At 52.5% G+C, this 57,671-nt stretch carries 38 protein-coding genes (2 of these 38 running past the window's edge); 29 read left to right on the top strand and 9 right to left on the bottom strand.

From position 1 onward, the window contains the following. The 8 genes from IX84_RS03120 to IX84_RS03085 form a co-directional block, all read left to right on the top strand. A protein-coding gene (locus tag IX84_RS03120; RefSeq protein ID WP_160213635.1) for an alpha/beta fold hydrolase crosses the window boundary here: on the top strand, nt 1-389 show its 3' end. It extends 421 nt beyond the left edge of the window; only the last 389 of its 810 coding nucleotides appear in the window; the start codon falls outside the window, past its left edge; it ends in the stop codon at nt 387-389. Between the two features lie 355 nt (nt 390-744). Then, a complete protein-coding gene (locus tag IX84_RS03115; RefSeq protein ID WP_081968586.1) occupies nt 745-1,809 on the top strand; it encodes a DUF3667 domain-containing protein in 1,065 nt (354 codons plus the stop codon). A gap of 41 nt (nt 1,810-1,850) precedes the next feature. Continuing rightward, nucleotides 1,851-3,296: an Asp-tRNA(Asn)/Glu-tRNA(Gln) amidotransferase subunit GatB gene (gatB, locus tag IX84_RS03110; RefSeq protein WP_044216458.1), complete on the top strand. Its 1,446-nt coding sequence runs from the start codon at nt 1,851-1,853 to the stop codon at nt 3,294-3,296. Nucleotides 3,297-3,341: 45 nt separating this feature from the next. Continuing rightward, nucleotides 3,342-3,698 (top strand): MerR family transcriptional regulator, encoded by a 357-nt coding sequence (locus IX84_RS03105; RefSeq protein ID WP_044216457.1) that lies wholly within the window; start codon nt 3,342-3,344, stop codon nt 3,696-3,698. A gap of 26 nt (nt 3,699-3,724) precedes the next feature. Next, nucleotides 3,725-5,263, top strand: coding sequence for an MFS transporter (locus IX84_RS03100; protein ID WP_044216456.1), 1,539 nt, complete (start codon nt 3,725-3,727; stop codon nt 5,261-5,263). A 281-nt stretch (nt 5,264-5,544) separates the two neighbouring features. Further along, complete coding sequence (locus tag IX84_RS30620) at nt 5,545-8,022, top strand: hypothetical protein (protein WP_052515726.1); 2,478 nt, start codon at nt 5,545-5,547, stop codon at nt 8,020-8,022. Between the two features lie 21 nt (nt 8,023-8,043). Beyond that, nucleotides 8,044-8,592, top strand: coding sequence for an RNA polymerase sigma factor (locus IX84_RS03090; protein WP_081968585.1), 549 nt, complete (start codon nt 8,044-8,046; stop codon nt 8,590-8,592). A gap of 12 nt (nt 8,593-8,604) precedes the next feature. Further along, nucleotides 8,605-9,876: a hypothetical protein gene (locus IX84_RS03085; protein ID WP_044216455.1), complete on the top strand. Its 1,272-nt coding sequence runs from the start codon at nt 8,605-8,607 to the stop codon at nt 9,874-9,876. Between the two features lie 4 nt (nt 9,877-9,880). Here the strand turns inward: IX84_RS03085 and IX84_RS03080 are convergent, their stop codons facing one another. Further along, complete coding sequence (locus tag IX84_RS03080; protein ID WP_152604900.1) at nt 9,881-10,891, bottom strand: YVTN family beta-propeller repeat protein; 1,011 nt, start codon at nt 10,889-10,891, stop codon at nt 9,881-9,883. Nucleotides 10,892-11,482: 591 nt separating this feature from the next. On the opposite strand from IX84_RS03080, the gene IX84_RS03075 reads away from it, so the two are divergent. Continuing rightward, a complete protein-coding gene (locus tag IX84_RS03075; protein WP_152604899.1) occupies nt 11,483-12,475 on the top strand; it encodes a transposase in 993 nt (330 codons plus the stop codon). On the opposite strand, the gene IX84_RS03070 is transcribed toward IX84_RS03075, so the two are convergent. Then, nucleotides 12,464-14,812, bottom strand: coding sequence for a hemopexin repeat-containing protein (locus tag IX84_RS03070; RefSeq protein ID WP_044216454.1), 2,349 nt, complete (start codon nt 14,810-14,812; stop codon nt 12,464-12,466). The two genes, IX84_RS03075 and IX84_RS03070, sit on opposite strands and share 12 nt — an antisense overlap. 20 nt (nt 14,813-14,832) lie before the next feature. On the opposite strand from IX84_RS03070, the gene IX84_RS03065 reads away from it, so the two are divergent. Then, nucleotides 14,833-15,705 (top strand): IS5 family transposase, encoded by an 873-nt coding sequence (locus IX84_RS03065; RefSeq protein WP_238578221.1) that lies wholly within the window; start codon nt 14,833-14,835, stop codon nt 15,703-15,705. 593 nt (nt 15,706-16,298) lie between these two features. On the opposite strand, the gene IX84_RS30615 is transcribed toward IX84_RS03065, so the two are convergent. The 4 genes from IX84_RS30615 to IX84_RS03045 form a co-directional block, all read right to left on the bottom strand. Next, nucleotides 16,299-17,015, bottom strand: a complete 717-nt coding sequence (locus tag IX84_RS30615; protein ID WP_052515722.1) for a LytR/AlgR family response regulator transcription factor — start codon at nt 17,013-17,015, stop codon at nt 16,299-16,301. Beyond that, entirely contained in the window at nt 16,981-18,747 is a 1,767-nt protein-coding gene (locus IX84_RS03055; RefSeq protein WP_044216453.1) for a sensor histidine kinase, read from the bottom strand. The genes IX84_RS30615 and IX84_RS03055 overlap by 35 nt, the downstream gene beginning before the upstream one ends. A gap of 718 nt (nt 18,748-19,465) precedes the next feature. Further along, nucleotides 19,466-20,554 (bottom strand): endonuclease, encoded by a 1,089-nt coding sequence (locus IX84_RS30610; RefSeq protein WP_052515721.1) that lies wholly within the window; start codon nt 20,552-20,554, stop codon nt 19,466-19,468. 31 nt (nt 20,555-20,585) lie between these two features. After that, nucleotides 20,586-21,326 carry a hypothetical protein gene (locus IX84_RS03045; protein ID WP_044216452.1) on the bottom strand — a complete coding sequence of 247 codons (741 nt, stop codon included), beginning with the start codon at nt 21,324-21,326 and terminating at the stop codon, nt 20,586-20,588. A gap of 84 nt (nt 21,327-21,410) precedes the next feature. Between IX84_RS03045 and IX84_RS03040 the strand changes: the two genes are divergently transcribed. Together IX84_RS03040 and IX84_RS03035 are read left to right on the top strand one after the other, a co-directional pair. After that, nucleotides 21,411-23,381 carry a tetratricopeptide repeat-containing sensor histidine kinase gene (locus IX84_RS03040; RefSeq protein ID WP_044216450.1) on the top strand — a complete coding sequence of 657 codons (1,971 nt, stop codon included), beginning with the start codon at nt 21,411-21,413 and terminating at the stop codon, nt 23,379-23,381. Further along, nucleotides 23,378-24,028, top strand: coding sequence for a response regulator (locus tag IX84_RS03035; RefSeq protein ID WP_044216448.1), 651 nt, complete (start codon nt 23,378-23,380; stop codon nt 24,026-24,028). The genes IX84_RS03040 and IX84_RS03035 overlap by 4 nt, the downstream gene beginning before the upstream one ends. 41 nt (nt 24,029-24,069) lie before the next feature. On the opposite strand, the gene IX84_RS03030 is transcribed toward IX84_RS03035, so the two are convergent. Together IX84_RS03030 and IX84_RS03025 are read right to left on the bottom strand one after the other, a co-directional pair. Further along, nucleotides 24,070-25,023, bottom strand: coding sequence for a c-type cytochrome (locus tag IX84_RS03030; protein WP_044216446.1), 954 nt, complete (start codon nt 25,021-25,023; stop codon nt 24,070-24,072). A gap of 236 nt (nt 25,024-25,259) precedes the next feature. Continuing rightward, on the bottom strand, nt 25,260-28,217 hold the full coding sequence (locus IX84_RS03025; RefSeq protein WP_044216444.1) for an aminotransferase class III-fold pyridoxal phosphate-dependent enzyme: 2,958 nt from the start codon (nt 28,215-28,217) through the stop codon (nt 25,260-25,262). Between the two features lie 172 nt (nt 28,218-28,389). Here IX84_RS03025 and IX84_RS03020 point away from each other — a divergent pair, with 172 nt between their 5' ends. Next, nucleotides 28,390-29,256: a helix-turn-helix domain-containing protein gene (locus tag IX84_RS03020; protein ID WP_152604898.1), complete on the top strand. Its 867-nt coding sequence runs from the start codon at nt 28,390-28,392 to the stop codon at nt 29,254-29,256. A 199-nt stretch (nt 29,257-29,455) separates the two neighbouring features. Here the strand turns inward: IX84_RS03020 and IX84_RS03015 are convergent, their stop codons facing one another. Then, nucleotides 29,456-30,145 carry an NUDIX hydrolase gene (locus tag IX84_RS03015; RefSeq protein ID WP_044216441.1) on the bottom strand — a complete coding sequence of 230 codons (690 nt, stop codon included), beginning with the start codon at nt 30,143-30,145 and terminating at the stop codon, nt 29,456-29,458. Nucleotides 30,146-30,443: 298 nt separating this feature from the next. On the opposite strand from IX84_RS03015, the gene IX84_RS03010 reads away from it, so the two are divergent. The 16 genes from IX84_RS03010 to IX84_RS02935 form a co-directional block, all read left to right on the top strand. Further along, complete coding sequence (locus IX84_RS03010; RefSeq protein ID WP_052515720.1) at nt 30,444-33,533, top strand: SusC/RagA family TonB-linked outer membrane protein; 3,090 nt, start codon at nt 30,444-30,446, stop codon at nt 33,531-33,533. Between the two features lie 3 nt (nt 33,534-33,536). Continuing rightward, nucleotides 33,537-35,090: a RagB/SusD family nutrient uptake outer membrane protein gene (locus IX84_RS03005; protein ID WP_044216439.1), complete on the top strand. Its 1,554-nt coding sequence runs from the start codon at nt 33,537-33,539 to the stop codon at nt 35,088-35,090. Nucleotides 35,091-35,197: 107 nt separating this feature from the next. Continuing rightward, nucleotides 35,198-38,737 carry a VCBS repeat-containing protein gene (locus tag IX84_RS03000; RefSeq protein ID WP_044216437.1) on the top strand — a complete coding sequence of 1,180 codons (3,540 nt, stop codon included), beginning with the start codon at nt 35,198-35,200 and terminating at the stop codon, nt 38,735-38,737. Nucleotides 38,738-38,741: 4 nt separating this feature from the next. Further along, entirely contained in the window at nt 38,742-40,259 is a 1,518-nt protein-coding gene (locus IX84_RS02995; protein ID WP_052515718.1) for an arabinan endo-1,5-alpha-L-arabinosidase, read from the top strand. Between the two features lie 31 nt (nt 40,260-40,290). Further along, nucleotides 40,291-41,838, top strand: a complete 1,548-nt coding sequence (locus IX84_RS02990) for an alpha-N-arabinofuranosidase (protein ID WP_394333418.1) — start codon at nt 40,291-40,293, stop codon at nt 41,836-41,838. Nucleotides 41,839-41,841: 3 nt separating this feature from the next. After that, on the top strand, nt 41,842-42,840 hold the full coding sequence (locus tag IX84_RS02985; RefSeq protein ID WP_394333417.1) for a glycoside hydrolase family 43 protein: 999 nt from the start codon (nt 41,842-41,844) through the stop codon (nt 42,838-42,840). Between the two features lie 19 nt (nt 42,841-42,859). Continuing rightward, nucleotides 42,860-43,849 carry a glycoside hydrolase family 43 protein gene (locus IX84_RS02980; protein WP_081968595.1) on the top strand — a complete coding sequence of 330 codons (990 nt, stop codon included), beginning with the start codon at nt 42,860-42,862 and terminating at the stop codon, nt 43,847-43,849. Then, a complete protein-coding gene (locus tag IX84_RS02975; RefSeq protein WP_044216433.1) occupies nt 43,846-44,838 on the top strand; it encodes an arabinan endo-1,5-alpha-L-arabinosidase in 993 nt (330 codons plus the stop codon). Before IX84_RS02980 ends, IX84_RS02975 begins: the two co-directional genes overlap by 4 nt. A 7-nt stretch (nt 44,839-44,845) precedes the next feature. Next, nucleotides 44,846-46,813 carry a glycoside hydrolase family 127 protein gene (locus IX84_RS02970; protein ID WP_044216431.1) on the top strand — a complete coding sequence of 656 codons (1,968 nt, stop codon included), beginning with the start codon at nt 44,846-44,848 and terminating at the stop codon, nt 46,811-46,813. Next, a complete protein-coding gene (locus IX84_RS02965; RefSeq protein ID WP_081968582.1) occupies nt 46,810-48,804 on the top strand; it encodes an alpha-L-arabinofuranosidase C-terminal domain-containing protein in 1,995 nt (664 codons plus the stop codon). The genes IX84_RS02970 and IX84_RS02965 overlap by 4 nt, the downstream gene beginning before the upstream one ends. A 1-nt stretch (nt 48,805) precedes the next feature. Beyond that, a complete protein-coding gene (locus tag IX84_RS02960; protein ID WP_044216427.1) occupies nt 48,806-50,494 on the top strand; it encodes a ribulokinase in 1,689 nt (562 codons plus the stop codon). Continuing rightward, entirely contained in the window at nt 50,491-51,189 is a 699-nt protein-coding gene (locus tag IX84_RS02955) for an L-ribulose-5-phosphate 4-epimerase (protein WP_044216425.1), read from the top strand. Before IX84_RS02960 ends, IX84_RS02955 begins: the two co-directional genes overlap by 4 nt. 15 nt (nt 51,190-51,204) lie before the next feature. After that, nucleotides 51,205-52,713, top strand: a complete 1,509-nt coding sequence (araA, locus tag IX84_RS02950) for an L-arabinose isomerase (RefSeq protein ID WP_044216423.1) — start codon at nt 51,205-51,207, stop codon at nt 52,711-52,713. A gap of 11 nt (nt 52,714-52,724) precedes the next feature. Further along, nucleotides 52,725-55,139, top strand: coding sequence for a glycoside hydrolase family 88 protein (locus tag IX84_RS31805; protein WP_081968581.1), 2,415 nt, complete (start codon nt 52,725-52,727; stop codon nt 55,137-55,139). A 38-nt stretch (nt 55,140-55,177) separates the two neighbouring features. Continuing rightward, nucleotides 55,178-56,371 (top strand): aldose epimerase family protein, encoded by a 1,194-nt coding sequence (locus IX84_RS02940; protein WP_044216422.1) that lies wholly within the window; start codon nt 55,178-55,180, stop codon nt 56,369-56,371. Between the two features lie 15 nt (nt 56,372-56,386). Then, nucleotides 56,387-57,671 carry the 5' portion of a sodium:solute symporter gene (locus IX84_RS02935; RefSeq protein WP_044216420.1) on the top strand. 470 nt of this gene lie beyond the right edge of the window, so the window shows 1,285 of its 1,755 coding nt (coding positions 1-1,285); it begins with the start codon at nt 56,387-56,389; the stop codon falls past the right edge of the window.

Raw genomic sequence — 57,671 nt, 5'->3', positions numbered from 1 at the left:
CTGAGGTGGACCGCGGATTGCTCTACGATGCTGTGGCAACCTGTTCTTACAGTGGGGATTTTTTAGAACGTACCGGCACCTTCTTCGATAGCCGGAGGGCGGAATTTGCGAAGTTACCCGAGGACTTTTTTACCAGCTTCGTGCGCTTGTGCGATGCCTTTTTGGGCTTTCACATGTCGCCGGAGTCGCTCGGCGCGATTTCCTGCCCGACTTTACTCATCGGAGCCGGTAGCGATGTGCTCAAGACCCCGGCCTACAGCCGCATCATGGAAGCGCATATCCCCAATGCCACCTACATGGAAATTCCCGGGGCAGGGCATGCCGTTGTTATTGAGCAGCCCAAAACCGTGACCGGATATTTGAAGGCCTTCATCGAAAAGCATACCTGATTCTGGGAGGGATTGCCTATTTTTATTGTGGGTTAAGCCTCCGGGCGAATATCTATCGTTCCCCGTGCTGGCTGTCAACGCTAGTAGGCGACCACTTTGTTGGGTACCAGATCGTATCAAAATCGAATATTTTCGTATCAAATCGTATCAGGCATGTGAGGTGATCGTATCTTTATGGCATTAAAGAGAGAGTATATAATTTCCAATTAACTCTAGACTGGAATCTTTTAAGAGTAATCAGCCAAATTTGATAGATTTGATGCATCCTGGTCATCCATTTAGCTTAGATTCAATAAAATAAAACAAATCCGGCACGTTACGTAGCCGGGGCCGTTAAGTGTATAACCACCTTGCCATGTCTAAACGATACTGCCCTAACTGTTACTACCCGCTACCGGAGCATGGGGAGTACTGTAGTCATTGCAGTCAGAAATACACCGATGGGAAGGTAACCTTTTGGCAATTGATCGGTGATTTCTTTGAATCCATACTAAATATCGATTCTAAAATCTTCAAGACCCTGGGGGCGCTTTTTATCCCTGGCAAGCTTACCGAAGCCTACTTCCGGGGGCAGCAGAAACGTTATGTGCCGCCCACCCGGTTATTTTTTGTAATGGCGGTGATCCACTTTGCGGTGCTGGGTTACCTGGCGTTTGGGCAGCTGGAAGATCAGATGGACGATATGGCCAATGAGACGCGGTATGAGGCCTTTTACAGTGATTTCCGCACCGACCTGGATACTGTACGGGCAAACCTGGAAGCTCAATACGCTCAAGTGCCGCAGCTAAAGGAGGCTTTAGATACCCTGGAGGCTAAGCTGGAAGACCCCCGAAAAGACAGCTTTAATTTGGTATATTTTACCAATAGTAATGAATTCGGCACTTTCGAATCTGTGAGCCTGCCCGTTTCCAAACAGCATTTGATAGAAATGCCGCTGGATAGCCTGCCGGGCGCTTATGGTGTGGAAGGGTTTTGGCATCAATTGCAGGTTCGGCAAATTGCCAAGCTCAACCGGGAAGGGGGCGATTTTACCCGTTTTGCACTGGGTAAGCTGATCTGGATGGTGGCGCTGATGATGCCTGCGCTTGCCCTGATCCTGAAGCTGCTCTACATCCGGCGGGGGCACTACTATGTGGAGCACCTGGTCTTTAGTTTTCACTACCATGCTTTTGCCTTCTTGTTAGTATCTGTGCTGTTGATGCTGGCCTATTGGTTCCCGGGCTATTTTAACTCCGGTGAAGTGGCTATTCCACTGGGGATGCTGGGTATCATGCTATACCTGTACAAGGCTATGCGGCGGTTTTACCGGCAGGGCAGGATCAAGACCTTTATCAAGTTTTGTATCATCAATTTCGCTTACCTGACGTTATTTACTTTCTTCCTAATCCTTACAGCAGTGCTGACGACTTTGACGTTCTGAGCTTACCGTCGTACATTTACAGGCAAAGAATCCGTCTAGATATGCCTTACGATCAGTACGAGACCGTCATCGGTCTGGAAGTCCACGTACAACTGGATACCGCAAGCAAAGCTTTCTGCGGAGACGCCACCGCCTTTGGGGCGCCTGCGAATACGCACATCAGCCCGATTTCCCTGGGTCACCCCGGCACCCTGCCCCGTCTGAATAAAAAGCAGGTGGAATACGCCATCAAGCTGGGGCTGGCGCTGGGCTCCAAGATCAATATGGTCAATGCCTTTGACCGCAAGAACTACTTTTATGCCGATTTGCCGAAAGGCTATCAGATCACTCAGGACCGCAAGCCCATTTGTATAGGTGGGCAATTGAAGATTACGACGGAAGCCGGAGAGAAGGCCATCCGTATCCACCACATCCACATGGAGGAAGATGCCGGTAAGTCCATACACGAGACCGATGGGCCCTATTCTCAGATTGACCTCAACCGGGCCGGTGTGCCTTTGCTGGAAATCGTCTCGGAGCCTGATCTTCGTTCCGCAGAAGAAGTGGATGCCTACATGACGGCTATGCGGCAACTGGTGCGCTATCTGGGGGTATCGGATGGAAATATGGAGCAGGGCTCTCTGCGCTGTGATGTGAATGTCTCGGTGCGCCCGAAGGGGCAGCAGGTATTTGGTGAGCGCTGTGAGATTAAGAACCTCAACTCCATGCGCTACGCCCGCCGTGCCATCCAATACGAAGTGAAGCGGCAGATTGACCTGATCGAAAGCGGAGGCGAAGTGCGGCAGGAAACCCTGAATTTCGATCCGGATACGGGGCGGACCTCCCCCCTGCGGGACAAGGAAAATGCGCACGACTATCGCTACTTCCCGGAGCCTGACCTGCCACCTATCGTGGTGGATGCCGATGACCTGAGGCGCTATCATCAGGAGCTGCCTGCTTTGCCCTGGCAGCTGCGGGAACGCCTGTCTGAGACATACGGGCTTCCGGCTTACGATGTCAACCTGCTTACGGAGGAACAACAGCCTGCCCTCTTTTTCCTGGAACTGGCACAGCACACTGATTTGTACAAGGCTGCTGCCAATCTAATGATCAATAAAGTATTGCCCTACTGCAATGAAGCCGGTGTTGAGCTGTCGGCTTTCCCACTCGGCGTTGATCAACTGGCCCGACTGCTGGCATTGATTGAAGAAGGCAAAGTATCCAATACGGCCGCCTATCAGCAATTGTTCCCGACGATGCTGGAAGCTCCTGGAGTTGCGCCCCTTGAGCTGGCCCAATCCCTCAACCTCCTCCAAAACTCTGACGCCAACACCCTGGAAGGCATTATCGATCAGGTGATCGTCGGCAATCCGGACGAGGCAGCCCGCTATCAAAAAGGCAAAAAGGCACTGATTGGCTTCTTTATGGGAGAGGTGATGAAAGCTTCCCGTGGCAAGGCCGATCCCAAATTGACGAATCAGTTGCTGCGGGAAAAACTGAGCAAGTAAAGCTTTTTTCTTACCTTGAAACGGTGACTTTGTTAAACAACTTTCATGAAAAAGCTGCCCATTTTTGATGATCCGGACAACCTGAAACGCTACTACACTATCGGTGAAGTGGCGGAGCTGTTTGAAGTGACGAAGTCGTTGATCCGGTTCTGGGAAGGGGAGTTTGATTTTCTGAAGCCGCACAAGAACAGCAAAGGCGAGCGCCGTTTTACACCCCAAAACCTGGAGCAGTTGCAGCTGATCTATGAGCTGGTTAAGGAACGAGGCTTCACCATTGATGGCGCCCGGCAGGAGATCCGCCGCCACCTGAAGTGGGAGGAAGAAAAAGCAGCGATGATCAAGCGGTTGAAACGAGTACGCAAAGGGCTGAAAGGCATACTGGAATCCCTGCCCAAGGCTTAAAACAGCAACCAACGAACAAAAAACATATGGCATCAACGACCACACCGGCAGCTAAGGGCCTTTCCAAACCCCGCCTAACCTTCTGGCAAATCTGGAACATGAGCTTCGGCTTCCTGGGCATCCAATTCGGATTTGCGCTTCAGAATGCGAACACCAGCCGTATTTTCGAAACGCTCGGCGCTGATGTAGAGCAGATTCCCATCCTCTGGATTGCGGCACCGCTTACCGGACTATTGGTACAGCCTATTGTAGGGTACTTCAGCGACCGCACCTGGCATCCGACTTTGGGGCGCCGCCGGCCTTACTTCCTCGTTGGTGCTATTCTGGCCTCCATTGCGTTATGCTTTATGCCCAATTCGCCAACCCTGTGGGCGGCAGCCGGTATGCTGTGGATCATGGATGCTTCCATCAACATCAGCATGGAGCCTTTCCGGGCGTTTGTGGGGGACAACCTGCCTTCGGAGCAGCGCACCACCGGTTTCGCGATGCAGAGTTTCTTTATTGGTACCGGTGCGGTCATTGCCTCTATGCTGCCCTGGATGCTGACCAACTGGTTTGGAGTGAGCAATATTGCCGCTGAGGGTGAAATTGCCGATTCCGTAAAGTGGTCCTTCTACCTGGGCGCCATGGTCTTCCTGCTCGCCGTGCTGTGGACGGTCTTCCGCTCCCATGAATACCCGCCGGAGCAGTTGCAGCAGTTTGACGATACCGGGGAAGACGAAGTGCCTATCGAAGCGCTTTCGTCGGGCGAACTGCAGCAGCGGGGCGGTATGATGAACCGGGCGGGCGGCATTGCGGCAGGCCTGGGGATCGTTTCGGTTATCGGTTTGGTACAGGCGGAGTTGAATAAGGAACTTTACGTCCTGGCGGCCATGCTGGTTGCCGTGGGGCTGCTCTGGCTGGCTGCCGGAGGGATGATGCGCAAGGGCAATTATCAGAACGGCTTCGTGACCATCATGAGTGACCTGCTGCGTATGCCCACCGCTATGAAACAATTGGCTGTGGTGCAGTTTTTCTCCTGGTTTGCCCTGTTCTCCATGTGGATTTACACCACTTCGGCAGTGACCCGCCATATTTACGGTGCTACCGATGCCACCTCCGTTGCTTACAACGAAGGGGCAGACTGGGTGAGTTTGCTGTTTGCGGTCTACAACGGTATCGCTGCGGTAGTGGCTATTGGGCTGCCCTGGCTTGCTAAACGCACCAGCCGGCGCTTCACGCATATGGTCTGCCTGGTGATTGGCGGGCTCAGTCTCATTTCCATTTACTTTTTGAGCAATCCGGACCTGCTCCTGCTGCCGATGATCGGTATTGGTATTGCCTGGGCGAGCATTTTGTCGATGCCCTACGCTATGCTGGCTGGTGCCCTGCCTGCCGACAAGATGGGCTACTACATGGGGGTTTTCAATTTCTTCATTGTCATTCCGCAGATTGTGGCGGCGACCATCCTCGGCTTTATCGTAGGCTACTTCTTCGACGGGCTGGCGATTTATGCCCTGATTGTGGGTGGGGCGAGTATGATTTTGGCGGGGGTACTGTCGTTGCGGGTGGAGGATGAGGAGTAATTTTGCATAGCTTTGTATCACTTCCGGGGCTTTAGCAGTATAGGGGAGTAGACAATGATCGTTGGCTACATTTCCCGAGCCTGTTGGGATTTTGGTCTTCTAGGCGAGAGCTAACAATTTTTCGATTAGACGAGTCTTTGATCCCGACATTTATCGTCGGGGGCACGGAAACCGGAGTCCGTACGGATGAGGATTTCCGGAACGAAGTATAAGCGAAAAAGTGTAGTTCGCAGCCCGATTACTAAAGTCCCAACAGGCTCCAAATGCTAAAATCGAAACCAATGCAAAGTTATAAACTGCTGCTGGGGCTCTTCCTTGCCCTGGCATTCTGGCAGTGTACCAAAGAGGATCAGATCCGCACAGAAACGGAAACCACCATCGTTGAAGGGGCTGATGAGGTCACCTTTTTAGTTCAGGTTACAGACGAAACCGGGGCGGCTTTGCCTGGCGCGACGCTCCTTCACAACCTTACCGGACAGACCTGGACTTCAGACAGCCGGGGGCTGGTGTTTTTGGAAAACCTGACCATACCATCCGGCGGGCTACCGGTGACGGTGGGAAGCCCTGGGAAAATGAAAATGGTTAAGCTGCTGTCCGGACTTGAGGGCAGTCAAACCAGCCTAAAGCTACAGCTCTATCCCTTTGATGCGGAGACCACCATTCAGACCGGTGCGACGGGTACCCTGGATGATGGGGGCGAGCTTACCCTGCCTGCCCAACTCACCTACGATGATGGCAGTGCCTACACCGGTGCGGTAAGGGTCCAAAGCCATTACTACAACCCAGCGGAACAAGGTTTTTTGGAAGCCGCCCCCGGCAACATGTCGGCCATAGGGGCAGACGGCAACATCTACACCCTGGAGTCCTACGGTATGTACGCCGTAGAGCTGTCCGACGCTTCCGGTAATGCGCTCCACATCCCGGATGGGGCTACGGCAACGCTACGGTTTCCCCTGCCTGCCAATTACAGCACTGTGCCGCAGGAGATCCCCCTCTGGAGTATGGATGAAGCAAGCGGGAAGTGGATAGAGGAAGGCGTGGCTACACTGCAGGACGGTTTCGTGGAGGCGGAGGTGGCGCACTTTTCGTGGTGGAATATTGATGTGTTTTTTGACCCGATTACGGTTTGTATGCGATTGGTAGATCCGGCTGGCACAGCAATATCCGGTTACCCCTATCTGGTAGCCTCTCCTGACCAATCTGTGGCCTATGTATTTGGTTGGACAGATGCTGATGGGGCCTTTTGTGTGCAGGCACCAGAAGACCTGCCTTTTGTTGTCAATTTAATTTGGAATGACGAGCCGGTGGTGGTTGCCAGTTCAGATCCCCTTACAGTGGATACTGACCTTGGTGATATTGTAGTGGAAATTGATGGATACTACAGTTTGACCGGTACCGCAGTGAGCTGTGATGGCACGCCTTTATCCAATGCCCTCGCCACTTACGAAATCAATGGGGAAACCGATTATGCTGTGACGAATGGAGACGGCGTTTTCCAGGTGTTTGGATCCGGTGAAGGCACAATGGAGGTACAATTATCTAATTATCAAAGCGGCTTACAAAGTACACCCGTAACGGTAGAAATAACAGCAACAGAAAGCTTTTACAACCTGGATCAAATACCGCTGTGCGAAGACTTTGCAGGGGGAACGGGTATTGATATCGCTTCAGATATTACTGAAAACACGACTTGGTCAACGGGGAATACCTATCTCCTGCGGGAAAAAATCGTCGTACGCGAAGGAGCTACCCTTACCATTGAGCCGGGCGTTGTGATTAAAGGTGATGTGGGAACCGGGGTCAATTCCACAAGCCTGATTGTTGCCCGCGGTGCTGGTATATTGGCGGAAGGCACGCCGGAGTTGCCAATTGTCTTTACGTCGGTGGTTGACGAAATCACGCCAGATGATATTGCGGCTGGGAATTATGCCAGCCCGAATCTTAACCCTGATGATGCAGCGCTCTGGGGCGGGGTTTTAATTCTCGGCCGGGCACCGATCTCGGCTTCTGATGTTATGGATAATGACACGGATGAGGCAGTCGTAGAAGGGCTCGTAGCTAGTGACCTTGCCCACCTTTATGGAGGTAATGATCCGCTTGATAACTCTGGAGTACTCCGTTACGTATCCATTCGTCACGGTGGTGCAGATATTGGCTTGGGCAATGAGATTAATGCACTGTCCCTCGGCGGGGTGGGTAATGGAACGGTCATTAAAGATATTGAGGTTGTAGGCTTTCAGGATGATGGCATCGAAGTATTCGGAGGGACTGTGCATGTCGAAAACCTGGTCGTCTGGAATGCCGATGATGATGCTTTTGACACTGATCAGGCGTGGGCTGGTACGCTGAATAATTTTGCTTTAATCACTCCCGGGAGCAGCGCTCTGGAACTCGATGGGCCGGAAGGCTCGCTGATGGCAATCCACACCCTTCAGAATGGGACGATTGTCATGAATGATGAGAACCGGACGGCTGACCGCTTTTTGGTTGATCTTGACCTAAATACCCAATGCGCCCTGAAAAACATCCACTACGTAGGCCCATTCGAAACCTGGCAAACCGTTACCAACGCGGAAGTCAATCCGGAAACAACCTTTGAGAATGTGACTTTCGATATTGCTCCTGGTGATTTCAGCACCCTGTTTGACCCTGAAGCGCCAATCCCTGCCGGGTGCAGTGCTGGTGGCAGTCCACAAGCAGATGTATCGGTCTTCAACTGGACCTGGACGGCTCAGGCGGGCAAGCTGGACGGGCTTTGAAACGCAGTATAACCTCCTCATTTGAGCCATCAACATACATACCCGACCGACCAATCTTTGGCAGATGCCTGCGCCCGCAATGATCAGCGGGCGCAGCGCCTGCTTTATGATGGGTATGTGGAGGTGCTGTATCACACGGCTTACCGCTACTGCTTCCGCCGGGAGCAGGTAGAGGATATTTTGCAAATCACCTTCACGAAAGCCTTTGCTGCCATCGGCCGGTACGATGCCGGGAAGGCAAGCCTGAAAACCTGGCTGCGCCGCATTTGCATCAACACCACTATGGATGTGCTCAAACAGGAAGGCAAGTGGGAAACCCAATGGGAAGAAGAGATGGAAATCGCTGTGCCGCCTCTGCCTTTCGAACAGTTGAGTGTGGAGGAGATACTGAGGTTGATCGAAGGATTGCCCCGGGAGCAGCGGGCCATTTTCAACCTCTACGAAATTGAAGGGTATACGCATGACGAAATAGCAATCCTGCTCGGCATTAACGTCAATTCCTGCCGGGTGTATTTATCGAGGGCCAAGAAGGAACTGCGCCGGGCGATCCGGTGCAATGAGGGCGTTTAAAACAGTATAGGCATGAATAATTTACAAAACAGACTGGATCAGCAAGGCACATCGGATTTCGATCGGGAAGGCCTCTGGCAGCGCATCGAACGGCCCCGGAAGCGCCGGAGAATGCTCTGGTGGTGGCTCGGAGCGGGCAGTCTGCTACTGCTTGTATGGCTAGGCCTGGGCAAGGACAGCACGCCCCCTGTCTTATCCGGGTTTTACATTGGGAATCCGGAGCAGGAGCAGGGGCAACGACCGCCGGCTGCTCAGGTTGAAAATTCGGAAGAGGGAATTTTACCTCAGGAAAAGTCCTCTGCCATGGGAGCTACCGCACTACAGGATTTACAATCAAAAAGAGTCCAAAAATTAGTACCCGAAAAAGCCAAAGCCATCGAAAAGCCTAAGGCCGATCGCAGCGTTGAGGTTGTAGCTATTCAACCTAAGCCGGGGGATAAGGAAAGAAAGGGATTACAAAGGACGCCTTCACCAATCAGGACAACCGAATCAAAAAGCGCTCCAGCCACATCCGGATCAAGTACAGCAACTAGTCTGGCAGTTCAACCGAAAAAACAAAAAAACCTCAAGTTGTTGCCCACGCCTCCTGTCCCACTTATACAGGGCAGCTCTTCTCCAGCCTTTCCACCCCATTTTGCTGAGATAGAACAGGCTAAACCCCAGAAAAACACCTTTGTTCTTTCCGGAGGACTGGCGGCCCAGCTGCATATTAACCGTTCGGATTGCGGTTGGGCAGGAGAGGAGCGTGCCCTGCCCGGTTTTTACCTGAGGGGGCAATATCAGCACGTATTGGGCAACGGGTTTTATGCCTTTGGTGCCGCACAGTACACGGCTCACCACAGCCGGTTAAGTACCCGGCACACCATTTCCACTAAATCCCTGAATGCCCTCAATCAGGAGGTACGCACTTCAGAAACGACATTTTACGAGTTGTACCATCAGTACGAACGGGTAGAAGTTGGGGTTGGGTTGGGCAAAACCTGGGACTTGAAAGCGCTTACCTTCGCTCTAGAGGCAAGTGGCGGCTATTCCCAGTGGCTGAACGTGGATGGCAACTATTTGAATCAGGAAGGTGTACTGCAAACCCTTGCCCCGGCGGGTGAAGTGCCCGGCAGTTGGTTGGGACGAGTAGATGCCACGTTACTGAAGCCCCTGTCTGAGCGCTGGACAGTTGGATTGACAATGCATGCGCAAACGCCGGTTCCGGTATCCCCAAGTTCAATGGGCTGTACGCATCGGCTGTATCCATTAGGTTTTGGAGTGTTGGTGGGGCGGCGATGGTAGTCCGTTATTTAGGCATGAAAAAAGAACCTGCTGCCGTAGGTCTTCCTCCCAGTGGAATTGTTGCAATAATAGCGTAGGTTTGAGCATCAATGACCATGAAGTTTCCATCCCATTGATTAGCCACACCAATTTTTGTTCCATCAGGGGTGATACAGATTCCAGTAGGGTTTTCTCCTACTTTGATGGTGGCCACCATCTTGTAGGTGTGGGCGTTGATCACGTTGACAGTGTCCGCAAAACAATTACTCACATAGATATTCTGCCCATCAGGGGAAACACTAATTACTATAGGTCCTAAATGCACAGGGATCGTGGCTTCTACTGTATTATTGATTGTGTTGATGATGCTGACATCATTCGAAGTTAAATTAGCCACGTATAAGTGGTTCGTCTTGGGGTTTGCGGTGATGAAGTTGGGTTCATCGCCTACAGGTATTGTTCTTTCAACGCGCTTTGTAGACAGGTTAATGACACTCACATCATCGGAAACCGTATTTGCAACGTAACACTTTCTTCCATCTGGCGTGAGGTGAATACTGGCAGGTCTTTTTCCTACGGAGATTACATGCTCGGTCTCGCCCGTTATGGCATGAATAATGGATACAGTGTGGTCATTGGTATTCGCAACGTAGATTTTTTCATTTTGGTAGCAGGGAATAGCGGGACCGTCACCTGCCTGAATAGTGGCCTCTACGGTGTTGGTTAAGGCATCAATCACGCTGATGTTATCAGAGAAAGCATTTGCGACATATACCTTTCTCTTTTCTGGAACGCACCACACTCCAAAGGGCGCTTTGCCAACGGGTATTTTCGCGATAACCCTGAGGCTATCCAGATCAATAACGGATACATTATTATCTGAAAAATTGGGAATGTAAGCCCATTGCGCAGAAGCCGTTTGTAAGTTCAAAAAAAGAAAAAAGAGCATTGTAAATGGCTGAAGCCTATCTGTCCACAACTGAGGAAAAGAGCGAATGGCGACCATGCTTGAGTTTTGATTTTTTTGGATTCTCAAAGGTACTTTATTTTGTCAAGCGGGATGCTATTTCTGGAGAGACGAGAAACAGAAATCGTGTTCATTGTTTGCAATCGCCCTTGATTAATCCAGCATCTCCTCCGGTAAGAACAAATAGATAATGCAAATCAAGAGCTAAATGTCAATTTAGCTGAGTTATCAAAATTAGAGCTGCTGCGATACGGCCGAAGATGTGGACGATAAGCCCTGACAATGACAGCGATTCCCGCTTTGGCACACAACCCACTGATAAAGAATAAGGTGTACCTTTGAGGAAAAAAGAGAATGAAAAAGCCAAGCGGCACCAGCTATGACAGCCTATATGGCTTATGCAGAGCGTTTTACAGTGGAGTGCCTGACCCGCGTGCGCCGAATGCGTCCATCAAATTGCCCGATTATTTTCTGAGCGCCATGGCGATGTTCCAGTTGAAGTACCCTTCCTTATTGGCCTTTGACAAAGGGCGGACAAAGAAGGAAGAGGTTAACCTTCGGCAGCTGTTTGGCATAAACAAGGTGCCATCAGACACCAGTATGCGCCAAACGCTGGATGAAATCCCCCCTTCTCAGCTTCAGCCTTTATTCGGGCAGGTATTGGGCGAAGTTGAGAAGAGCGGCAAACTAAAGCAGTACGAGCTCTTGGGCGGGCACCTCCTGGCCCCGATGGACGGGGTAGAGTTTTTTTCGTCTAGCCAGGTAAGCTGCGAGTACTGCCAGCAAAAGAGAAGCCGCGGCAAGGACAAGGCAGTCCGCTACTCCCATGCTATGTTGGGTGCTGTGATTGTAAAGCCGGGTGCTGGGGAAGTCCTGCCATTGGACTGCGAGCCGATAAACAAGCAAGACGGGCAAAAGAAGAACGACCATGAACTGGTAGCGGCCAATCGGCTGTGGGGCCGCTTGTGGGAACGCCACCCAAACTGGAAGTTCTTGCATGGGGGGGATGCCCTGTTTGCAAATGGCCCGATGATCAGGGAAATCACACAAGCGGGGCACAGCTATATTTTGAGCGTCAAGCCTGATAGCCATGAAATGCTTTTCGCCCACTATGGCCACCCTGGAAATAAGCATGCTTATCAGCACCATTACCAAAAAGTGGGCGATGAAGAATGGCATCTTTCCTGGTGTGATAATTTGCCACTGAATAACAGCGCGGCAGATGTGCGCACGAATTTTTTAATTTTAAAAGTCACGGGCAAAAAAGGCAAAACCGCTACTTTTACTTGGGTTACAAATATTAAAATTAACAAAAGAAATGTAGTGCTTCTTGCCCGATGCGGCCGCGGCCGGTGGAAAATCGAAAACGAAACGTTCAACACGCTGAAAAATCAGGGCTACAATTTTGAGCACAACTATGGGCATGGGAAAAAACATCTATCAAATTTGCTAGCGACTTTGATGATGCTCGTTTTCCTCATTGACCAAATCCAGCAATTGGCCAGCAAGGTTTTCAAAAAGGTATTGTCTGCGGTAAAAACTAAAACCCGTCTTTGGGATGAATTCAGGGCTGTTTTCCGTTTTCTGGGGCTCAACTCATTTAAACACCTGCTCATGGCTTTAGCTTCAAATCATTCAGCTTCAGGGCCTTAGATGCCAAAGCGGGAATCGCTGGAAATGGGCAGTTGTCTCAATAACTTCCGGACTTACAAATGGTAAGACATCGTTAAATTTATCCAGGTCGTTCATGGTATCGAAGAGCTTCAGCCATAAAGACTCGTAGAGCGCTTCGGGGCTGTGCCCGACTTTGGCACACAGCCTAAAGATTTCGTACATCTTCAGCACCGCTTCCATATTGAATCGCGTCTCGTAGCGGCCCTGTACGGTGAGGAAGGCATTATTGCGCTTTAACCATTGCACTTTGTCTAGGTCTTCACCGAAGGTCTCCGCAAGGGCGGCATAGGGCTGTTCTTTGAGCCCGGTCACTGCATTGACAAAGTCGGTGAGGGTATAAGACTTGTCCGCAAACTTATCCGAGAGTGCTTTGAAGTCAGCAATGGTCTTAATGTCGATTAAGTAATAATCTGCCCGGCTTCTCCAGTGGTACCAGGCCCCTCTTGGGTAAAGGTCATCCATGCGTTGGTATGTCGGGTCGCTAAACCTGACGTACTGCACCATACCGGAGCCATTAAAGCATAGATAAGACTTCTGCTCAAAGCTAAAAGCACTATCTACTTTTATTTGCTCAGGCGGCATATGATATGCCATCCCTCCCCAGTGCCCCTCAAGTGGCTTGGGGTATCCTGTATCTACATATTCGTTGTTGAAGTCGCTATACCGGACGAATTGGTCGCCTTTAAATGCGTAGATAAAGCCATCCAATCCGTGCATCACAGCATCCACGCCTGTAGGGGCTTCCTGGAAGTTATTGTGGATTTTCCCCCAATTATCCTTGATTGGTATCGGAGTGGAAGAGCCCGTTTCTGAGAACCAGAAGTCTTTCCCTTTGAAAAAGCAAACCGAATAATCATTCAGGCTGCAACCTGCATCTATTCCGTCTCTGAACGAATTAGGTATAGCGAATCCATAGTCTTGCTCAAGGTTAGGATATATATCCTTAGGGTACCCTTCTTTTAGTGTCAGCTCGCCTTTTTCATCAGTATAGAAGTAAAACTGATCACCGCTAAATAAGATCATTTCCTTATCACCACTATGAATTGCCGCATCCACTTTTTTTCCGGACAATAGGTGGTTTTTGGCTTTTGTGAGTTGGCTGAGGTCTAGTTCTGCAGTTTTGTCATTCGCAAATACGTGCAAGTCGTCGCCAATGAATATATAGAGGTTCCGCCCGTTAGAAATGACTTCGTCAAACTGACCTGCTCCATCTACAAACATTTCTTCAAGCACTTCTTCAAACAGTTCCGGCAACAGTTTAAAGCCTGGCTCCATACGAAGGTTGCCCAAAATGGGCTTCGGGTAGTCCGGATCGATAAACTCATAATCAAAGCCAGAGTAGCGGACATACTGATCCCCGGAGAACAGATAGGTGTTGTTGTCAAAGACAAAAGCTGCCTCCAGCCCCTTCCGCTCTTGCAGGTTGTTCTTGATCTTGCCCCAGTATTCCTTAATTTTCAAGGGCGCTCCCTCTTTTTGCCCCTCCTTGTTGATTGACAAGAAAGTATGCTTGGAAAAGAAGTAAGTCCTTTGATTATTGGCAGTGAAGGCTGTTCGTACAGTGCCGAAATCTTCATTGGGTTCCGGCAGCTCCGGATAAATCCGCTGAAGAGGTTTAGGGAAGCTCCAGTAGTCTTCCGCCTTATTGTATTGTATAAATTCATTGTTGTTGATAAGGTACATATTGTCCTCCTCAAACAAAACGGCCTCAATGGTATCGAACCCTTCAGATATGTACTCCTCCGGTATATTCCACCATGAGATATCTGATTCGTAGTATGCCCTACTGGACTCAATGTCATATTCCTCGCCTGTGATTACCAGGTGTAGCTGTACACCATTTTCATCGGGTTTGCCAAAGAAGTGCGTGTATTCCCCATCCGCGTAGGCTAGTACTACGCTTTCCAGTCCAAAATCTTCGGCAATAGAATGTGGGTAGCTTTCTGCATAAAGCTTGTCAGAAAGCTCAGGGCCTTTATCTTCTAACGGAAGCTTATAAGTCTGGTATTGACCACCTGAGAATACATATAGTTTTTGATCTTTACCGACAAGAATGGCATCAATGCCTTCGTCTAATTGTACATTAATCTCTGGTCTTCCCCATTCGTCAGCCAATGGATAGGCTTTTTCAAGCAGGCGGTTGTAACAGCGGTCGCCCTTGAAAAAATAGGTGTTGCCATCTGTACCTTGCAGCACAGCGTCTAATCCGGATTGGAATTCGGCAGGAATACCGTTAAGCAGCTCAGGCTTAGTTTCGCTTTGTACATCGAAGTTGTCTAAAAAAGAATCGTGGTGAAATCGAGATGGTTTGCACAAAAAGTTGCAAAAGGAGATATTTGGAAATCTCTAAACTTTTCCAAACTCCTTTCGCAACTATGTACGTAAAATTAACCAAGAAATTCATCACACACAATTTGATGCCCTATTTGAGCACAACAAATCTAGGGCGCAAGCCAAAAGTTAAGCTTTGGAAAATGGTCAAAGCAATAATATACCGCCTAAAAACAGGTACACAATGGCGAGAGTTACCCCTGCGCCAGTTTTTTGGATTTGCCATAAAATCCTATAAAACAGTGTTTTATCATTACAATAAATGGGCTAAAGATGGTTCTTGGCATCGCTTATGGACGGCATTATTGAAAGCAAATAAAGCTGCCTTGGATATGTCCACCGTAGCTTTAGACGGTAGCCAGACCCGAGCTAGAATGGGTGGTGAGGCAGTGGGGTATCAAAGCCGGAAATCTGCAAAAACAACAAACATGCTGTTTTTGACTGACTCCAACGGAATCCCGTTAGCGATGTCAAAACCCGTATCAGGTAATCATCATGACCTCTATGAAATTAACAAGGCATTCAAAAATATCTGCGAAATTTTAGAGCAGGCCGATATCGACCCAAGAGGTTTGGTAATGAATGCAGATGCTGGTTTTGACAGCAGGAGCTTTAGAGAGTACTGTGATGGGCTGGAAATCCTTGCCAACATAGATATCAACAAAAGGAATGCAAAAAACACTGATTATGAATACCTTGTAGACCCTGAGTTGTATAAGGAAAGGTTTGCTGTTGAGCGGACCAACGCTTGGATTGATGGCTTCAAATCTCTTTTAGTCCGGTACGAGACATCTGCTAGAAATTGGATGAGTGCTCATTTCCTAGCCTTTTCAATCATTTTGTTGAGAAAAACTAAACTCCATACAAATCATTTTTAGACAACTTCCATTTGAAAGATAATTTGGTGCGGACTTATGCAGGTAAAAAAAAGCCTAAAATGTTCTGAATGGTAGCTCTCGTGTTCTGAATGGTAGCAATGTGGGGTGGTAAAATTGGGTCTTGGTAAGTTTTGGCTGCAATGTTAAAGGGGGGTGGTGCTTTGGTATTGTGATTTTCCTGCCTTCGCCAATCCTGACAGCTGTTGAGGCGGCAGGCAGAGCTCCTTCTATGAAGCTAGTGGTCTGTCAAGGCTAAAACTAGGGGTTGCCTGCGGCGACTTTTGAGGCTACTCTTCGTTGGATAACCCCTTACGTAGCGCTGCTATGCGCGGGAACATCCGCCTTGATTAGCCTCAAAATTCGCTCCCACTCAACCCATAAATTAACACTTGACAGACCACTAGCAATCAAAGGCTTTAAAAGACCTTTTTCTCCTGTCAACCCCTTGCCTTGGGGCCTTAGTTACCGTTTGGCGGTAGGACGCGAAATCACCGACCGCTCTTTTTTAGTTTGTTTTGACATACTCTTGTATCTGCTTTTGACGCAGACACAGTTCAGTGCCCACTCCCGATTGAAATTGCGAAATGTAAATATCAGGACTCCTGGTTACGATTTTCAAGGAGGGCAAATACCTCCCGGCGGCGCCCCCGGCTGACAGGGACGGCAGCATCATGGAAAAATAAATTTTCCATATCCCAACTTGTAACCTGTTGAATATTCACAGCATAACTGCGGTGTGTCTGTACGAACTGCCCCTCCGGCAGTTGGTCGATCATCTCTTTAAGGGTGGCCCGTTGCACCACTTCGTCTTCGCCTTCCAAAGCAATTTTGATATAAATATGGTCGGCCCGGAGATAAAGAATATCGTCTACGGGGACCTGAAAATACTGCTTGCCGTTGTAGAGCCGAATGGTGGTTTTCTGCTTTTCCTGCGCACTATGATTGTGGAGGGCAATTTCAATAGTCGTTATCAGGCTTTGGGCCTGCACCGGCTTGGAGAGGTATCCCGATGGGTAGGTCGCTTTTGCCGCGTCCAGGCTTTGCCGGTCAAGCTGAGAGGTCAGGTAAATAAAAGGGACAGCCTTTCGCTGCTCTATTAGCCACCGGGCAACTGCAATTCCGGTCTTGCTGCCATTGAGCCGGATGTCCAGTAGTACTAAGTCTGGTTCCTGCTTCTGAAAGGCTTCAATAGCTTCCTCGTAGGAAATGGCCTTTCCGGTTACAGTATACCCTTCTTTTAACAAGTGGCGCTCTATAGTATCCGCAATCAGGACTTCATCCTCGACTATTAGTATCCGATATAAACTCATGGCTTAGTTCTCGTTGGTTCTTTTCTTTAAAGAATATCTTATGAACGGCACCATTGTCGTTGTGTGTGGTCAGCTGCCCGTTGAGTTGGCGGACCATACTTTTTAACAGATAGGACCCCAGGCCGCCATCCCGCTCTCCCATAGTACCGATCGGGAAGCCCGGACCGTTGTCCCGGTATTCCAGACAAAACCCATCCGCACAGGGTTGCAAATAAATATGGATTTCTAACTGATGATTAGGGATAGTGCCATATTTCAGGCTGTTGGTCATCAGTTCGTTCATAATAATGCCCAACGGCATCAGCGTTTCAAGATTAAGAGGGGGCGCGTCCATGTCCAGATTGAAAACCGGGGTTTGGTCTTCAGGAGCGATCTGGCTAAAATGCTCGCAGAGCTGTTGGGTATAGGCTGGAAAACTAATGGTTTCCGCCCCCTCTTTGCTGTACAACATCTCATGCACAGCAGCCATACTGTAAATGCGGTTGGACATGGACTCCAGCCGGTCAAGCGTTTTAGGGTCCTGGATTTCTTCTCTTTGGAGGTCTAACAGGCTAATGATGACTTGCAGGTTGTTCTTTACCCGGTGGTGGATTTCCCCCTGCAGCATAATTTGTTTTTCGAGGTTCCTGCCCAGGTCCAGGTTTTTCTGGCTGATAAGTACGGCCTGCTGCCGCATCTTTTTATTGGCGTCGCGGAGTTTGAGGTAGAAAAACAAAAGGATACCGGTAAAGATCAGCGAAAGCAGGGCAATACCAATACCCAACCGGCGCTTTACAGATTCATTTCTCAGCATTTCTGCCTGATCCCTGATCTTCTCCGCCTTTTGCTGATCGTGGAACTCCGCCTCAATGGCTACTACCTGTGCCCGGTTTTCTTCCTCGATGAGTTTCAAACGGCTTTCGAAGGCGAGTTGGAGGTAGTAATGCGCGGAATCATAGCGCTGCATGGCACTCATGATCTCTGATCGGATTTCGTAATAGCTGGAAAGCATCCAGAAGTCGGTAATCCCCTTTTGGGACATTTCATCCTTTGCTTTTCGGTAGTCATCGCTGTATTTCAGCGCCAGCTCCAATTGTTGATGGTCTTTGTATAGTGCCGCCAGGTTGCAGAGCATGGCAGAGTAGCCAATGTGGTTGCCAAGGCTTTCAAAAATCCCGGCTGCTTTCAGGTAGCGCTGGGCTGAAATTTCGAAGAACTGTTCCTTCAGAAGCATGGCAGTCAGCATATGGCCATTGCCCAGAAATTCGGTCTGCCCGAACTGTGGCGCGGTACGAATGACTTCCTTCGCATAAAACAGGGCGGTTTCAGGCTGCCCGAAAATCCGGTGGTAGGAAGACATCCGGATTGCAAAGCGAGGGTAAAGGCTATCCAACTGATGGTCTTTTATGGCTATCTGAGCATGCTGTAGGGCCTTATAGCAATGCTCCGGGCGCTCGTGCTTTTCATGCAGGCGAGCTAAAGACAACTGGGCGTCGGTATAAGCTGCCCATTGCTTCCGGGTTCTGCTGTCAAGGTCTACAGCCAGGAGTTGTTGTATGGCAGCTTCATCCTGATCTGCCTTCTCCAGTGCTTCCGCTCTTTTCAGGCGAACCTGCGTGCCAAAATCAGATTGCAGCTCACCGGAGGCTTCGAGCTCAAGGATAACCTGGTCCAGCAAAACAAGGGCACTATCGAGGTTAAACGCTTCGATTTGTGCCACTGCTTCCTCGTAGCTGATCCCTGGTAAGACCACCCGAGGGGTTTTAGCTGTTGATTCGAAAGGCAGGCATAGTAGTATCACACTCAATAGCCCCCCTATTCGCAGAAACCTGGAAAAATTGTTCATAGTCAAATGGGTGTGCATAGGTATTGTACAAGGTAGATGCAATAAGATTACATTTTCCACAAAAACCGATGTGAAAAAATGTGATTGTGCCTATTTGTCTGGTGTGCAAAGTTCGAGGGGAACAGCTGCTATCCTCCGGCTTAGTCCACTTGCACCGGCAGGCTGCATTTCTGCAATCTGAAGCTCAGGCCTGGCAGCAGGAGTTGAACAGAAGTTTGTGATTTTTAAAATGCAGCAGCTGGATAATTAGCACCAATAAAAAGTGAAAATAAGGTGTTCTCAACTAAACAACATGGTGCTTCACAGGGATTATGTCTGATAGTAGGACGTCAATAATGGTCGGTATCGGGAAATAGGTTGGTCGGCTTTGAGACCAGATAGTAGATAGATAGTTCTTAGAGGAGAGTTTCATATAGGATAAGGCAAAATATACTTGCATTAATCTCAATCATTCCTCAACAATACTTAAAGGTAACAAAAAATGTAAAAAAGAACGGATAACTTTTTTGAGCAGTCAGGAGGGAGGTTTTACCTCTGCACCAATTTAACGAGGCAGAAAAGTTGATCAAATGCCTGCCTGGTCCCCGTGAATTGCTATTAGGGCCGGTCTGTGACGTACAATTACTTAGAAAGTGATGACTTTAAGCGTTTTTACAGCTTTCCTGCTTCCTGCTTCCCATTCCAAACGGCAAAAATACAGACCGGGCATGGCCGGTAGCTCAAGATTAATGTCGTGAGTGCCGGCCGAACAGACGGTAGCAGGAAGGGAGCGCAATTCCTGACCCTGTACTCCGAACAGCCTGACGGAAAGCCTGCCTGCTTCAGGTAAGGTGATCTGTAGTTGGGCCTGCCCATGTGCAGGCTGAGGATAGAGGCGGGCATCGAGCGTAATGGAAGGTGCTGCATCAGTACTCACCGGAGGCGTACAGGGCGGAATAACGCCCTCGCAGTAGCAACGGTCCGCAACGGTGCAGTCTAATACAAAAGGATTCGCTTTGCCCTCCTGATAAGGGGCAATGGCGTGGGTCCTATTCCACTCCTTTTCGCTCACAGGGTCAGAATAATGCCATTGGCACAAAGTGACCCGCTGCTGTTCAAAGAAATCCGGGTCGGCTGCATTGGCTTCCTGCTGGTAGACCGTATAAAAGTAGAACATCGCCCGGGCCACATCGCCCTTATGGTCGTCGCGGGGCTCAAAGACCTGATCGCCTACGCGGCTGTATAGCGCGATATTATTGCCCGGTGTATTGCTCTGTTGCTGATCGAGATAGTACCAGCTATTGACCTGGTTTGGTGGGATATCGGCAAAAGGGAAATTGCCCCGTGCCGCATTTACCGCTGCACGGGTGGGGAACAAGTGGTGCATATCGGCTTCCGGAGTAGGCGCTTCTGCGCCCTTTGCCCGCGGATAGGTATGCTCTGTATTAATGCCGGTGCCATTCTCAAAAGCTGCTGTTGTCGGGTCTTCCCCGGGCGGCAAATAAACGGAGTAGCCGGTATAAACGCAGTAGAGGGTGTCATTCCGGGCATCTACATTCCGGTACATGGTGTCACGGGCATTGCCGTAATCCAGCAGGCCATTGGGGCGGTACTGGTCTTGCAGGGCTTGTATCAGGGCGCCGCCTTCCAGATTGGGAAGGACAGGGTGGTGCAGCTGAGCCTGGCTCAGGGTGGAGCAAAGAGACAGTAAGGCAAGGCATAAATATCGTAGCATAGTTGCAGTTTTCAGTAGGCAAGCAGTCGGGTTATCCAGCCACAAATTTGCAAAAATCCCAGACGACGAGGCGGCTTTCATCCGTATAGTATAGCCCGGCTTGCAACCTTTTTTGGTGCAGGCCGAGTAAGCCCTCCTCCTTTGCCATCATTTTGTAGAGGGTTTGCGTGACTTTAGCATAGCGCTCCAGGTCATTGGTTTCAGGCAGTTGGGTGCTGCCCAGTTTTTCCAGCATGCTCCGGAAAGCATCCGCCTCATAGTAAGCATACCGGTCGGGGTACCGAAAAGCCAGATAGAGCGACACCATCTGGTAGTTATCGTCGTGGTAGTGGTTGTTGTCAATGGAGCGCGGGTTGTTGTCCTTGTATTCCTGCAGCAGCATATCGCAGTAGTATACAAAGCGGCTGGCGCGCCCCTCCAGGCTCTTCTCCTCATTGAAGAGGTCAATGAACATATGCCGGGTAAAATCGGGCTGCATACGCATCAGCTCCAGCATCATGCGCTTGGGCTCGTAAGCTTCCCGCTTCCACAGGCGTTTGGTGGTGGAGTTTTGGAGGCTTCGGTCGTACATCCCGGGCCAGTCTTCTGTATCCATATCCCAGTTGTCCTGAAAAATCCGCTGGGACTCCCAGATCGGCAGGCGCTCGGTTTGGGCCGGGCGGGACTTCAGGTAGCCCTGGTATTGGCCAAAGTATTCTTGTATCCGTTTCAGTTGCATAGCAGTAAAATGTGGCGCAAAGATAGGCGAGCCTTTCGGCAAAGTCCAAGCCATGGGCAGCCGATTTTGCGCAAGACATGAATCTGCGTAATTTGGAGGGCGTTTTGCCGTTTCGAAGCGCTGCTTAATGGACCGATTATGCGAAACCTTTTCTTTCTGTTTGTCCTGCTCAACCTTGGCTATGCAGGCCTGGCGCAGTCTGATGCGGCTGCCCTGCACAACCAATTGCAAGCAGCAACGGCAGATAGCGTGCGCCTGCAACTCATGCTGGAGTTGTCCAATTACTATCGCCTGCGGCAACCCGACAGTAGCCTGTTATATGCCCGGCAGTCGGAGGCGCTGGCTCAGCAGCTGAAAAACCACAGCGGTGAGATCCGTGCGCTGCTCATCCGCGGTATGCTGGGCCATCGTCAGGGGAGGGAAGCCGCAGCGGTTGCCCTGTTCCATCAGGCCGCCCGTTTGGCTGCTACCAATGGCAAGCGTGCATTACTGGGCTCTGCCCGTCAAAACCTGGCCCTGGTCTACAAACGTACCGGCCGGCAGGACTCGGCTTTCTACTATTTTACCGCTGCGGAACAGGACTTTACGGAGGGCGGGAATACCTATGAAAACTGGCAGGTTTACTTCGGGCTCAGCGAGCTCTACGAAGGACAGGGGCAATCCCGGGAAGCCGAAGCCTACCTGGTCAAAGCCCTGGAGGTTGCCCAATCTGGTGATAGCCGTATGGACCAAGGGTTTGTGCTTTACCATCTGGCAGAAAAGTACTTTATGGACGACCGGTTTGCCGATTTTGCCAGAGTTCAACAGCAGTGGGAAGCCTTGCAGCAGGATAATCATTCTGCTGCCGAAATCCTGGAGCACCCCGGGCACTACAGCATGGCCCGCCTGTTTCTGACCGATGATACCGCTACCCTTGCCCGCATTGACCGTGCTTACGAGCATTATCTGACCGGTGGGAACCTTTTTATGGCAGGTTGGAGCCAGGAAAACCGGGGGCAGTACTTTGAGCAAAACCAGCAGCCTGCTGCTGCGCTGCAAGCCTACGAAAAGGCACTCCGCCACTACAAAGCCGCAGGGGCTCACCTGCGCCGGGGGATGGTACAACAGCGGCTTTATCAGCTGTATAAAGCCCGGGGAGAGACAGCGGCTGCCTTAACCGCCCTGGAGCAGTTCCGACAGCTTTCGGACAGCCTGAATACCGCTGAGGCGGAAGCTCATTTACGCGAGCTTCAGGTGGCTTACGAGACGGATAAAAAAGAACAGGCCCTTCGTATCCAAAACCTGAAAATCCGGCAGAAAACGCAACAGCGCAACGGACTCATTGGGCTGGTGGCATTGCTTGTACTGCTTGGCGTATCCATAGGTTTCGGGTTGGTCTTCCGCCTGCGTACCCAGCAGCGGCTGGCGGCACAATCGGCCCAATTGCAGGAGCAGCGCATTCAGCAACTGGAACAACAGCAAAAAATACTCGCTTTCGATGCCATGCTCGATGGGCAGGAACAGGAACGGGCGCGCATTGCTCAGGACCTGCACGATGGGCTGGGCGGCCTGCTCACTTCCGTGAAAGCCCACTTTGGGCAATATGCCAACGGAGGGTTGTCCAATGAGCTAAAAGCCAAAACCCAGGCACTCATTGATGAATCCTGCGTGGAGGTGCGCCGTATTTCGCATAACCTCATGCCCCGCAGCCTGGCGCTGTACGGGCTGAAGGGAGCCGTGGAGGACCTCGCCGGGCAACTCCGCCAAAGCGGGCTCAGGGTAGACCTGGAAATCCGGGGCGACCTTACCACCATCCCGGAAAGGCAACAGGTGACCCTCTACCGCATGCTGCAGGAAGGTACGAACAACATCCTCCGGCACGCTCAAGCGCAGTCCGTCCTGCTCCAGATTCTTCTGCATGCAGACCAGTTGACAGTCATCTTGGAAGACGACGGGCGGGGTTTCAACCCGGCCGAATACAGCTCAGCGGAAACCCTAGGGCTGAAAGGGCTCCACTCGCGGGCACAGTTTCTGCAGGGCACGCTGGATGTTGACAGCGTACCCCGGGAGGGCACCACCATCACCTTTCAAATGCCGGTTGCCCAACCTTTAAAACCTGCTGTATTATGAAGTCCCCAATCCGCATACTGATCGTTGATGACCATCAGCTTGTACTTGATGGTTTACAGCTCATGCTGTCCGATGCTGAGGATATGGCTTGCGTGGCAGTGGCCCGGCACGGTAAGAATGCCCTGGTGCAATTGCAGAAACAGGCAGTCGATCTTATCCTGCTCGACATCAATATGCCGGAAATGAACGGGGTGGAGGTCTGCCGGGAAATCCGCAAAACCAATTCCACTGTCCGCATATTGGCGCTCTCTATGCTCCGGGAAGCCAGCCTGATCAAAGAGATCATGCAGCAGGGGGCTAATGGCTACCTGCTGAAAAATGCGGGTCAGGAGGAACTCCTGCTGGCGGTACGCCAGGTGATGGCAGGGCGGGATTACCTAAGCGCTGATGTGGCGCAATTGCTTTCCGAGAGTAAAGCACAGCCTGCGCCGACTTCCCCTTTCCCCAGGCTTTCGAGGCGGGAAAAACAGGTGCTGCAGCTCATTGTCGAAGAGTTTACAACCGGTGAGATTGCCGATCAGCTTAGCATCGGCTTCGGCACGGTAGAAACCCACCGCCGCAATCTCCTGACCAAGCTGGGCGCCCGGAATACCGCCGGCCTTGTCCGCACGGCACTGGAATATCATTTGCTGGAAGGGAAAAGGTAGCAGGCCCGGGTATTGCACCGGGCCCTTGCGCTCCCGTTTTTTTACTTCACAACTGCTCCCGGCTCAATGGCATTATCAATGACCGGTACCGTTTGCAGGTATGCATACATGGCGTTGATTTCGGCATCGGTCAGGTTGGTAAACAGTGGCATCGAATGGTCAAGGTTGCTGCCATCGTGCCGCTTGCCCGTGCGTACGGCCTTTGCAAACTGCTCCGGGCTGTATTTGCCCAAGCCATGGTCCGGGTGTGGGGTCAGGTTGGAGGAGAGGACTTTGGCACTTCCGTTTTTTTTCAGGATGGGGTTGCCGCCCCCAAAATACCCTGCCGAGGCTGTTGGTTCGACCTCGTTGATACCGTCAAAACTGCCGGAGTGGCAATGGTAGCAGGCCAGGTTGTGGGTCAGGTAGCGGCCGTGGGCCACCGGGTCGTTAAAGTCCACTGCTGCTACCGTTTCAGGGTAAGGGGTGGGCTTGATCGCTACCTTAGTCAACAGCTTTGCCAGATAATTGGGCTTTCGCTCCGGCCACTGCTTGTCGGAAGGGCGGGTGAGCGGGTTTTCTGATCTCAGGAATGCGATAACGGCATTAAGGTCTTCATCGGACAAATGCATATACCGGGGCATGAAGAAAGCCACTTCGCCATTCTTCTTGAGTCCGGTGCGGAGCATCAGTGCCAGTTCCCCATCAGAATACTGCGAGAGTTTAGAATCCGGGTGGAGGGTCAGGTTGGGGGTGTAGACCTCGCCAAAGTCTTTTTCCCGCCAGAGGCCGCCTTCCATTTGGTTGGTATTCTTGCCTTTGTGGCAAAGGGCACAGGAGACGTTGACCAGGTGTTCCCCACGTGCCAATTGAGCCGAATCCGCCTTAATGGTGATAGCCGGTACTTCCGCTTCGTGTTTGGGGATAGGGGAGAAGTTGATGTAAGCTGCACCCAGCAGCACAATGACAATCAGGCCCAGAAGGACCATTCCGAGGATTTTCAATGCTTTTTTCATGATATGGTGGTTTAGGTGATCAAGTACAATCCTGAATTTGCCAGGCCGCCCAAAGGTGGCCCGAAGGTATGCAAGGAAAGCTGCGAAAGTGGAAATGGAAGAGTGTTTGCTTGTAAGCAGGAGTTGCCAATGATTTGGGCAATCGGATCAAGAGGGATTTAAAAGTACTAAAAGTGGGGCTAATTCAGGTTATTGTAGGGTAAAGAATTTTTGTTACAACCTGTAATGAAGGCCCTTTACAATTCCTTTAGGATCGTATCCAACTGCTCTGAGAGCTGATCTGCTTCCTTCATCCCGAAAGACAAAGGCGGCTTAATTTTAAGCACGTTATGCTGAGGCCCGTCGGTGCTCATCAGTACGCCCATTGCCCGCATACGGTTGATGATGTATGCTCCCTCCCGGGCTTTAGGCTGGCCATTTTGCGAAAGCTCCACGCCGAGGAAGAGCCCGTGGCCCCGCACCTCAGCGATGATGTCTTGCCGTTGTTGGAGTTGGCGGAGTTGTTCCATTAGGTACTGTCCGGTAAGACGCGCCTTGTCCTGTAGCCCTTCTTCCTGAATAACTTGCAGGACCGCCCGCCCCGCTGCACAAGCGACCGGATTGCCCCCGAAGGTGCTGAAAAACTCCATACCGGTGTCAAAGGCCTCTGCTACAGCCTTGGTACAGACCACTGCGCCGATTGGGAACCCATTACCCATAGGTTTGCCCAGCACTACGATATCCGGTACCACGCCCTGCAGCTCAAATGCCCAGAACGCTTCGCCGGCCCTGCCGAAGCCGGTTTGCACTTCATCCATAATGCACAACCCGCCAATGCTGCGGATGGCTTCGAACACGGTTTGAAAATACCCCGGAGGTGGGACCAATTGCCCTCCGCAGCTGAGGATGCTCTCGCTGATGAAGGCGGCGGGGTGGATGTTATGTTGGGAAAGTTCCTCCAGGCGGGCTTTGGCTTGCTCAAGAGGCTGTTCCGATTGGTCAAAAAGGGGCATAAGGTGGGTACGCGGAGGTTGCCCGCTGCCGCCCTTCCCATTAAATTTATAAGCGCTGATGTCGATGGTCGCGGACGTATGGCCGTGGTAAGCACCATCCATCGCCAGAATATCGTTGCGCCCTGTGGCTGTCCGTGCCATGCGCAACGCTAGTTCGTTGGCTTCACTGCCGGAGGTGACAAAATAGACCACCGAAAGGGGCTCGGGCAGAGTGGCGGTAAGCTCCTCAGCGTATCTGGCCAGCTCGGTGTGCAGGTAGCGGGTATTGGTGTTAAGGACGGCCGCCTGCTGCTGTACGGCTTCCACCACTTTGGGGTGTTGATGCCCGACGTGGGGCACGTTATTGACCGTGTCCAGGTAGCGCCGCCCATCGGCTGCGTAGAGGTAGTGGCGGAATGCCCGCACCATGTGCAGGGGCTGTTGGTAGGACAAGCTCAGGTTGGGCCCGATATGGGCCTGCCGTTTCTGTTGGATGGTCTTTCCGTCCCACTGCACTCGTTTGGGCTGTGTACTGCCTTCCGGCAAATTTAGCAGCAATTCCGGGTTGGGGCAAAGGCTGCGCCAGACCGGCCATTCGTCGGGGAAGCCGACACCGGGGAAATCGCCCTGATTGCCGAGGGTATCCAACAGCACCTGAAAGTGCAGGTGGGGCGGCCAGTTGCCGTTGACCTCCCGCGCTCCGTAGGTCGCAATCCGTTGCCCTTTTTGGATGGGCATGCCGACTTCAAGTTGGGTTAAAGATTCCCGGCAGAGGTGGCCGTAGAGGGTATAAAAAGTCAGCCCTTCCCGTGGGGTATGTTCCAGGATGATGGCGGGGCCGTAGTCGCGTTCCGCTGCATTGTCCGCAAAGCTGTGTACCCGTCCGTCAAGGGGGGCGAAGACGGGTGTTCCCGCGGCCGCCCACACATCCAGTCCCAGGTGGACGGTACGCCAGCGGGGTCCGCTGTTGCCTTCCACCTGATAGGCATCGGTGGTGTAGAAAGGGCGAACCTCCCCGTAGCCACCCAGCCCAAATTCGACCCCATCCTCTTCCATGATCCGCTGTATGTGGCGCTCGAAGCGGTACTCGTCCTCAAAGTTGCGGTTGTTGCCCAGCTCCAGGCTGCCTACGCCGAGGTCCATCTGCCGCCACTGTTCGGGAATAGGGGAGACTGGGGCGAATTCAGGTTGTTCTTCCCGTATCCAATCCTGAAAGACCGTAGCCTGCGGACAGGGCTCCCATCCGCAAGCGTGGCGGAAGTGGTAGTGCAGCAGGTTGTAGGGAATGCCCTGCAACCGTTGCAGTAGGGCCCAGGCAGCGTGGTTACTGACTTGCAGGTACGCCCGGTCCGGAGCAGCCTGTTGATTGAGGGTGGAAACGGTGACGCTGATGAGCAACCTCGCCCAAACGAGTGCGGGCAGGGCGGCGACTTCTGCTTCCTCCAGGGGGAATGCCTGATGGTACCCACGGATGACCTCTACGGCGGCACCAGCGGGGTCGGGTTGTTCCATCATAGCGTACGCCAGGGCAACGGCCAGCTCATTGATGGTAGCAGTATGTACGGCATCCCCAAAGTCGAACAGCCCAGCGATGCGGTAGTGCCCGTCCCTATCCCGTTCGGTCATCAGGTTGTAGTCATTGGCATCGTTGTAATTGACGGAGTGGCGGAGGTGGGGGAGAGCCGGTGCGGCATATTCCTGAAAATACCCCAGCCCCTGTTCAACGATTGGTCGCTGTGCCGCGTCAAAGCGCTCCAGATGCTGCGCCACCCAGGGCAGTTGGTTGTTGTCCCAGCGCATTTCCCGGTGGGCGGACGGGTGGTCGAAGCCTTGTAGTGCCTGGCTCAGTTGCCCCAGCGTAGTGCCCAGGCTTTCGCGCAGTACGGCATCCTTCAGTTTTGCTTTCGCGTAAAGCGTACCGGGGACCCAGGTGGTGAGGTAGGCGGTGGCGCCATCGGGTAGGGGGCAGATATGCGTTCCCTCGTTGTTGAGGATGGGTTTGGGGGTGGCGAAGGGTAGCCCGGCGGTTTCCAGCCGCTGCATCATTTGCAGTTGCAGGTCGACCAGTGCAGGGGCTGCATGCGTGATTTTCAGGCAGTAAGCACCGCCTCCGGTGGGCCTGACTTCAAAGGTGGCGTCTTGCTCGCCTTCCAGTTGTCGGGGCTGAGCGTGGAGTTGGTAGTACGCTTCGAGTATTTTGGTGGCATCAGCAAAAGGTGGCATAGGGCGTTACCGTTTGTTCTGGCCCAAAAGTCGGGAGTGTGGGGGAGAAAGCGAACAATTAAGGCATAAAGAATTGTTGGAGCTGTGACTTAGAAAGCATCGCAGCAGTTCTGTTTTTGATTTTCTATCTTCGTATTATTACAGATTATTCACCGTATCAAGGTCAGTATAAGTGAGCAGTACCTCAACGCTGGAACACCGAGCCCCCCAGCACCCCTTCTACCTGGAGCACATGGGCCGCCTCTACGACCGCGCCGCCGGGCAAGCCGATGAGCCGCACCGGCACGATTACTATACGGTGCTGTTGATTGAGCGTGCCACCGGGCAGCATTTGGTCGATTACCAGGCGTATCCTTTTCAGGAACGGGAAGTCCACTTTGTCAGCCCGGGGCAGGTGCATCAGGTGTTGGCGGAAGCACGGCCGGAAGGCTGGGTATTCACGTTTTCCAGGGACTTCCTGGCAGAAAATAATATCCCCGAAAGCTTCATTTCCAACATCAATCTCTTCAAGGCCTTTGGAGATACGCCACCGTTGAAACTGGATCCGGCTACTTTTGACCGGCTACAGGATATCATCAGTCAGATGGAGAACTGCCTGAGCCCGGATTTGACCTACCGGGAGCGTGCGCTGGGCGCTTTGCTACAGCTTTTCCTAATCTATTGCAACAACACCGCCCAACTGGACACGGCCCAGTTGGATGAAGAAAACGGCAGCATCTGTATTTTGCGCGATTTCAAACAGCTCATTGATCAGCAGTACGCCAGCTGGCACAAGGTGAGCGAGTACGCCGGGCAGCTGCACATTACGCCCAAGCACCTCAGCCAAACCGTGAAAGAACTGACCGGCAAACCCGCCAAGGAAGTCATTCAGGACCGGCTGGTACTGGAAGCCAAGCGCCTGCTGCTGCATACCGATCTGGCCATCAAGGAGGTGGGATATAGGCTGGGGTTTGAGGAGCCCCTGCACTTCAGTGGTTTCTTTAAGAAGCGGGTGGGCGCCTCACCTTCTGCCTTCCGGTCAGGGCGGAAGTTGAGCTAGAGGTAAGCTACCGGTACTACCAATGAGAAAAATCACCCTTTACAGCGATAGCGTTTATCGGAAAGCAGCGAACGGGCTCCTGCTGGCAGCGATGACCGGCACCTTCCTCTATGGTGTTTTGCGAAAGCGATTGCCCCACTAATTTAGTGAAGGCATTCTTGCCATCGGTTCCATCCAAATAGAAGACGAAAAGGGGCTCCTATAGCTTCAGCATAAAACCCTCCGCCGCCTTTTTATCGTATTTACTGGGGTCAAACTGGTAGAGGAAGGACCCCTTTCGCGACGATTTCTTGTCCTTTTCATCCAGTTTGACCACAATATCCAGGGAGCGGATTTTATTGATGAAGTTGCGCTTGTCGAGGGTCGTGTCCCAGATCGCCTCGTACAGCTTTTGCAGTTGGCGCATGGTGAACTTCTCGGGCAGCAGCTCAAAACCAATCGGGCGGGTAGTAGCCCGTGTTCTCAGCCGTCGGATGGCAAAATGCACCATTTTATCATGGTCAAAGATCAGGGAAGGCGCCTGGGAAACGCTGAACCAATTGGCGGAGAACTGTTTGATCAGCTTCTCATTGTGCTCCTTGATGTTGATCAGTGCGTAGTAAGCCATGGAAATGGTGCGGTCAGCCGGGTCGCGGTCCACCTCACTAAATGCAGCCAGCTGCTCCATGTAGACATCACTCAGGCCCGTATACCGTTCCAGGACCCGCCGGGCGGCATCATCTAGGGTTTCCTCTGATTTCAGGAAGCCGCCCACGAGCGACCATTTTCCTTTTTCCGGCTCAAACCCTCTTCGGATCAGCAAAATTTTCAGGTCTTCTTCATCGAAGCCGAAGATGATACAGTCTACGGCTAACAGCACTTTATCCTCCGAGCTGTAATTATTGATCATGATGTGTGGTTGTCGATTTGTTCTGACTGCCTACTAAGACAAGTGTACCAGTGGAATAAATGTTTTCGGGGCTTTGCGGAATAAAAATACCGCGGTCTTTTCAGTAAATAGGAGCCTCAAGATTGACAAATGTCGCTTTTTTTAAGTGTAAAATTAACACAAAAAATGATATTTGTCACTAGTCGAGCGAACGGCATGTAAATAACTTTTTTGTCGAAAAAACGGAATTATGTTAGGATTTTTAAAATAATCTTGCCTATCTTTGGAAGTGTAAAAATTACACTTATAAAGTTAATGTATGAAACTCATGGAAGCATACTTTGCAAAACCAAAGCTTGGTAAGCGGGCTGCGACGCTGAAGCGTATCGTGTCTGCCACCAGTTTGTTTTTGCTGTTCGCCTGCTCCCTAATGGCGCAGAACAGCAAGACAATCAACGGAAAAGTCACATCGGCAGAAGGCGAGTCGCTGATCGGTGTGAATGTAGTGATTCAGGGCTCGAGTACAGGGACCATTACGGACTTTGACGGGGGCTACAGCCTGAATGCAACGCCGGATGATGTGCTGATTTTCTCCTACACCGGCTTCAGAACGGTAGAAATCGAAGTGGGCAGCCAAACGACCATTGATGTGGTATTGCGGCAGTCTGCCGAGCTGCTGGAAGAAGTGGTGGTGGTAGGTTACGGCACGCAGCGTAAAGAAGACCTTACCGGTGCGGTAAGCGTTGTGAACACCGAAGAGATGAAAAAGCAAGCCACCAACGATGTGACCCAGATGATGCAGGGCCGCGTTGCTGGCGTTTCTATTACTTCTGACGGGCAGCCGGGTGCCGCGCCTACTGTCCGCGTCAGGGGGGTTAGTACGTTTGGCCTGGGAGCCAGCGCTGAGCCGCTGTATGTTGTGGATGGTTTCCCGCTTTCCGGTGGTATCCGCGACATTAACCCCAACGATATCGAATCTATTCAGGTCCTGAAGGATGCCACCGCGGGTGCCATCTACGGTAACCGTGCCGCTAACGGTGTAGTAATCATCACCACTAAAGCAGGCAGCAAAAACGAAAGGTTCAGCATTGACTTTTCCAGCTACTACGGGGTGCAGACGGTACCACAGCGTATTCCAGTCCTGGAGCGGCAGGGCTATCAGGCCATCAATACCGAATTGCTGGCTAATGCTGGCCAGGCTCCCGTACCTGGTAATGACCCTAACTCTCCTCAGTACATTGACGACATCAATACCAACTGGCAAGACGAGGGTTATAAGGATGGCTCCATTCAAAACTACAACCTGAATTTCTCCGGTGGTACCAAGCGGACCAACTACTTTGTTTCTATGGACTACATGGACAACAGAGGTACACTAGTGGGGAGCGGTCCGGATTATCGGCGCTATTCCATGCGGGTCAACTCGCAGACGGAGATCGGACGCCTGAAGTTCGGTGAGAATGTTTACCTGATGCGTTCTGACGAAAACCCCTTGTTTTACAATGGTGTATTCACTTTGTTCCTGCCAGGAGGGCGCCCGACTTTGGTCAACGACTTGCTGCAGGCTGCACCAACCATCCCGCTGCTTGACCCCAACCGGGAAGGTGGCTTCGGTGGTGCCGATGCGGTCATCCATCAGTCTATTACCCTGAACGTACCAGGCTTCAACACCCTGGTCAACAACTCCACTCAGGTCAACCGCCTTTTGGCGAACGCCTACGGTGAACTAACGATCGCGGAAGGCCTGACCTACAAGCTGAACCTGCAGTACGACAACTCTGATATTACCGACCAGCTTTTCGCACCTCAGTACGATCTGGGGTACTTCTTCCCGCGCCCCATTGCGGAGCTGCAGGTAGGCGACCGTTCTTCCCGTTCCTTTCTCGTGGAAAACACCTTGAAGTACGAGCGTAAGTTTGGCAGGCACGACCTGAAGCTTTTGGCAGGCCAGAGTTTCCAGAACTTTGACTTCCGGCAGGTATCCGCAGTAGGCTCCGGGCTGGAGAAGCCTTACATCCTGAGCCTGGCCAATGCCTCTACTTTTAGCGTGATTGACAATCAGCAGCCGGCTTCCCTGGTTTCTTACCTCGGCCGGGTCAATTATTCCTTTGACGATACCTATCTCCTGACCTTGAACCTGCGCTACGATGGTTCTTCCCGCTTTCGCGAAGAAAACCGCTTCGCGCTGTTCCCATCTGTAGGATTGGGCTGGAAGCTGCACAATACCTTTGAGCTGCCACAGGCGATTTCCGGTCTGAAGCTCCGCGGTGGTTACGGTCAGCTGGGCAACCAGGAAATTGGCAACTTCCGCTATCAGTCTACCATCAACCGGGCGATCCCCTATGAGTTCGCCACCGGGCGTACCCTGGGTGCTGCGACGACTATTCTGGTTGACCCTTCCATTACCTGGGAAACCCGTACCACACGTAATATCGGGCTTGACCTGGAAATTATGGATGGCAAGCTGGAATTTACAGCAGAATATTACTCTAATACCTCAGATGACGTGCTAATCGATCTGCCCATTCCATTGTCCAATGGCTCTTTGGCAGGACTGACGACCAACGCCGGCTCTATTCAGAACTCCGGGGTTGAATTTTCGGCTACCTGGCGCCCGCGTATTGGCGATGTGGTCTTCAACATTTCACCTAACTTCTACACCCTGAGAAACGAGGTGCTCGATATCGGTACGCTGGACTTCCTTTCCGGAACCGGCGCAAGAACCGAAGTAGGACGTGCAGTGGGAGAGCACTACGGCTGGGTTTATGATGGCATCTTCCAGACCCAGGGGGAAGTAGAGTCTCATGCTTTCCAAAACGATAACACCGCACCTGGTGATATCCGGTTTGTAGACCTGAACGAAGATGGAACGATTGATGACGCCGACCGGCAGTACCTCGGACAGGGTATGCCGACTTACTACTATGGTCTGAATATCGTTGCGAATTACAAAAACTTCGACTTCACGATCTTTGGTCAGGGTAGCGGTGGCAACCTCATCAACAGCAATCTCTACCGGGGCTTGATGGTCACTTCCGGCTATACCAACTGGCACGAGGACATCCTGAACCGCTGGACACCTTCCAACACAAACACGGATGTGCCACGCGTGGTCCTGAATGACCCGAACAACAATCAGCGGGACTCAGACCGCCCGGGCTGGCTGCAAGATGGGTCTTACTTCCGTTTGAATACTATTTCTTTAGGCTATAGCTTTGGTCAGTCGGTACTGGAGCGGGTGAAAATGCAGAGCGCACGGCTTTACGTGACCATGCAGAACGTACATGTCTTCTCCGCTTACGAAGGGTACAATCCTGATTTCCAGGCCGGTATCCTGAACCCAGGCTTTGATTTTGGTACTTTCCCACGCCCGACGACTACTATGGTTGGACTTCAAATAAAATTTTAAGCAATGAAACTTAAGCACTTTAAAATAGGCTTGATGGTTTGTTTCCTTTTCGGAATCAATGCCTGCCACGACGAACTGGACATTGTTGATCCTAACCGTCTTTCAAACGAATCTTTTTACGAAAATGCCGATCAGGCGGTTGCTGCCGTGGATGCCATTTACAATGCACTCATCATTGATGGCATGTACCAGCGGATGACCCCGGTGTACAACGACGGCCGGAGTGATGAACTTTCCTGCCGCAGTCCATGGGTTTTCCTGACAGGCCTGAGTAACTTCACTGTGCCCGGTACGGATGCCGCCCTTGAGATTTTCTGGGCGGGCCACTACATCATGGTGTCCCGGGCGAACCAGGCACTGGAGAACGTCCCTAATATTGAGATGGACGAGGGGCTTCGCAACCGGTTGTTAGGGCAGGCGTACTTCCTGCGTGCGCTGGCTTACTTCAACCTGACCAACGTGCATGAAAATGTACCGCTCATCCTCGAAACGCCAAAGGGTGGCGATTCTTACTATCCCAGCAATGAAGGAGTAACCAGAGATATGGTCTACAGCCAGGTGAAATCAGACCTGGAAACCGCCATTGGTCTGCTGCCGCTCAACTACAACAGCGTTGAAGGTCCGGATCAGGGGCAGTTCGGCCGTGCTACTCAGGGTGCTGCGCAGTCACTGCTCGGCAAGGTGTTCCTCTTCGAAGGCAACTACTCAGAGGCCGGCCGTTATTTCGAGGCCGTTATCAACTCTAATGAGTACGCCCTGGGCGACAACTACTTCGATTTGTTCACTCAGGACCCTGGTTTGGAAAACAGCAATCCCGGCAAAATCTTCTGGGCGGACTTCACCACGAGCACCGCTGCTGAGTTCAACTGGGGCGGTGATCCTAACGTGAACTGGCGTCAGTTCCTGGCCATTACGCCTACGTACTCACAGGGCGACTTCTATGACTTTTACCCTACGGAATTCCTGTACAATGAGATGCGGGAAGAGCTAACGGTAGACGGAACGCTTGACCCTCGTTACCATGCCACCATCCTGTCTTACGAGCCGGACGAAGGTTACACGACCGCATATGGTGTGGACTGGTTTGAAAGAGGCTATACAGAAACCGACTTCTTCATCAAGAAGTATACCAATGCCGCGACCGGCTCGGATGCGTTCGCTTCCGGATTCGACTATCACATCATCCGCTACGCCGACGTACTGCTGATGTATGCGGAGTGTTTGGCGAATACCGGCGACGTTCCAGGTGCAGCAGGTTATGTGCAGCAAGTACGCAACCGTGCCAACCTCCCGGACCGGGAAGCCGAGTTTGCCGCATTGTCCCTCGACGAATTTATGGATCAGCTGGAGCACGAGCGCATCATGGAGCTGGCTATCGAAGGCCACCGCTGGTGGGATATCCAGCGCTGGGGCAAGCTGGACGATTCTGCTGAACTGGCGGAGCTGCAGTCACACGACTTTGAGTTCAATACTTATGCGGTAGGCCGCAAGGTCTTGCCAATTGCTCAAACCGAACTGGACCGCAACCCCAATTTGGTAGGGAACTCAGCTAACTAAGCCAGCTGAGTTAAAGGTGTAAAGCTTTTCATTGTAAAGAAGTGAGGGCGGGTTCAGTAAATTTGATTTACCAGCCTGCCCTTACTTTTCTCAATCTGGAACGAAAAATGATGTCCATTCACAAGATCAACATACTGGGGGGCGTTGCCCTTTTGCTGGGCTTGTGCGGCTGCCAAAGCGGTCAGCAGGGCACCGGAGCACTGTTCCAGGTGCTTGATGCTGCTCAGACCGGCATCGATTTCGAAAATACCATCGCGCCGGATGACACATTCAACCTGATGGACTTCGAATACCTCTACAACGGAGGTGGGGTAGGGGTTGGCGACTTTGACCAAAACGGGCTGCCCGACCTGGTTTTCACCGGCAATCAGGTCAAAAGCCGGATCTACCTCAACAAAGGCAACTTCGAATTTGAAGACCTCACCGATGCCTCAGGGCTAAACACAGAAGGGCTCTGGTGCACCGGTGTATCCGTGGTAGATATCAATAGCGATGGGCTGGATGACCTGTACATTTGTGTGGGCGGGCCACTCAATGAAAGCATTTACCCCAACCGGTTGTACATCAACCAGGGGGACAATACCTTTTTAGAAGCTGCTGAAGCTTATGGGCTTGCCGATCCCAGCCAGTCCAACCAAGCGGTTTTTTTCGATTACGACCGCGATGGCGACCTGGATGTGTACTTGCTCAACGGTGGCGGCTTTGAGAAATCAGCCGTGACCATCCGGCCCATGCTGACCAATGGTTCGGGCCGCAATACCGACCGGCTGTACCGCAATGATTTTGATCCGGCTTTGGGGCATGCCGTGTACACCGATGTCTCCCGTGAGGCAGGCATCACGATCGAAGGCTTCGGGCTGGGCGCGAGTATACTTGATGCGAATGCCGATGGCTGGCCGGATATTTACGTGGGGAACGACTACCTCTCCCGCGATCTGCTTTACCTCAATAATCAGGACGGGACTTTTACCGAGGCCGCAGCGGCCTACTTTGGCCACACCAGCCATTTTTCAATGGGCAACAGCGTAGGGGACATCAATAACGATGGCCATCCCGATCTGTTTACCCTAGATATGCTGCCCGAAAGCTATTACCGCCGCAAGTTAATGTTTGGCCCCAGCCAGTACGATAAATTCCAGCGTGCCCTGCAGTACGGCTACGGGCATCAGTACATGCGCAACATGCTCCACCTGTCCAACGGGCAGGGACAGTATGCCGAGATCGGGCAATTGGCAGGCGTAGACCGCACGGATTGGAGCTGGTCACCCCTGATCGCGGATTTGGACAATGATGGCTTTCAGGACCTCTTCATCACCAACGGTTATGGCAAAGACATCACAGACCTCGATTTTGTGAAATTCAGGAAAAACGCTGCGGCACCCTTTTCCAGCCCGGATGAAGTGGAACAACGGGTATTGAAAAGCCTGGAAGAGCAACCCGCCATCTCGCAGCCCAACTACGCCTACAAAAATAATGGCGATCATACCTTCGCCAACAAAATAAAAGACTGGGGCTTCGAAGCGCCCACCATTTCCAACGGCGCAGCCTACGCAGACCTGGACCAGGATGGCGACCTGGACCTGATCATCAATAATATTGACCAGCCCGCCTTTATCTGTCGCAATACACTCATGGAGCGGGATACCGCTGCCGGGCGCTACCTGCAAGTGCTGCTATCCGGGCCCGAAGGCAACGAAAAAGGCATAGGCGCAACGGTAAAAGTTTATGCGGGCGAACAGGTGTTTACCCGATTGCAGCAACCGGTAAGCGGCTTTCAAAGCACGGTGACGGATGTTCTGCACTTTGGGCTGGGGCAGCTGACGAAAGTGGACAGCCTGACGGTGGCCTGGCCAGATGGCAAAAAAAGCACCCTCCTGTCAACGGTTACGAATCAACGCATTCGGGCCCCATATCAGACAGCGGTAGAAGTGGTAACAGCCTCCTCTTCCCGAAAAGCGCCTCTGCTGAAAGCAGGCGGTGCAATACCCCTGCATCATCAAGAACCGGATTATGCCAATGACTTCAAGGTGCAGCCCTTATTGCAGCATGGCTTTACCCATCAGGGGCCAGGCATGGCTGTTGGGGATGTCAATGGCGATGGGCTGGACGACGTAGTGATGGGGGGCGCCTACGGGCACGATGCGCAGGTCATGCTACAGAACACCGATGGCAGTTTCACGGCACTTGCATTGCCCACAAAGAACTACGAAGATCTTGGCCTACTGCTTTTTGATGCCGACGGAGATCAGGATTTAGATCTTTACGCTGCGTCTGGTGGTTCCGAGCGTTATGCCCATCATATCCATTACCAGGACCGCCTTTATCTCAATGACGGGCTTGGGCATTTTACCCTGAGTACAGGCCGCCTGCCTGAGATGCTGAGCAGCACGGCTGCCGTTGCCGGGAGTGATTTCGATGCCGATGGGGATATTGACCTGTTTGTTGGTGGGCGGGTTGTACCGGGGCAATACCCTAAGGCCCCGCAAAGCTATCTGCTTCAAAATAACGGAGGCACCTTTACGGAGGTAACCAAGGAAATTTGCCCATCGCTGCAAACAGCTGGGATGGTCACTGCTGCCCTCTGGACCGACTTCAATAACGACCACCAACCCGACCTGATCGTAGTGGGAGAACTCATGAAAATCAGCGTTTATCAAAATACCGGAGCTGGCCTTACGGATATTACAGATCAGGCCGGGCTGGCGCAGTCTGCCGGTATGTGGAACAGCATCACCTCGGGCGATTTCGATATGGATGGCGATACCGACTATGTGGCAGGCAACATCGGACAAAACACGCCCTTCAAAGCAACACCCGAGCACCCGCTAAAGCTGCACTACGCTGATTTTGATCAAAACGGGGCCACCGACCCGGTCTTCTCCATTTACGAAGAGGGCGCGTACTATCCGTTGGCTTCTCTGGACCTGCTGACGGCACAAATGCCCGTACTGAAGAAAAAAGTGCTGCAGTACAAAGACTTTGCCCAATCGACTACCTCAGACATGCTCAACATCCTGGAGACAGGCGAGATGCAAACCCTGCAATGCGATATACAAGCTACTGTCTTACTCGAAAACCTCGGCACCGGGCAGTTTAAACTGCACCCGCTTCCACAGTTGGCGCAGGCCGCACCTGTTAAAGGGGTTGTCTGCGAGGACCTGGATCTGGATGGTGACCCGGATATCATTTTGACCGGCAATGAATACAACACAGAAGTCGTAACCGGGCGGTACGATGCGCTCATGGGCTTAGTCCTGCGCAATGAAGGGGGGCTAAGGTTCCACCCGCTTAGCAGCGAAGCATCCGGCCTCCAAATTAGCGGAGATCAACGCGCGGCAGTAACGCTCAGAAAAGCCAATGATGAAATGGCGCTGCTGGTGAGTACCAACGGCGGTGCTGCGAGGGCATATGCATTGCCGCGATCCGGCCAGAAACTTTTGGCCTTTGAGCCGGGAGAAGTCAGCGCTCTGTTAACCTATGAGGGCGGTCAGCAACAGAAAATCGAATGCCACTTTGGTGGTGGCTACCTTTCACAATCGACCCGGAGCCTGCGCCTGTCACCGCAAGCTAAGGAAGCTGTATTTTACGACAACAACGGAAATCCAACCCGTACCTTGAATATTCTAGCATTAAAAGCCGAATTATAGCATTATGAGACTATCGCTTAACCACAACAAGATTTTATTTCTGGCGGCTGTCGTTGCCTTTTCGACCCTTATGGGGTGCAAAGATGACGATATGCCTACGCCCATTATTGAGCCGGAACCAACCACCAATACCGGAGATACCACCACACTTGATGATGGCCCGGTAGACTTTTCCAACTTCTCCGACACGTATGCCGGTGTCGCCACGCCCGCAATGACCGATCAGTGGAGGCACTACAACGTGCATGACCCTTCCTACGTCGTGGATGATGAATTCACGTATTGCTACAATACCGATGTGGCATTCGGGCACGAAATCAGAGCCGGTATACAAATCAGACGGAGCATCAACCTTGTGGAATGGGAGTTTGTAGGCTGGGCCTTCCCCGGCATCCCATCGCAGGGCGGCAATTACATTCGTCAAAACGGAGGAGAACCCAATCCCGGGCTTTGGGCACCTTACATTATGAAGGTTAACGGTGAATATCGCCTTTACTACTCCCTGGCATCCAACGTCCCCCGCCTAAGCGCAATCGGGCTGGCGACATCTGACGACCCCCGCGGGCCGTTTGTGGAGCAGGGGTTGGTGGTCACGTCCCAGAATGACGGCTCTACCCACACTAATGCGATTGACCCCACGGTCATCGTCACCGACAACGGAGAGCACTGGATGTACTATGGTTCTTCCTGGGATGCCATTTACAGGGTACAACTGAACCCGACAACCGGGCTGTCTCAGAACCCAAATGACAAAGGCGTGCGCATAGCGCATCGCGGCTTTACCGGCAACACCATCAACGGAAATATCGAAGCCCCGGAAATCATCTACAATCCGGAATTTGACCAGTACTACATGTTCATTGCTTATGACTGGCTGGAGACCAAGTACAATGTGCGCGTGGGAAGGTCGGACAGCCCCACGGGCCCCTTCTTCGACATTGAAGGCAAAAACATGAACGAGCTGGCAGACGATGAGCCCATGATCCTGGCCCCCTACCGTTTTGAAGGGCATAGCGGCTGGCAGGGCGTATCCCACCCCGGTGTTTTTGAGAAGGATGGCCGCTTTTACATGGGGCATCAGGGGCGCCCGGGCGTCAATCCATTCTTTATGGTGATGCATGTCCGGCAGTTGTTCTGGACCGAAGATGGCTGGCCCCTTGTAAGCTGTCAGCGCTATGCTGCCGAAGAAGAAACCGCAGTGGAAGAGGCGGAGCTGATTGGCAACTGGGATCAGATTACGTACGAATACCAAATCGTGCCTGGCTTTGCGGAAGAACAGCTTTCCCCGAATTATATCGATTCAGAACCCATCACACTGGAGGAAGGCGGCACGATAAGCGGAAGCACCGGCGGCACCTGGTCTTACAGCAGCCCCTGGCTAAACCTGGCTTATGACAACGGCACCACAGCAAGGGTGCGGGTGGAAAGAGGCCGGGACTGGGAAAATGAAGTACCGGAAACCGTGCTGTTCACGGGCCTGAATGACCAGAATATTACCGTTTGGGGCAAAAAATTGCAATAAGCAACATAACTACCTTAAAAGAAAAATCATGATGAGCAAATTCATTGCGCTTGCAGTCGGAGGATTTTTGCTGATGGCGAATATCAGCAACGCTCAGGCTGTGGCCATTAAGGTCGAACCACAGGAGGATGCACCACAGATTAGCAAGCATATCTATGGCCATTTTGCCGAGCATCTGGGCCGGTGTATCTACGGTGGCTTTTACGTAGGAGAAGATAGCGATATCCCGAACACCGCCGGGGTCCGCATGGACGTGGTAGAAGCGCTCAGGGAGTTGTCGATACCGAACCTGCGCTGGCCGGGCGGTTGCTTTGCTGATACTTACCACTGGAAGGACGGTATTGGCCCGAAGGAAGAGCGCCCATCCATCCTCAACATCTGGTGGGGGAACGTCCGGGAGGACAACAGCTTTGGCACCCATGAGTTCCTCAATATGTGCGAGCTGCTGGGCACAGAGCCTTACCTGTCGGCAAACGTTGGCAGCGGCACCCCCCAGGAGCTGGCGGACTGGATCAAGTACACCAATCATCCGGCGGGTACAAGCCCCATGCCGGAACTCAGAGAAGAGTATGGCCGCGAGGAGCCCTGGAAAGTGACTTACTGGGGGATTGGCAACGAAGCCTGGGGCTGCGGTGGTAATATGACACCGGAATACTACTCGGATGTCTACCGGCGCTACGCCACTTTTACAACCGACTGGCGCAATTCTGATGGTCTGGTGCGGGTCGCTTCTGGCGCAAGCAGCAGCGACTACAACTGGACAGAGGTGCTGATGAAGAACATCCCCAAAAACCTCATCGAAGCCATGGCGCTGCACCATTACTCGGTCATTGACTGGGGCAACAAAGGGCCTTCCACTGAGTTTTCTGAAGGCCAGTACTTCACCATAATGGAGCGGGCGCTGCTGATGGAAGAGCTCATTCAGAAGCACACCGCGATCATGGACAAGCACGATCCGGAGCAGAAAGTGGCCTTGTTTGTGGACGAATGGGGTGGATGGTACGACCCGGAGCCAGGCACCAATCCTGGCTTCCTGTATCAGCAGAATACCATGCGCGATGCAATGATTGCAGGTACTACGCTGAATATCTTCAACAACCACGCCGACCGGGTCAAAATGGCTAATCTGGCACAGGCCGTGAACGTACTACAGGCGGTCATTCTGACCGATGAGGAAAAAATGATCCTTACGCCAACGTATCACGTGATGCGGATGTACAAGGTCCATCAGGATGCTACGCTGATCCCGCTGTCCTTCGAGTCTCCGGAGTATACGCATGAGGACAAATCCCTGCCCGCAATTTCCGCCTCCGCTTCCCGGGATGCAGCAGGAAATACCCATTTCTCCCTGGTCAATATCGATTCAGAAAAAGCGCATGAGATCCAGCTGGATGTAAGCGGGCTTGACCTGTCCAAAGTATTGGGTGAAATCCTGTCTGCTGACAAGTTGCAGGACCACAACTCCTTCGATAACCCCGACAAGGTACATCCGGAAAGTTTTAAGAAAATACAGCTGAAGGGCGGTACCCTCTCCCTGGAGATTCCTCCTTTCTCAGTTATTGTAATCACAGCAAAGTAAAGATTGATGAAGTTAAGTGAAGTGTATTGGACGTTGTTGATCGTAGGGCTGGCTTTAGCCTGTCAGCGAGAGGATGATGAGGTACCGGTCATTGAGTCACCGGTCAGCTCCATTGTGCATCACAATCCTATTATCAAAGATAAGTTTACCGCAGACCCGGCTGCTATGGTTCATGACGGGACCGTCTACCTCTATACTGGTCATGATGAGCAGGAAATTGGAACCGAAGGCTATTTGATGAAGGACTGGCTTGTCTTTTCGTCCACCAATCTGGAGGACTGGACAGACTATGGCCCGGCTCTCGCGGTAAGCGATTTTTCCTGGGCACTCCGGGATGCCTGGGCTGCTCATACAGTAGAGCGGGACGGAAAGTTTTACTGGTACGTATCAGTAGAGCACCGCACGGTCCCCGGCAAAGCCATTGGCGTGGCGGTATCAGATAGCCCGACCGGGCCTTTTTCGGATGCACGCGGGGATGCCTTGATTACCAACGATATGACCACAGCGATAGACAGCTACTGGGATGATATCGACCCTGCCGTGTACATCGATGACGATGGGCAGGCTTTTATCTTCTGGGGCAATACGGCTTGCTACTATGCAAAGCTCAAAGACAATATGATCGAGCTGGACGGTGAAATCCACGAGGTGGAAGGGCTGGTCAATTTCACGGAAGCGCCCCACATTCACAAAAAAGACGATCAGTATTATTTGACCTATGCTGCAGAGTGGCCGGAAAGAATTGCCTACGCAACAGCGGATAGCCTTACTGGCACCTGGAAATACCAGGGCATCATTAACGATTATGTGGAGAACAGCTCCACGAACCATCAGACCATTATCGAGTACGAAGGCCAGTCTTACTTCATCTATCACAATGGCAGCTTGCCTTCTGGTGGAGACTACCGGCGTTCGGTCTGCATAGACAGCCTGTTCTACCGGGACAACGGGACCATAGCGCCCATCGTCCAAACGGATGAAGGGGTGGAAAGAATTCGGTAAAGCAAAAAGCAAAGCGCAAATGAAAATACATTCCCTGTATCATCTTGCAATTAAGCTGGGGCTGGTGTGCCTAGCCCATAGTGCCCTACATGCCCAGGGGCCGGGCGAAGCCACCTCTCCGCTTAAGATGAACAACCCGGTGATTACGCACAAATTCACCGCAGACCCGGCAGCCATCGTGCATAACGATACGGTATACCTGTACACCGGTCACGATGAAGCCGAACAAGACTACCACTTCTACAAAATGAACGAATGGCTGGTCTTCTCTTCCACCAATATGGTCGATTGGGAGGAGCACCCTGTGCCGCTTAAAGTCGCTGATTTCTCTTGGGCAAAAAGTGATGCCTGGGCAGCGGAAGTCATCGAAAAGGAGGGCAGGTTTTACTGGTACGTTACGGTTGAGCATGCTACCATTCCGGGCAAAGCCATTGGCGTAGCGGTAGCAGACAGCCCGGTTGGACCCTTTAAAGATGCCCTTGGTAATGCCTTGGTCACCAATGATATGACCAAAGCAACGGATATTGGCTGGGATGACATCGATCCTACTGTTTTTATTGATGATGATGGCCAGGCCTACCTCTTCTGGGGCAATACCGTCTGCTACTACGCGAAGCTAAAGGAAAACATGATCGAGCTGGATGGTCAGATCAAAGTAGTGGAAGGCTTGCCCCACTTCACGGAAGCGCCCTGGATTCACAAGCGGGGAGACTGGTATTACCTTTCCTACGCCTATCAGTTCCCGGAAAAGACGGCTTACGCCATGTCCAAATCCATCGAAGGCCCCTGGGAGTACAAGGGTATTCTGAATGAACTGGCCGGCAACTGCAACACCAACCATCAGGCCATTATCGAGTACAAGGGGGTGCCTTACTACATCTACCATACCGGCGGCATCCAGCCTATGGGCGGCAGTTTCCGCCGTTCGGTCTGTATTGACCGCCTGTACTACAACGAAGACGGCACGATGAAGCGCATTATTATGACATCAGAAGGCATTCAAAAATGAAGCATTTAACCTATAGCATAGCAATATTGATGATTGGGCTGTTGCCCTCCCTAAGCATGGCTCAGGCTATTGACATCCGGGTGCATGACCCGGTGGTAATCGAAGCCAATGGGGTCTATCACCTTTTTTGTACAGGCATGGGCATTGCCCATTTTACCTCCACCGATTTGGAAAACTGGGAAGAAGCAGATCCGGTATTCCCGGAAAAGCCAGCCTGGACGGACGAAGTGGTTCCGGAGTTCCGCAATCACATTTGGGCGCCTGACATCCTTTTCCACAACGGGCAGTACTACATCTACTACTCGGTTTCGGCTTTCGCCAAAAATACCTCCGCCATTGGCGTGGCGACTACAAAGTCACTGGACCCGGAAGACGAAGGCTATGGCTGGACCGACCACGGCATCATCATACAGTCCCATCCCAACCGGGACCTCTGGAATGCTATCGACCCAAACATCGTCTTTGATGACGAAGGCGTGCCGTGGATGTCCTTTGGCTCCTTCTGGGACGGGCTGAAACTGGTCAGGATGGCCCCTTCCCTGCTCGAAATCGCCGAACCACAGGAATGGCATACCATCGCCCGCCGGGAGCGCAGCTTTGAGCTGAGTGACAAAAACCCGGGTGACGCCGCTCTGGAAGCGCCATTTATCTTCAAGAAAGACGGCTGGTACTATCAGTTCCTTTCCTGGGACCTGTGCTGCCGTGGCGCCAACAGTACCTACAAGGTGGTTGTGGGCCGCTCCAAAAACGTAGAAGGCCCCTACTTCGACCGGGAGGGCAAAAACCTCTTCCACGGTGGGGGCAGCCTGGTGGTGGAAGGCAATGAAAACTGGTACGGCGCAGGGCACTGTAGTGTCTACCATTTTAAGGAGGAAGACTACATGTTCATGCACGCTTATGACGCCAAAGACGAGGGCCGTCCTAAGCTCATGGTTAAGAAAATCCGATGGTCAGATGATGGCTGGCCCTATGTCAGAAGACTGAATTAGAAGCAAAATGAAGCACACATTATATCTGGCTATCCTATCCTGTTTTGTATTCAGTTGCAGCACACAGGAAACACAGGTGGAAGCTGAAGTTTCCAAATACGCGGGTTATCGGATTGCTCCGGTAGACATACAGCATGTACGCATGACGGACGACTTCTGGCTGCCCATCATCAAGCGGGTACAGGAGCATACCATTGCCTACGCCCTGGACAAGTGCGAAGAGGAAGGCCGCATGGAGAACTTCCTGATTGCCGGCGGAAAGCTGGAAGGAGCCACCCGCGGGGCCATGCCATTTGATGATACGGATTTGTACAAAATCATAGAAGGCGCTTCTAATTCCCTGATCAGCGCACCTAACCCGGAACTGGAGCGCACCCTGGATACCCTGATTGATATCATTGCCGTGGGGCAGGAAGCAGATGGCTACCTCACCACCTGGCGGACCATTGACCCGGCCAAACCACCGGCCCCCTGGGTAAAGGTGATAGACGGCAAGCGCTGGGAATCACTGGAAGCCAGCCACGAAATGTACAATCCCGGGCATTTATACGAAGCGGCTTACACGCACTACATCGCCACTGGCAAAACCAACTTCCTGGATATCGCTCTGAAAAACGCCGACCTTTTGGTAAAGACCTTCGGGGATGGCGAAGGGCAGATTAGCACCGTGCCTGGGCATCAAATCATCGAAACCGGGCTCATCAAACTGTATATGGCTAGTGGAGAAGAAAAATACCTCCACCTCGCCAAATACTTCCTCGACAACCGGGGCAATCCGGACAACCATGAGCTCTTCGGGCCTTACGCTCAGGACCATCTGCCTGTAGTGGAGCAGAAGGAAGTGGTGGGGCATGCCGTCCGGGCAGTGTACATGTACGCGGCCATGACAGATATCGCGGTGCTGATGCGCGACTCCGCCTATGATCAGGCCGTACAGCAGCTCTGGGAGAATATGGTGGGTAAGAAAATGTACCTCACCGGCGGCATCGGCGCCCGGCACGATGGCGAGTCTTTTGGTGACAACTACGAGTTGCCCAACCTGACCGCCTACAGCGAAACCTGCGCTGCAATCGGTAGTGTCTACTGGAATCACCGCCTGCACCGGCAGCACGGGGACGTGAAGTACTACGATATCATTGAGCGCACGCTCTACAACGGGCTCATCGCCGGGCTGTCCCTGGACGGCACCCACTTTTTTTACCCCAATGCCCTGGAGGCAGATGGGGAGTACGAATTCAACCGGGGTGCCTGCACCCGGCAGGGCTGGTTCGATTGCTCCTGCTGCCCAACGAATATGATCCGGTTTATCCCTGCGGTGGCGGGGCTGCTGTATTCCAAGACAGAAGACACCCTCCTGGTGAATCTTTATGCAGGGAGCGAGGCTACAGTGGAGTTCGCCAGCAATAACTTAAAGATCAAGCAAGAGACGAATTATCCCTGGTCAGGTAAAGTACGCCTGACGGTTTCCTCCGAAGCGCCCAACCCGGTAACGCTGAAGCTGCGCATTCCCTCCTGGGCAAGAAATGAAGTCGCTCCGGGCGGGCTGTATCAGTACCAGCAAAACCAGCGTGCCACGCCCACATTGCGGGTCAACGGGCAGCCTGTCGAAGCAGACCTTGCAGACGGCTACTTTGCACTGACGCGGGACTGGAGCAAGGGCGCTGCCCTGGAGCTGGAGTTCCCCATGGTGGTCCGCAAAGTACGGGCCGATGAACAAGTGGAAGCCAGCCTCGGCAAGCTGGCGCTGGAGTACGGCCCTATTGTCTATGCCGTAGAGTCTTTCGATAACCCTAATGATTTTGAAAACCTAAGCATTGCCCCTGACGACACCTTCGAAGTGCGCTGGCAGCCTGAGTTGCTGGGGGGCGTCAATACCATAACCAACAACCAACTAACCGCTATACCTTACTACGCCTGGTCCAACCGGGGCATTGGCAAAATGAAGGTATGGCTGCCTAAACCGGAAATAAGATGAACAAAAGATTAATGCGACAAATTGGATTTCAATTGCTGATGCTGCTGGGTATCACTATTCAGCAGGCTATCGCGCAGACCCGGGCCCTCACAGTAGACGCTTCGGAGTCGATAGCGCCCATACAGCCTACCATGTACGGCATCTTCTTTGAGGACATCAACTTCGCAGCGGACGGCGGTTTGTACGCCGAAATGGTGAAAAACCGTGGCTTTGAATTTGTGGACCCTATGATGGGATGGCAGCAGCCCAACAGCGACCGCCACTCCATGAACCTGGAATCGGGATTCGCGACAGCTATCAAGTCGAAAGAATCCCCGGCTGATCAGACCTATATTCAGGTGCTGGTCAACAAGCCTGAAGGTTATGAGCTGATCAACGAAGGTTTCCGGGGCATGGGTGTTGAGTCCGGAGCGGAGTACCTGCTGTCCTTTGAAGGAGCCAAGGGCGAAGGAGAGGTCTCCCAGGTGGTCTTCACACTCATTGACGAAAGCGGTAAAGCCATCGGCAGCACTACGGTGGACCTGTCCGGAACCGACTGGAAGGTGTATGAGGCCTCCATCAAAGCCAAAGCCACCTCTGAAAAGGCGAAGCTTAAGCTCACATTCAAAGGAGCCGGCATCGTCAACCTCGACATGGTGTCCCTTTTCCCTAAAGACACCTGGATGGGCAGGGAAAAAGGCTTGCGCAAGGACCTGGTGCAGCTCCTGAATGACCTCGACCCCGGCTTCCTGCGCTTTCCCGGCGGCTGCATTGTGGAAGGCCGGACCCTGGCCCGCCGTTATCAGTGGAAAAAAACGGTAGGCCCCATTGAAGACCGGGAAATCCTGGTCAACCGCTGGAATACCGAGTTTGCCCACCGCCCCACACCGGACTACTTCCAAAGTTTTGGGCTGGGCTTCTTTGAATACTTTCAGCTGGCGGAAGATATGGGCGCAGCGCCCATGCCGATCCTGAGTTGTGGGATGGCTTGCCAGTTCAATACCGCCGAGCTGGTGCCCATGGATCAGCTGGACCCCTACATACAGGATGCCCTGGACCTGATCGAGTTTGCCAACGGCGATGTATCCACATACTGGGGAAAGCTCAGAAGCGATATGGGGCACCCGGAGCCTTTCAATATGAAGTACATCGGGATTGGCAATGAGCAGTGGGGCCCTGAATACATTAAGCGTTTCAAGGTTTTTGAAAAAGCCATCAAGGCTAAGTACCCGGAGATCATCATCATTTCCGGTAGTGGCCCTTTTCCGGACGGAGAGCACTTTGAGTACGGTATGGAGCAACTCTCGGAGCTGAATTCCGAAATCGTGGATGAGCATTACTACCGCCCGCCCAACTGGTTCCGGGAAAATGCCGACCGCTACGATAGCTATGACCGCAACGGGCCTAAAATCTTTGCAGGAGAGTACGCCGCCCAAAGTGTAGCCATCGCCAGCCCGGATAACCGGAATAACTGGAGCTGCGCCCTGTCTGAGGCTGCTTTCATGACCGGCCTGGAGCGCAACGCCGATGTGGTGGTCATGACCTCCTACGCCCCATTGATGGCCCATGCCGAGGGCTGGCAATGGACACCAGACCTGATTTGGTTCAACAACCTGGAGTCCTACGGCACCGCCAATTATTACGTACAGAAACTGTTTTCCAATAACCGGGGCACAGATCTGATTAGCATCACAGAGGAGGACAGTCCATTGACAGGACAATCCGATCTTTATGCTTCCGCCGTGAAAGATGCGAATACCAATGAGCTGATTATTAAAGTAGTGAATACCTCAAAATCGGCACAGGAGATCGACCTGGATTTCGAAGGGGCAAAAGTAGCCAGTAAAGCTATGAGCTACACCTTGCGCAGCGACGACCCGGAAGCCGTCAATTCCTTTGAATCTCCGAAGGGGATCAGCCCGGCGGCAGCAGAAATCTCCTTATCGAAAGGCCGCCTGCGCACATCTGTGCCTTCAGAAGCACTGGTGGTCTACAAAGTAAAAATCAAATAGCATGAAGAGTTATGTCATAGGATTGGACTATGGTTCGGACAGTGTCCGGGCGGTCCTCATTGATGCCGAATACGGGAACGAAATTGCCTCCAGCGTGCACTGGTATCAGCGCTGGCTGGAAAAGAAATACTGCGAGCCATCCCAAAATCAATTCCGTCAGCACCCGCTTGACCACATCGAAGGCCTGGAGAAAACCATCAAGGGCGTGATGCAGCAATCTGGCATAAAGGCTTCAGCAGTCAAAGGCATTTGTATTGACACCACCGGTTCTTCCCCCGTGCCGGTCACGGAAGATGGAACCCCTCTGGCCATGGTGCCTGGTTTTGAAGAAAACCCAAACGCCATGATGGTACTGTGGAAAGACCACACAGCCATTAGGGAAGCCGACGAAATTAACGATCTGGCCGCCAATTGGGGTGGAGAAGACTTCACCAAATACGAAGGAGGTATTTACTCCTCGGAGTGGTTCTGGGCTAAAATCCTGCATGTGGTACGGGAAGATCAGGCCGTTCGGGCCGCTGCCCACTCCTGGCTGGAGCATTGCGACCTGATGACCAATATTCTGATCGGGAATAAAGACCTCAGGCAACTCAAGCGCAGCCGCTGCGCTGCCGGGCACAAAGCCATGTGGCATGAGGACTGGGGCGGACTGCCCCCTGTAGAGTTTTTGGAGCAGCTGGACCCCTATCTGGCAGAGCTGCGCGCCCGTTTGTACAAGAACACCTACACTTCAGATGTAGTGGCGGGCCAGCTGAGTGCCGAATGGGCCAAGAAACTTGGGCTGACCACCGAAACGGTTATCGCGGTAGGCACCTTTGATGCCCACGCCGGTGCCGTTGGAGCTCAGATTGACGAGTTCAGCCTGGTGCGGGTCATGGGTACCTCCACCTGTGATATTATGGTAGCCAACCATAATGTAGTAGGCGACAAGACCGTGAAGGGCATCTGTGGCCAGGTAGATGGCTCGGTCATCCCCGGAATGATTGGGCTCGAAGCAGGACAGTCTGCTTTCGGAGATGTCCTGGCCTGGTTCAGGGAAGTACTGATGTGGCCTGTTGAAGAGTTGGTCATGAACTCAGGCGTGATCACCGCTGAACAAAAACAGCAACTGGCAGAAGAAATCGAAAAGCAGTTCATGGGCACCCTGACCAAGCAGGCGGAAGCCATTCCGTTGTCCGAAAGCCTGCCCACCGCTCTGGACTGGATCAATGGCCGCCGTACACCGGATGCCGATCAGTCGCTAAAGAGTGCGATTACTCACCTGTCGCTGGGCACCAAAGCACCTCATATTTTCAAAGCACTGGTGCATGCCATCTGCTTTGGCGCTAAGAAAATTGTAGAGCGTTTTGAAGAAGAGGGCGTGGAGATTCGAAAAGTAATCGGTATCGGCGGGGTGGCCCGCAAATCGCCCTTTATCATGCAAACGCTGGCCAATGTACTCAACCGGCCCATCGTGGTCGCCTCCTCCGACTATGCACCGGCTCTGGGCGCCGCCATCTATGCCGCTGTGGCTGCCGGGCTGTACCCTGATATTATTACAGCCAGCAAGAACCTGGGCAGCAGCTTTGAAGCCGAATATTATCCACAGGCAGATAAGGTTGCAGTCTTTAAGCCATTGATGGAGCGCTATGATGCCCTCAGCGGCTTCGTGGAGCAGATTACCCATAAAAACAAGATGACATTAGCATGAGCAAATACACAGAACTAAAGCGGGAATGCTACGAGGCCAACATGGAGCTCAATGCACTGGGGCTGGTCATTTACACCTTTGGGAATGTGAGCGCGGTAGACCGGCAGCACGGTCTGTTTGCCATTAAGCCCAGCGGGGTACCCTACGAGACGCTACGCCCGGAAGACATCGTGATGGTGGACTTTGACAATCAGATTGTGGAAGGCAGCCTGCGACCGTCTTCCGATACCCAAACCCATGCGTACCTGTACACGCAATGGGAAAACATAGGCGGTATAGCACACACTCACGCCACCTACTCGGTCGCATGGGCACAGGCGCAGCGGGATATCCCCATTTTTGGGACCACACATGCGGACCATCTGACAGCCGACATCCCCTGCGCGCCTCCGATGCGGGATGAGCTGATCGAAGGCAACTACGAGCACAATACCGGGATTCAGATTCAGGATTGCTTTCAGGAGCGTAGGCTTTCCCATGAGGAAGTCCCTATGGTGCTGGTGGGCAATCATGGTCCCTTCGCCTGGGGCAAGACCGCAGCCAAAGCCGTTTACCACAGCAAGGTGCTGGAAGCCGTTGCTGAGATGGCTTACCTCACTCTGCAGATCAACCCTCAGGCCCCGCGCCTGAAGGATTCACTAATTAGAAAACATTACGAGCGCAAGCATGGCGCCAATGCCTACTACGGGCAGTAAAATAACGCTGAACGAATGAGCAAAATGGAAAGTAAAGTAATTTGGTTTGTAACCGGCAGCCAGCATCTGTATGGTCCGGAAACCCTGGAACAGGTAGCTGCGAATGCTGCTGGTATTGTTAAGGGATTGAACGCGGCGGATGCGATCCCTGTGCACCTGATTAAGAAGGAGGTCGTCACTACGCCCGACAGTATTCAGCAACTTTGCCTGGCCGCAAACAATGATAACAACTGCATCGGTATCATTGCATGGATGCACACCTTCTCCCCCGCAAAAATGTGGATACGGGGTCTGCAGCAACTGCAAAAACCGCTTTGCCATCTGCATACGCAGTTCAATGCGGCCATTCCATGGCAAAGTATTGATATGGATTTCATGAACCTCAATCAGGCGGCGCACGGAGACCGGGAGTTTGGGTATATCATGTCCAGGATGCGCAAAAAAAGAAAAATTGTGGTTGGGCACTGGTCCTCCGCATCCGTACAGCAAAAACTACGGGTTTGGAGCCGGGTGGCTTTAGGTTGGCATGAGCTGCAACAGCTTAAGGTCGCCCGCATTGGTGACAATATGCGGGAAGTAGCCGTCACAGAGGGCGACAAAGTAGACGCACAGCTGCGTTTTGGTTTCTCCGTTAACGGCTATGATACTTCTGATGTCAATGCTTACATCAAAACAGTGTCTGACAAGCAGCTGAATGACCTGCTGGAGGTTTACGAAAGTGAATACCGCCTCACGAAAGCGCTGCAAAAGGGCGGAGACAGCCGGCATTCCCTGGAAGAAGCTGCACGTATTGAGATTGGCATGCGCGCCTTCCTGGAAGCAGGGGGCTTTGGTGCTTTCACCGACACCTTTGAGAACCTGGATGGGCTGAAGCAGTTGCCTGGCATTGCTGCGCAGCGGCTGATGGCTGATGGTTATGGCTTCGGTGCGGAAGGCGACTGGAAAACGGCTGCCCTGCTGCGCAGTATGAAAGTGATGGCGCAGGGGCTGGAGGGCGGTACTTCCTTCATGGAGGATTATACTTACCACTTTACGCCGGAGCGGTCTTACGTTCTTGGTTCCCACATGCTGGAAATTTGCCCCTCAATTGCCAATGAGCAGCCTTCCTGTGAGGTACACCCGCTGGGCATCGGTGGCAAGGAGGATCCGGTACGTTTGGTTTTTGATGGCAAGCCCGGCCCGGCCCTCAATGCCTCTTTGGTAGACATGGGGACCCGCTTCCGTCTTATTGTCAATGAAGTGGAAAGCTCCCTGCCTCAGGAAGATTTGCCTAATTTGCCGGTCGCCAGAGTACTGTGGGATGCCAAGCCAAACCTGGAGGTCGCTGCCACGGCCTGGATTCTGGCAGGCGGTGCACACCACACCGTGTACACGCAGGCCCTTACCACAGAATACCTGGAAGACTTTGCCGATATGGCAGGCATAGAGCTACTGGTAATCGATGAAGAGACCAGGGTTCGCTCATTTAAGGATCAGCTGAATGCGAATGAGGTGTACTATCACCTTTTTCAGCATAGGCTTTAATTTCGGCATTCATGAAAAATCAGGGACATAAAGGCGGGCTTTTGATAAGGAGAGGAGTGTACCCTATCCGGCTTTTTCTAAGCCTTGCCTTTCTGATGCTCTTGCTCGCCGGGACTTCCACTCCCGGCATGGCACAACGAGCAGAAAGCTACGAGACGCTAGCGGAAGACGGGGCCTGGTGTTGGTTTTCTGACCCGCGCTCGGTCTACCACGAAGGGGAGCATCAGCGTACTTATACCGGATTCGTAACCTCCACTGGCGATATTACCATCGTTTCGAAGGACCATCGGTCCGGTGTGTTAGTCACAAAGGTGCTTTACGAAAACGTGCAGGTGGATGATCATGTCAATCCTTCGCTGCTGGTTTTGCCCGATGGCCGGTTGATGGTGTTTTTTACCCGGCATAACGGCACACTGTACTATGCAAAAACCGAGAACCCCGAGGACATAACCTCTTTCGCAACCGTAGATTCTCTGGATTTAGGTAGTGAGCTCTGCTACACCAATCCGGTCCTATTGAGCGAAGAAGATAACCGGATTTACCTGTTCTCCCGCGGAGGGTACGACTGGAAGCCTTCCTTCGTCACTTCGGACGATCTGGGCGCCACCTGGTCCAAGCCACAAACCTTTGTTTCCAAAAAAGTAAACAACCCGATGAACCGGCCTTACACCAAGGTCGTGTCTGATGGGAAATCAAGCATTCACTTCGCTTTCACGGATGGCCATCCGCGGTTAGAGAACCACAATTCGATCTACTACCTGCGGTACGAAGGGGGGCGCTTTTTTGATGCTGGCGGGAAGGTGATTGGAGATACCAAACAACTGCCGCTCGTGCAGTCCGACATTCCTAAAGTATACGATGGCGTTGCCAGCAATCAGCGGGCCTGGATATGGGACCTTGCGCTGACGCAGGATGGGCGCCCGGCGATGGTGTACACGACCTTGCCGGAAGAAACCCTCCACTTTTACAATTATGCAGTTTGGGATGGCGAATCCTGGCAAAACACCAGGCTTTGCGAAGCTGGCAGTGCTTTTCCGCGCTTCCCGCACCCTAAGGAAATGCGAGACCCCGAGCCTCACTACTCCGGCGGTATCTGCCTGGACCACACCGACCCCAATCGGGTATACCTGTCCCGTCCCGTTGCCGACCGGTTTGAAATTGAGGAATGGACTACAGGCGATGGGGGGCAGACTTTTAGCTCACAGGCCGTCACCGTTCGGTCATTGCAGGACAATGTCCGCCCGGTAGCTGTACGCAATGCCCCGGAGCAGCTGAGCCCCCGCCTCATGTGGATGCACCTGGACCATTATGCGCATTATACCGATTACCGTACCCGCATCAAGACCAACCGGCCTGCAGAAGGGTTTGATGCCGCCATTTCACCATCTGCCATAAAAGAAGTCATGGGCGCTGTAGCGGACTGGCAAATCGGGCATCAGCATTTGGTGAAGCACCATCCGCTGGACTGGACCAACGGTGCGTTGTATTCGGGTATGATGGCCTGGTCGTTGGTGGCTCAGGATGAGCAATACAAAAACTGGCTCCAACAGATTGGGCAGCGGCACGCCTGGCAGCCCTTTTTCCGGATGTACCACGCTGATGATGTGGTGGTGAGCCAGATGTACCTCGATATGTATCAGCATCACCAAACTGAAGCCCGCTATCCTTACCGGATGCTGGCGCCGACCAAGGCACGTCTGGATTACGTCATCAACCACCCTTCTGAAGGTTCACTGTTGCTGGATTATTCGGATCCGCAAACTCTGGAGCGCTGGTCGTGGTGTGATGCGCTGTTTATGGCACCGCCGGTCTATGTAAAAATGGCCAATATCACGGGTGACGAGAAGTACCTCGAGTTTATGGACCAAGAATACAAAGCAACTTACGACTTCCTTTACGATAAGGAGGAGCATCTATTCTACCGGGACTACCGCTTTTTTCCAGAGCGTAAGCGGGAGGCGAACGGAGAAAAGATATTCTGGGGCCGCGGTAATGGCTGGGTAATGGGCGGACTGGTCTCCATACTCAAAGACTTGCCGAAAGACAGCCCCTACCGGCCGTTTTACGAAACCCTGTTCCGGGAAATGGCCGCCAAGGTCGCCTCTTGTCAGGAAGCAAGTGGGTTCTGGCATGCAAGTATGCTGGACCACGAAGCCTTCCCCAAACCGGAAACCAGTTCAAGTGCCTTCTTCTGCTACGCTTTGGCCTATGGGGTGCGCAGTGGGCTGCTGGACCGGGGTCAGTACGAGCCAGCCGTACAGAAAGCCTGGCAGGCGCTGGTCAGTGCCGTCTATCCGGATGGCAAGCTGGGCTGGGTGCAGCCAATTGGTGAAGACCCCAGGGACGTGACCGCTGAAATGACGGAAGTCTACGGGGTGGGGGCCTTTTTGCTGGCGGGCACAGAATTACTGCAATTGGCAAAATAGTTTGGCCATTGCTTAAAGAGACTTTAAAAAACAACCTAATGTTTATGAAAAAGAAAGGCTTATTCCTCCCATTCGCAGGGATACTGTTCCTGTTCGCTGCTCTGCTGAGTTCATGTGGCTCTAACCCTGAATCTGCCGAATCAACAGCTACGGAGTCCGAAGCTGCTGAGCCCCCGGTGATGATTACCAGTCAGGCATACGGGCAGCTGGAAGACGGGCGCACAGTAGACCAGTACCAGCTCAAAAATGCCAATGGCATGGCGGTAGAGGTTATTACTTACGGCGGGATCATTACTTCCTGGACTGCGCCGGACAAAACCGGTGCTTACGAAAATGTAGTGCTGGGCTACGACAGCCTCTCCCAATATCTTGCAAACAATCCCTACTTCGGTGCTATTATCGGCCGTTACGGCAACCGTATTGCAAAGGGGCAGTTTGCCCTGGAGGGCATCACCTACGAACTGGCCACTAACGATGGGCCCAATCACCTGCACGGCGGCCTCAAAGGATTTGATAAAGTCCTCTGGTCAGCAGATACGGCAACAACCGTGGAGGGCGCTTCCCTTATACTGAGGTACGAAAGCGCAGATATGGAGGAAGGCTATCCAGGTAATCTGTCGGTACAGGTTACCTACACGCTGACTCCCGATGACGCACTGCAGGTGGACTACGAAGCGACCACGGATAAGGCGACAATTGTCAACCTCACCCAGCATTCCTACTTCAACCTATCCGGTGACTTCAGCCAAACCATTCTCGACCATGAGTTGATGATTGCGGCAGATCAGTACCTGCCAGTAGATGCCACCCTGATTCCTACCGGCGAGCTCGCCCCAGTGGAGGGTACGCCCTTTGATTTCAGGGAAGCCAAAGCGATTGGGCGTGACATCGGAGCCGATCATCCGCAGCTGGAGCTGGGTAAAGGCTATGACCACTGTTGGGTGCTCAATGAGCAGGGCAGTATGCGCCGGGTAGCAAGTGCTTACCACCCGGGAACCGGCCGGCAGCTGGAAGTCTTTACGGACGAGCCCGGCATTCAGTTCTACAGCGGCAACTTCCTGGATGGCACGTTGCCGATGCCTGGCGGAGGCACCTATGGGCACCGCACCGGCTTTTGCCTGGAAACCCAGCACTATCCGGATTCACCCAATCAAAAAGACTTTCCATCAGTAGTATTACGGCCCGGAGAGACTTACGAAACACGAACCACCTTCAAATTTTCAACGAAGTAGACAACAACAAAAGACATGAGTGTACTAGCAACGATAGACTGGGTATTCATTGCCCTGTACTTTGTGATTATTTTGGGGATTGCCTGGTGGGTGATCCGGCAACAATCAGATACGTCTGATGATTATTTCCTGGCCGGGCGCAACCTGGGCTGGTTTGTTGTGGGGGCCTCCATTTTTGCCTCTAATATTGGTTCTGAGCACCTTGTGGGGCTGGCAGGCTCTGGTGCTACAGATGGTGTAGCCATGGCTCACTACGAGTTGCAGGCCTGGTGCCTGTTGGTGCTGGGTTGGGTACTGGCCCCCTTTTACATGCGGTCTAAGGTCTTTACAATGCCGGAATTTCTGGAGCGCCGCTTTTCGCCTACCGCAAGATGGGTACTTTCCATTATCTCCCTAATTGCCTATGTACTGACGAAAGTAGCAGTGGGGATTTTTGCCGGTGGTATCGTCTTCGGTGTGCTGGTGCCCGAAATCAGCTTCATGGGGCTGGACAGCTTCTGGATTGGGTCCATTCTGATGATTTTGCTTACCGGGCTCTACACTGTGCTCGGTGGGCTGAAGGCCGTAGCCTACACAGAAGCCATTCAGACCGTCATTCTGATCTTGGGCGCGGTCCTGGTAACCATCTACGGACTGGATGCTCTGGGCGGCTGGGGTGAGCTGCGCCGTATTGCGGGCTCCGAGATGTTCAACCTTTGGAAGCCGCTGGTGCCGGAAGGCGTAGAGGGTACCTGGGCGCCTGTGCTCACCGAAGATCGCATGGCCTGGTATTTCAATAGCAATTATCCCTGGGTGGGCATGCTGTTTTGTGCGCCTATTATCGGCCTTTGGTACTGGTGTACGGATCAGTACATCGTGCAGCGTATGCTGGGTTCTGCCAGCCTGACGGAAGCGCGGCGGGGCTCCATAGCCGCAGCTTTCTTCAAGTTGTTGCCGGTTTTCATTTTCATTATTCCTGGCATCATCACTTTTGCGCTGGCCATGAGTGGCAAAATAGATGCCATTACAGAGACGATGGTCGACAGCAATGGCGAACTGATCACTGTGAATGCCCAACAGGCCTTCCCGCTACTGGTGGCGACGGTGCTGCCGGCGGGTATCCGGGGTATTGTGGTGGCCGGGCTTTTGGCGGCGCTGATGAGCTCCCTCGCCGGTGTTTTCAACGCTTCCTCCACGCTGTTTACCATGGATTTATACTCCAAGTTCAAGCCGGATGTATCCGAAAAGACCCTGGTCCGCGTAGGCCGTATTGCTACTGGCGTCATGGTGGTCATTGGCTTGCTTTGGATACCGGTGATTC

It is taken from the genome of Phaeodactylibacter xiamenensis, assembly GCF_000759025.1.
Lineage (GTDB): Bacteria > Bacteroidota > Bacteroidia > Chitinophagales > Saprospiraceae > Phaeodactylibacter > Phaeodactylibacter xiamenensis.
This window is presented reverse-complemented; position numbering and strand designations above follow the sequence as displayed.

Excerpts from the sequence above, each read along its gene's own strand:
- IX84_RS03115 (WP_081968586.1), top strand. The coding sequence starts at position 745 with ATGTCTAAACGATACTGCCCTAACTGTTACTACCCGCTACCGGAGCAT.
- gatB (WP_044216458.1), top strand. The coding sequence starts at position 1,851 with ATGCCTTACGATCAGTACGAGACCGTCATCGGTCTGGAAGTCCACGTA.
- IX84_RS03105 (WP_044216457.1), top strand. The coding sequence starts at position 3,342 with ATGAAAAAGCTGCCCATTTTTGATGATCCGGACAACCTGAAACGCTAC.
- IX84_RS03100 (WP_044216456.1), top strand. The coding sequence starts at position 3,725 with ATGGCATCAACGACCACACCGGCAGCTAAGGGCCTTTCCAAACCCCGC.
- IX84_RS30620 (WP_052515726.1), top strand. The coding sequence starts at position 5,545 with ATGCAAAGTTATAAACTGCTGCTGGGGCTCTTCCTTGCCCTGGCATTC.
- IX84_RS03085 (WP_044216455.1), top strand. The coding sequence starts at position 8,605 with ATGAATAATTTACAAAACAGACTGGATCAGCAAGGCACATCGGATTTC.
- IX84_RS30615 (WP_052515722.1), bottom strand. The coding sequence starts at position 17,015 with ATGAGTTTATATCGGATACTAATAGTCGAGGATGAAGTCCTGATTGCG.
- IX84_RS30610 (WP_052515721.1), bottom strand. The coding sequence starts at position 20,554 with ATGCTACGATATTTATGCCTTGCCTTACTGTCTCTTTGCTCCACCCTG.
- IX84_RS03045 (WP_044216452.1), bottom strand. The coding sequence starts at position 21,326 with ATGGCTTGGACTTTGCCGAAAGGCTCGCCTATCTTTGCGCCACATTTT.
- IX84_RS03040 (WP_044216450.1), top strand. The coding sequence starts at position 21,411 with ATGCGAAACCTTTTCTTTCTGTTTGTCCTGCTCAACCTTGGCTATGCA.
- IX84_RS03035 (WP_044216448.1), top strand. The coding sequence starts at position 23,378 with ATGAAGTCCCCAATCCGCATACTGATCGTTGATGACCATCAGCTTGTA.
- IX84_RS03030 (WP_044216446.1), bottom strand. The coding sequence starts at position 25,023 with ATGAAAAAAGCATTGAAAATCCTCGGAATGGTCCTTCTGGGCCTGATT.
- IX84_RS03025 (WP_044216444.1), bottom strand. The coding sequence starts at position 28,217 with ATGCCACCTTTTGCTGATGCCACCAAAATACTCGAAGCGTACTACCAA.
- IX84_RS03015 (WP_044216441.1), bottom strand. The coding sequence starts at position 30,145 with ATGATCAATAATTACAGCTCGGAGGATAAAGTGCTGTTAGCCGTAGAC.
- IX84_RS03010 (WP_052515720.1), top strand. The coding sequence starts at position 30,444 with ATGAAACTCATGGAAGCATACTTTGCAAAACCAAAGCTTGGTAAGCGG.
- IX84_RS03005 (WP_044216439.1), top strand. The coding sequence starts at position 33,537 with ATGAAACTTAAGCACTTTAAAATAGGCTTGATGGTTTGTTTCCTTTTC.
- IX84_RS03000 (WP_044216437.1), top strand. The coding sequence starts at position 35,198 with ATGATGTCCATTCACAAGATCAACATACTGGGGGGCGTTGCCCTTTTG.
- IX84_RS02995 (WP_052515718.1), top strand. The coding sequence starts at position 38,742 with ATGAGACTATCGCTTAACCACAACAAGATTTTATTTCTGGCGGCTGTC.
- IX84_RS02990 (WP_394333418.1), top strand. The coding sequence starts at position 40,291 with ATGAGCAAATTCATTGCGCTTGCAGTCGGAGGATTTTTGCTGATGGCG.
- IX84_RS02980 (WP_081968595.1), top strand. The coding sequence starts at position 42,860 with ATGAAAATACATTCCCTGTATCATCTTGCAATTAAGCTGGGGCTGGTG.
- IX84_RS02975 (WP_044216433.1), top strand. The coding sequence starts at position 43,846 with ATGAAGCATTTAACCTATAGCATAGCAATATTGATGATTGGGCTGTTG.
- IX84_RS02970 (WP_044216431.1), top strand. The coding sequence starts at position 44,846 with ATGAAGCACACATTATATCTGGCTATCCTATCCTGTTTTGTATTCAGT.
- IX84_RS02965 (WP_081968582.1), top strand. The coding sequence starts at position 46,810 with ATGAACAAAAGATTAATGCGACAAATTGGATTTCAATTGCTGATGCTG.
- IX84_RS02960 (WP_044216427.1), top strand. The coding sequence starts at position 48,806 with ATGAAGAGTTATGTCATAGGATTGGACTATGGTTCGGACAGTGTCCGG.
- IX84_RS02955 (WP_044216425.1), top strand. The coding sequence starts at position 50,491 with ATGAGCAAATACACAGAACTAAAGCGGGAATGCTACGAGGCCAACATG.
- araA (WP_044216423.1), top strand. The coding sequence starts at position 51,205 with ATGAGCAAAATGGAAAGTAAAGTAATTTGGTTTGTAACCGGCAGCCAG.
- IX84_RS31805 (WP_081968581.1), top strand. The coding sequence starts at position 52,725 with ATGAAAAATCAGGGACATAAAGGCGGGCTTTTGATAAGGAGAGGAGTG.
- IX84_RS02940 (WP_044216422.1), top strand. The coding sequence starts at position 55,178 with ATGTTTATGAAAAAGAAAGGCTTATTCCTCCCATTCGCAGGGATACTG.